56 protein-coding genes and 1 tRNA gene (2 of these 57 running past the window's edge) are annotated in these 56,107 nt (G+C 69.2%); 46 read left to right on the plus strand and 11 right to left on the minus strand.

The genetic code is table 11. The annotated features are described in order from the left end of the window. The 15 genes from C8P66_RS03915 to C8P66_RS03985 all read left to right on the plus strand — a co-directional run. Positions 1-1,107: the 3' portion of an ABC transporter substrate-binding protein gene (locus C8P66_RS03915; protein ID WP_111396839.1), read on the plus strand. 501 nt of this gene lie to the left of the window's left edge; the window shows 1,107 of its 1,608 coding nt (coding positions 502-1,608); its start codon lies beyond the left edge, outside the window; it ends in the stop codon at positions 1,105-1,107. Positions 1,108-1,230: 123 nt separating this feature from the next. Then, positions 1,231-2,814 (plus strand): ABC transporter substrate-binding protein, encoded by a 1,584-nt coding sequence (locus C8P66_RS03920; protein WP_111396840.1) that lies wholly within the window; start codon positions 1,231-1,233, stop codon positions 2,812-2,814. Continuing rightward, entirely contained in the window at positions 2,811-4,403 is a 1,593-nt protein-coding gene (locus C8P66_RS03925; protein ID WP_111396841.1) for an ABC transporter substrate-binding protein, read from the plus strand. The genes C8P66_RS03920 and C8P66_RS03925 overlap by 4 nt, the downstream gene beginning before the upstream one ends. Positions 4,404-4,558: 155 nt before the next feature. Then, positions 4,559-6,160: an ABC transporter substrate-binding protein gene (locus C8P66_RS03930; RefSeq protein ID WP_111396842.1), complete on the plus strand. Its 1,602-nt coding sequence runs from the start codon at positions 4,559-4,561 to the stop codon at positions 6,158-6,160. An 18-nt stretch (positions 6,161-6,178) separates the two neighbouring features. Further along, a complete protein-coding gene (locus C8P66_RS03935) occupies positions 6,179-7,120 on the plus strand; it encodes an ABC transporter permease (protein WP_111396843.1) in 942 nt (313 codons plus the stop codon). Next, positions 7,117-8,043: an ABC transporter permease gene (locus C8P66_RS03940; protein ID WP_456303630.1), complete on the plus strand. Its 927-nt coding sequence runs from the start codon at positions 7,117-7,119 to the stop codon at positions 8,041-8,043. The genes C8P66_RS03935 and C8P66_RS03940 overlap by 4 nt, the downstream gene beginning before the upstream one ends. After that, positions 8,040-9,038: an ABC transporter ATP-binding protein gene (locus tag C8P66_RS03945; RefSeq protein ID WP_111396844.1), complete on the plus strand. Its 999-nt coding sequence runs from the start codon at positions 8,040-8,042 to the stop codon at positions 9,036-9,038. The genes C8P66_RS03940 and C8P66_RS03945 overlap by 4 nt, the downstream gene beginning before the upstream one ends. Further along, positions 9,035-10,048: an ABC transporter ATP-binding protein gene (locus tag C8P66_RS03950; protein WP_111396845.1), complete on the plus strand. Its 1,014-nt coding sequence runs from the start codon at positions 9,035-9,037 to the stop codon at positions 10,046-10,048. The genes C8P66_RS03945 and C8P66_RS03950 overlap by 4 nt, the downstream gene beginning before the upstream one ends. 182 nt (positions 10,049-10,230) lie before the next feature. After that, a complete protein-coding gene (locus C8P66_RS03955) occupies positions 10,231-10,734 on the plus strand; it encodes a (2Fe-2S)-binding protein (RefSeq protein WP_111396846.1) in 504 nt (167 codons plus the stop codon). A 60-nt stretch (positions 10,735-10,794) separates the two neighbouring features. After that, positions 10,795-13,188 (plus strand): xanthine dehydrogenase family protein molybdopterin-binding subunit, encoded by a 2,394-nt coding sequence (locus C8P66_RS03960; RefSeq protein WP_111396847.1) that lies wholly within the window; start codon positions 10,795-10,797, stop codon positions 13,186-13,188. A gap of 12 nt (positions 13,189-13,200) precedes the next feature. Further along, positions 13,201-13,995 carry an FAD binding domain-containing protein gene (locus tag C8P66_RS03965; RefSeq protein ID WP_111396848.1) on the plus strand — a complete coding sequence of 265 codons (795 nt, stop codon included), beginning with the start codon at positions 13,201-13,203 and terminating at the stop codon, positions 13,993-13,995. Between the two features lie 136 nt (positions 13,996-14,131). Next, positions 14,132-14,554 (plus strand): AtzH-like domain-containing protein, encoded by a 423-nt coding sequence (locus C8P66_RS03970; RefSeq protein ID WP_211314016.1) that lies wholly within the window; start codon positions 14,132-14,134, stop codon positions 14,552-14,554. Then, positions 14,551-15,813, plus strand: a complete 1,263-nt coding sequence (locus C8P66_RS03975) for an NAD(P)/FAD-dependent oxidoreductase (RefSeq protein ID WP_170141548.1) — start codon at positions 14,551-14,553, stop codon at positions 15,811-15,813. The genes C8P66_RS03970 and C8P66_RS03975 overlap by 4 nt, the downstream gene beginning before the upstream one ends. A gap of 177 nt (positions 15,814-15,990) precedes the next feature. Then, positions 15,991-16,755: a cold-shock protein gene (locus C8P66_RS24660; protein ID WP_111396850.1), complete on the plus strand. Its 765-nt coding sequence runs from the start codon at positions 15,991-15,993 to the stop codon at positions 16,753-16,755. Between the two features lie 157 nt (positions 16,756-16,912). Continuing rightward, complete coding sequence (locus tag C8P66_RS03985; RefSeq protein WP_111396851.1) at positions 16,913-17,779, plus strand: flagellin N-terminal helical domain-containing protein; 867 nt, start codon at positions 16,913-16,915, stop codon at positions 17,777-17,779. Here C8P66_RS03985 and C8P66_RS03990 read toward each other — a convergent pair. Further along, a complete protein-coding gene (locus C8P66_RS03990; protein WP_111396852.1) occupies positions 17,772-18,512 on the minus strand; it encodes an aspartate/glutamate racemase family protein in 741 nt (246 codons plus the stop codon). The two genes, C8P66_RS03985 and C8P66_RS03990, sit on opposite strands and share 8 nt — an antisense overlap. 103 nt (positions 18,513-18,615) lie before the next feature. Here C8P66_RS03990 and C8P66_RS03995 point away from each other — a divergent pair, with 103 nt between their 5' ends. The 6 genes from C8P66_RS03995 (at position 18,616) to C8P66_RS04020 (ending at position 23,817) form a co-directional block, all read left to right on the plus strand. Continuing rightward, the gene (locus C8P66_RS03995; RefSeq protein WP_245903198.1) at positions 18,616-19,572 is read left to right on the plus strand and encodes a Bug family tripartite tricarboxylate transporter substrate binding protein; all 957 of its coding nucleotides are present in this window, start codon (positions 18,616-18,618) and stop codon (positions 19,570-19,572) included. A gap of 8 nt (positions 19,573-19,580) precedes the next feature. Next, on the plus strand, positions 19,581-20,234 hold the full coding sequence (gene maiA, locus C8P66_RS04000; protein ID WP_111396854.1) for a maleylacetoacetate isomerase: 654 nt from the start codon (positions 19,581-19,583) through the stop codon (positions 20,232-20,234). 73 nt (positions 20,235-20,307) lie between these two features. After that, positions 20,308-20,991 (plus strand): GntR family transcriptional regulator, encoded by a 684-nt coding sequence (locus C8P66_RS04005; RefSeq protein ID WP_111396855.1) that lies wholly within the window; start codon positions 20,308-20,310, stop codon positions 20,989-20,991. Then, the gene (locus C8P66_RS04010; RefSeq protein ID WP_111396856.1) at positions 20,991-21,512 is read left to right on the plus strand and encodes a cysteine dioxygenase family protein; all 522 of its coding nucleotides are present in this window, start codon (positions 20,991-20,993) and stop codon (positions 21,510-21,512) included. The genes C8P66_RS04005 and C8P66_RS04010 overlap by 1 nt, the downstream gene beginning before the upstream one ends. Positions 21,513-21,562: 50 nt before the next feature. After that, on the plus strand, positions 21,563-22,465 hold the full coding sequence (locus C8P66_RS04015; protein WP_111396857.1) for a DMT family transporter: 903 nt from the start codon (positions 21,563-21,565) through the stop codon (positions 22,463-22,465). A 116-nt stretch (positions 22,466-22,581) separates the two neighbouring features. Continuing rightward, entirely contained in the window at positions 22,582-23,817 is a 1,236-nt protein-coding gene (locus C8P66_RS04020) for a serine hydrolase domain-containing protein (RefSeq protein ID WP_158537086.1), read from the plus strand. Positions 23,818-23,829: 12 nt separating this feature from the next. Here C8P66_RS04020 and xth read toward each other — a convergent pair whose 3' ends face one another. Beyond that, positions 23,830-24,600, minus strand: a complete 771-nt coding sequence (gene xth, locus C8P66_RS04025) for an exodeoxyribonuclease III (RefSeq protein WP_111396859.1) — start codon at positions 24,598-24,600, stop codon at positions 23,830-23,832. Between the two features lie 12 nt (positions 24,601-24,612). Continuing rightward, positions 24,613-24,945: a HesB/IscA family protein gene (locus C8P66_RS04030; protein ID WP_111396860.1), complete on the minus strand. Its 333-nt coding sequence runs from the start codon at positions 24,943-24,945 to the stop codon at positions 24,613-24,615. Between the two features lie 105 nt (positions 24,946-25,050). Here C8P66_RS04030 and C8P66_RS04035 point away from each other — a divergent pair, with 105 nt between their 5' ends. From C8P66_RS04035 to C8P66_RS04100, 14 genes are all read left to right on the plus strand, one after another. Then, a complete protein-coding gene (locus C8P66_RS04035; RefSeq protein ID WP_111396861.1) occupies positions 25,051-26,220 on the plus strand; it encodes a deoxyguanosinetriphosphate triphosphohydrolase in 1,170 nt (389 codons plus the stop codon). Continuing rightward, a complete protein-coding gene (locus tag C8P66_RS04040) occupies positions 26,217-27,368 on the plus strand; it encodes a benzoate/H(+) symporter BenE family transporter (RefSeq protein WP_111396862.1) in 1,152 nt (383 codons plus the stop codon). Before C8P66_RS04035 ends, C8P66_RS04040 begins: the two co-directional genes overlap by 4 nt. A gap of 206 nt (positions 27,369-27,574) precedes the next feature. Beyond that, positions 27,575-28,174, plus strand: coding sequence for a hypothetical protein (locus tag C8P66_RS04045; RefSeq protein WP_111396863.1), 600 nt, complete (start codon positions 27,575-27,577; stop codon positions 28,172-28,174). 88 nt (positions 28,175-28,262) lie between these two features. Further along, positions 28,263-30,029 carry an arginine--tRNA ligase gene (gene argS, locus C8P66_RS04050; protein WP_111396864.1) on the plus strand — a complete coding sequence of 589 codons (1,767 nt, stop codon included), beginning with the start codon at positions 28,263-28,265 and terminating at the stop codon, positions 30,027-30,029. A 24-nt stretch (positions 30,030-30,053) separates the two neighbouring features. Beyond that, on the plus strand, positions 30,054-30,800 hold the full coding sequence (locus tag C8P66_RS04055) for an SPOR domain-containing protein (RefSeq protein WP_158537087.1): 747 nt from the start codon (positions 30,054-30,056) through the stop codon (positions 30,798-30,800). Positions 30,801-30,810: 10 nt separating this feature from the next. Next, positions 30,811-31,776, plus strand: a complete 966-nt coding sequence (gene nagZ, locus C8P66_RS04060) for a beta-N-acetylhexosaminidase (protein WP_111396866.1) — start codon at positions 30,811-30,813, stop codon at positions 31,774-31,776. After that, on the plus strand, positions 31,776-32,471 hold the full coding sequence (locus C8P66_RS04065) for a site-2 protease family protein (protein WP_111396867.1): 696 nt from the start codon (positions 31,776-31,778) through the stop codon (positions 32,469-32,471). The genes nagZ and C8P66_RS04065 overlap by 1 nt, the downstream gene beginning before the upstream one ends. Beyond that, positions 32,471-33,226: a segregation and condensation protein A gene (locus C8P66_RS04070; RefSeq protein WP_111396868.1), complete on the plus strand. Its 756-nt coding sequence runs from the start codon at positions 32,471-32,473 to the stop codon at positions 33,224-33,226. The genes C8P66_RS04065 and C8P66_RS04070 overlap by 1 nt, the downstream gene beginning before the upstream one ends. Continuing rightward, positions 33,210-33,743: an SMC-Scp complex subunit ScpB gene (gene scpB / locus C8P66_RS04075; protein WP_111396869.1), complete on the plus strand. Its 534-nt coding sequence runs from the start codon at positions 33,210-33,212 to the stop codon at positions 33,741-33,743. The genes C8P66_RS04070 and scpB overlap by 17 nt, the downstream gene beginning before the upstream one ends. Positions 33,744-33,753: 10 nt before the next feature. Continuing rightward, on the plus strand, positions 33,754-34,794 hold the full coding sequence (locus C8P66_RS04080; RefSeq protein ID WP_111396870.1) for an ABC transporter ATP-binding protein: 1,041 nt from the start codon (positions 33,754-33,756) through the stop codon (positions 34,792-34,794). Between the two features lie 100 nt (positions 34,795-34,894). Beyond that, positions 34,895-35,509 (plus strand): Sec-independent protein translocase protein TatB, encoded by a 615-nt coding sequence (gene tatB, locus C8P66_RS04085; protein ID WP_111396871.1) that lies wholly within the window; start codon positions 34,895-34,897, stop codon positions 35,507-35,509. Between the two features lie 53 nt (positions 35,510-35,562). Further along, entirely contained in the window at positions 35,563-36,369 is an 807-nt protein-coding gene (gene tatC, locus C8P66_RS04090; protein ID WP_245903199.1) for a twin-arginine translocase subunit TatC, read from the plus strand. Beyond that, entirely contained in the window at positions 36,369-37,634 is a 1,266-nt protein-coding gene (serS, locus tag C8P66_RS04095; protein ID WP_111396872.1) for a serine--tRNA ligase, read from the plus strand. The genes tatC and serS overlap by 1 nt, the downstream gene beginning before the upstream one ends. A 28-nt stretch (positions 37,635-37,662) precedes the next feature. Beyond that, complete coding sequence (locus C8P66_RS04100) at positions 37,663-38,655, plus strand: D-2-hydroxyacid dehydrogenase family protein (protein ID WP_245903200.1); 993 nt, start codon at positions 37,663-37,665, stop codon at positions 38,653-38,655. 3 nt (positions 38,656-38,658) lie between these two features. Here the strand turns inward: C8P66_RS04100 and C8P66_RS04105 are convergent, their stop codons facing one another. The 4 genes from C8P66_RS04105 to C8P66_RS04120 all read right to left on the minus strand — a co-directional run bounded on the left by C8P66_RS04105 (position 38,659) and on the right by C8P66_RS04120 (position 41,971). Beyond that, positions 38,659-39,252, minus strand: a complete 594-nt coding sequence (locus C8P66_RS04105; RefSeq protein WP_111396873.1) for a VOC family protein — start codon at positions 39,250-39,252, stop codon at positions 38,659-38,661. A 78-nt stretch (positions 39,253-39,330) separates the two neighbouring features. Further along, a complete protein-coding gene (locus C8P66_RS04110; RefSeq protein WP_111396874.1) occupies positions 39,331-40,179 on the minus strand; it encodes an FkbM family methyltransferase in 849 nt (282 codons plus the stop codon). Continuing rightward, positions 40,176-41,135 carry an MBL fold metallo-hydrolase gene (locus C8P66_RS04115; protein ID WP_245903201.1) on the minus strand — a complete coding sequence of 320 codons (960 nt, stop codon included), beginning with the start codon at positions 41,133-41,135 and terminating at the stop codon, positions 40,176-40,178. The genes C8P66_RS04110 and C8P66_RS04115 overlap by 4 nt, the downstream gene beginning before the upstream one ends. Continuing rightward, the gene (locus C8P66_RS04120; RefSeq protein WP_111396875.1) at positions 41,132-41,971 is read right to left on the minus strand and encodes an ATP-binding protein; all 840 of its coding nucleotides are present in this window, start codon (positions 41,969-41,971) and stop codon (positions 41,132-41,134) included. Before C8P66_RS04120 ends, C8P66_RS04115 begins: the two co-directional genes overlap by 4 nt. An 80-nt stretch (positions 41,972-42,051) precedes the next feature. Here C8P66_RS04120 and yajC point away from each other — a divergent pair, with 80 nt between their 5' ends. Both yajC and C8P66_RS04130 read left to right on the plus strand, forming a co-directional pair. Further along, a complete protein-coding gene (gene yajC / locus C8P66_RS04125; protein WP_111396876.1) occupies positions 42,052-42,396 on the plus strand; it encodes a preprotein translocase subunit YajC in 345 nt (114 codons plus the stop codon). Continuing rightward, positions 42,393-42,848, plus strand: a complete 456-nt coding sequence (locus tag C8P66_RS04130; RefSeq protein ID WP_158537088.1) for a hypothetical protein — start codon at positions 42,393-42,395, stop codon at positions 42,846-42,848. Before yajC ends, C8P66_RS04130 begins: the two co-directional genes overlap by 4 nt. 27 nt (positions 42,849-42,875) lie before the next feature. Here C8P66_RS04130 and C8P66_RS04135 read toward each other — a convergent pair whose 3' ends face one another. Continuing rightward, positions 42,876-43,514, minus strand: coding sequence for a superoxide dismutase (locus tag C8P66_RS04135; RefSeq protein ID WP_111396878.1), 639 nt, complete (start codon positions 43,512-43,514; stop codon positions 42,876-42,878). A 109-nt stretch (positions 43,515-43,623) separates the two neighbouring features. On the opposite strand from C8P66_RS04135, the gene C8P66_RS04140 reads away from it, so the two are divergent. After that, positions 43,624-44,421: a phytoene/squalene synthase family protein gene (locus tag C8P66_RS04140; protein ID WP_170141549.1), complete on the plus strand. Its 798-nt coding sequence runs from the start codon at positions 43,624-43,626 to the stop codon at positions 44,419-44,421. Positions 44,422-44,425: 4 nt separating this feature from the next. Here C8P66_RS04140 and C8P66_RS04145 read toward each other — a convergent pair whose 3' ends face one another. After that, on the minus strand, positions 44,426-45,325 hold the full coding sequence (locus C8P66_RS04145) for a LysR family transcriptional regulator (RefSeq protein ID WP_111396880.1): 900 nt from the start codon (positions 45,323-45,325) through the stop codon (positions 44,426-44,428). Between the two features lie 128 nt (positions 45,326-45,453). On the opposite strand from C8P66_RS04145, the gene C8P66_RS04150 reads away from it, so the two are divergent. From C8P66_RS04150 to C8P66_RS04160, 3 genes are all read left to right on the plus strand, one after another. Then, the gene (locus C8P66_RS04150) at positions 45,454-45,831 is read left to right on the plus strand and encodes a hypothetical protein (protein ID WP_146422705.1); all 378 of its coding nucleotides are present in this window, start codon (positions 45,454-45,456) and stop codon (positions 45,829-45,831) included. Between the two features lie 160 nt (positions 45,832-45,991). Further along, positions 45,992-46,375 carry a hypothetical protein gene (locus tag C8P66_RS04155; protein WP_146422707.1) on the plus strand — a complete coding sequence of 128 codons (384 nt, stop codon included), beginning with the start codon at positions 45,992-45,994 and terminating at the stop codon, positions 46,373-46,375. 127 nt (positions 46,376-46,502) lie between these two features. Further along, positions 46,503-47,129, plus strand: a complete 627-nt coding sequence (locus C8P66_RS04160) for a hypothetical protein (RefSeq protein WP_111396883.1) — start codon at positions 46,503-46,505, stop codon at positions 47,127-47,129. Between the two features lie 14 nt (positions 47,130-47,143). Here the strand turns inward: C8P66_RS04160 and uvrA are convergent, their stop codons facing one another. Next, positions 47,144-50,014, minus strand: a complete 2,871-nt coding sequence (uvrA, locus tag C8P66_RS04165) for an excinuclease ABC subunit UvrA (RefSeq protein WP_111396884.1) — start codon at positions 50,012-50,014, stop codon at positions 47,144-47,146. A gap of 143 nt (positions 50,015-50,157) precedes the next feature. Between uvrA and ssb the strand changes: the two genes are divergently transcribed. The 5 genes from ssb (at position 50,158) to C8P66_RS04190 (ending at position 54,649) form a co-directional block, all read left to right on the plus strand. After that, positions 50,158-50,655: a single-stranded DNA-binding protein gene (gene ssb / locus C8P66_RS04170; protein ID WP_111396885.1), complete on the plus strand. Its 498-nt coding sequence runs from the start codon at positions 50,158-50,160 to the stop codon at positions 50,653-50,655. 26 nt (positions 50,656-50,681) lie between these two features. Further along, a complete protein-coding gene (gene gyrA / locus C8P66_RS04175) occupies positions 50,682-53,408 on the plus strand; it encodes a DNA gyrase subunit A (RefSeq protein ID WP_111396886.1) in 2,727 nt (908 codons plus the stop codon). Continuing rightward, entirely contained in the window at positions 53,401-53,910 is a 510-nt protein-coding gene (gene coaD, locus C8P66_RS04180; RefSeq protein ID WP_111396887.1) for a pantetheine-phosphate adenylyltransferase, read from the plus strand. The genes gyrA and coaD overlap by 8 nt, the downstream gene beginning before the upstream one ends. Before the next feature lie 83 nt (positions 53,911-53,993). Beyond that, positions 53,994-54,515: a peptidylprolyl isomerase gene (locus C8P66_RS04185; RefSeq protein ID WP_245903202.1), complete on the plus strand. Its 522-nt coding sequence runs from the start codon at positions 53,994-53,996 to the stop codon at positions 54,513-54,515. A 58-nt stretch (positions 54,516-54,573) separates the two neighbouring features. Next, positions 54,574-54,649: transfer RNA gene (locus tag C8P66_RS04190), tRNA-Lys, on the plus strand. A 54-nt stretch (positions 54,650-54,703) separates the two neighbouring features. On the opposite strand, the gene C8P66_RS04195 is transcribed toward C8P66_RS04190, so the two are convergent. Next, positions 54,704-56,107: the 3' portion of an amidohydrolase family protein gene (locus C8P66_RS04195; protein ID WP_111396889.1), read on the minus strand. It continues 138 nt past the right edge of the window; the window shows 1,404 of its 1,542 coding nt (coding positions 139-1,542); the start codon falls outside the window, past its right edge; the stop codon is at positions 54,704-54,706.

A 56,107-nucleotide genomic window follows, 5' to 3' on the forward strand; every position in this document is an offset into this window, starting at 1 on the left:
TCGACGCCGGTCTGCTTCATGATGCCCGAGCGCCTCGCCAATACCGACTCGGCGACGCCGCTGCGTGAGGTGATGGGCAGCGGTCCCTATACCTTCCTCGCCAATGAGCGCGTGCCGGGCAGCCGCATCGTCTATGAGCGATTCGACAAATACGTGCCGCGGCCGGAGGGCACGGCCTCCTGGACCTCCGGGCCGAAGAAGGTGAATTTCGACCGCGTCGAATGGCATGTGATCCCGGATGCCGCGACCGCCGCCAATGCGTTGCAGAATGGCGAGATGGACTGGTGGGAACAGCCGACGGCCGACCTCCAGCCCGTGCTGCGGCGCAACCGCAACGTGCTGATGGAGATCCCGGACCCGACCGGGCTGATGGCGCTCTGCCGCTTCAACCAGTTGCATCCGCCCTTCGACAAGCCGGAGGTGCGCCGCGCGCTGCTCGGCGCCATCAACCAGTCCGATTACATGACGGCGGTGATCGGCACCGACCGCAGCCTGTTCCGGGACGGCGTCGGCTTCTTCCCACCCGGCACGCCGATGGACTCGGACGCCGGGATGCAGGCGCTCACCAGCCCGCGCGACATGGAGAAGGTGAAGCGGGAGCTGGCCGCCGCGGGCTATGGCGGCGAGCCGATCACGCTGATCGCGGCCTCCGACTTCCCGAGCCTCTCGGCCCTGGCCCAGGTCGGCAACGACATGTTCAAGCAGGCGGGGATGAACGTCGAATTCGTCTCGACCGACTGGGGCAGCGTGGTGCAGCGGCGCGCGAGCAAGGAGCCGCCGTCCAAGGGCGGCTGGAACGTCTTCTTCACCTTCTTCGCCGGCATCGACATGTTCAACCCGGCCGTCCACCAGTCGCTGCGCGGCACCGGGCAGCAGGCCTGGTTCGGCTGGCCGACCGCGCCGAAGCTGGAGGAGCTGCGCAGCAAATGGCTGGAGGCGCCCGATCTGGCCGCGCAGCAGGCGGTGGCGCGTGAGGTGCAGACCCAGGCCTTCCAGGATGTGCCCTACCTCCCGCTCGGCCAGTATTTCCAGGCAACCGCCTATCGGCGCGGCATCACCGGCGTGCTGAAGGGCATGCCCCTGTTCTGGAATTTGCAGCGCGGCTGAGCAGGCAGACTGCCCACCGCATAACCGGAATCTGGCCAGGGGAGAGCTTTACCCGCGTAAGCCCGGGTTGCAGGCGAGGGTCACACCTGTTTTTCTCCTTTTGTAAAGAAAGGGAGACCGGCAATGCGTCGCCGTGATGTTTTGATGGGGGCGGCCGCCACAGCGGCCTTGCCATTCGCAGCGCTTGCACAGCCATCTCAGAATCGGGTTCTGAAGATGGTGCCGCAGGCCAATCTGACGAGCGTGGACCCGATCTGGACCACGGCCAACATCACCCGAAACCATGGCTACATGGTCTTCGACACGCTTTACGGGATGACCGCCGACTTCCAGCCGACGCCGCAGATGGCGGCCGGGCATGTCTCGGATGATGGCGGGCGCAGCATCACCATCACCCTGCGCGACGGGTTGCGCTTCCATGACGGCGAGCCGGTCCGCGCGATCGACTGCACCACCAGCCTCACGCGCTGGATGAAGCGCAGCCCCTCCGGCCAGAAGCTCGCGAGTTTCGTCGAGGCGCTGGAGGCGCTGGACGACAAGCGGCTGCGCTTCCGCCTCAAGGCGCCGTTCCCGCTGCTGTTCTCGGCCCTGGCCCAGGTGTCCAACAGCCCGCCCTTCATCATGCCGGAGCGCCTGGCCAGGACCGACGCCTTCACCCAGCTTCGCGAGGTCGTGGGCAGCGGCCCGTTCCGCTTCCTCCCCGGGGAGTTCAATTCCGGCAGCCTCGTCGCCTATGCGAAGAACGAGGCCTATGTGCCGGTGCCGACCGGCACGCCGAGCCTGACGGCCGGGCCGAAGATCGTCCATTTCGACCGGGTCGAGCTGCAGATCATCACCGATGCCGCGACCTCGGCCGCCGCATTGCAGCAGGGCGAGATCGACTGGTACGAGCAGCCGCCGCCGGAGATCCAGACCCTGCTGCGGCGCAACCGGAACGTCGCGATCTCGGCGATCGATCCGCTGCCGCTCACCGGCGTCATGCGCTTCAACCATCTGCACGAGCCGTTCAACAACAAGAAGCTGCGCCAGGCGCTGCTGCCCGCGATCGACCAGTCCGATTTCATGAGCGCGATCGTCGGTCCCGACCCCAGCCTCTACAAAACCGGCGTCGGCATGTTCACGCCGGGCACGCCGCTTGCGAACACCGCCGGGCTGGAGCCGCTGACCGGGCCGCGCAGCCTCGATCGCGCCCGCGCCCTGATGCGCGAGGCCGGCTACACCGACCAGCCGATGCGGCTGATCGGGCCGACCGACATCCTGGCCCCCTCGGCCATGACCCAGGTCGGCGCGGATCTGTTCAAGCGCCTCGGCTTCAACCTCGATGCCGCATTCTCCGACTGGGGGACGGTGGTGCAGCGGCGCACCTCGAAGGAGCCGGTGGACAAGGGGGGCTGGAGTGTCCTCTTCACCTCCTTCTCCTCCTTCGATTTCGTCGATCCTTCCGCCCATTTCCCACTGCGCGGCAACGGCGCCTCGGCCTGGAACGGCTGGCCGACCATCCCGCGGCTGGAGGAGCTGCGCGATGCCTGGTTCGTCGCACCGGACCTGGCCGCGCAGCAGGCCATCGCACGCGAGATCCAAACCGTGGCGATGGATGAAGTCCCGTATATTCCGGTCGGCGCCTATACCTCGCTGACCGCCCTTCGCAGCAACCTGGTCGATCGCGTGAGCGGTCTGGCCCTATTCTGGGGGATTCGCCGAGCATGATCGGTCGTCGTCAACTTGCGGGGCTCGCAGCCGCCGCCGCATTGCCCGCCGTGGGGCTGCGTGCCGCACCGGCGCTGGCGCAAGGTTCGAACACTGTCCTGCGGGTGATCCCGCAGGCCAACCTCACCAGCCTCGATCCGGTCTGGACCACCGCGGTGGTCACGCGCAACCACGCCTTCCTCACCTACGACCAGCTGTGCGCGCAGGATGCCAGCGGCGTGATCCAGCCGCAGATGGTCGAGGGCTGGGAGGTCGCGCAGGATCGCCTGTCCTGGACCTTTACCTTGCGCCCGGGCCTGCTGTTCCACGACGGTGAGAAGGTGTTGGCCAAGGATGCGGTCGCCTCCATCAAGCGCTGGGCGCGGCGCGATCCCTTCATGCAGGTGCTGGCGCCGAGCGTCGCCGAGGTGGAGACGCTGGACGACCGCCGCTTCCGCTTTCGGCTGCACCGCCCGGTGCCGCTGCTGACGGCGGCCCTGGGCCAGACGCAGTTCCCCTGTTTCGTGATGCCGGAGCGCATCGCCCAGACCGACCCCTTCCAGCAGATCCGCGACCCGGTCGGTTCGGGGCCCTTCCGCTTCGTCACCGATCAATGGAACCCGGGCCAGAAGGCGGTCTGGGCCAGGCATGACGGCTACGTGCCGCGGGCGGGCGCCGTCGATGGCCTCGCCGGCGGCCGCGCGCCGAAGATCGACCGCGTGGAATGGACGGTGATCTCCGATCCCGCCACCGCCGCCAATGCGATGGTCCAGGGCGAGCAGGATTATTGGGAATACCCGCTGCATGACCTGGCGCCGATGCTGCGCCGGTCGCGCGACCTCGTTGTGCAGCAACGGCTGCTCGATGGCACCTATGGCGTCTGCCGCTTCAACACCCTGCACCCGCCCTTCGACAATCCGGCGATCCGCCGGGCGGTGGCGATGGCGGTGGATCAGCGCGACTATCTGACCGCGGTGGCCGGCACGGACCCCGATGCCTGGGGGGTGTGCGAGGGCGTCTTCACCTGCGGCACCGCGCTCGCCAACGAGGCGGGCGGTGAGATCCTGAAGGTGCACAGCGTCGAACGCGCCAAGGCCGCGCTGGTCGCGGCGGGCTACAAGGGCGAGAAGGTCGTGCTGATCGCGCCCAGCGACTATCCGCAGATCAATGCGCTGTCCCTGGTCACCGCCGATCTGCTGCAGCGCATCGGGATGAATGTAGAGCTGGTCTCGGCCGACTGGGGCACCGTCATCCAGCGCCGCGCCAGCAAGGAGCCGGTGGAGAAGGGCGGCTGGAGCGTATTCCACACCACCTCCTCCGGCCAATCGCTCAGCCTGCCGGTGTTCAACCTGTTTCTGCGGGCCAATGGCGCGAATGCCTGGTTCGGCTGGCCGGATGACCCCGAAATCGAGCGTCTGCGCGGCGCCTGGGTCGAGGCGGGGGACCCTGCCGAAAGCCTGCGCATCGCCGAGGCGCTCAACCGCCGGGCGATGGAGGTCATGGCCTATGTGCCGCTCGGCTTCTATTGGCAGCCTTCGGCCTGGCGGAAAAATCTGACCGGGGTATTCCGCGCGCCGGCGACGGTGTTCTGGAACATCGGCAAAAGCTGAGCGTCCCATCGTCGCTGGCACGCAGTTTGCGTGTCATGCGCGGGGCTGACGCCGGAGCGCCCTTCCGGCTCGCGTGACGCTGGTGTGACGCCCAGGGATGCGGCAGGCTGCCGTGTCCCGAGGCTTCAATAATTCAAAAAAATGAGGAGAGTAGGATGGACCGCAGGTCGCTGTTCAAGGCTGGTATCGGCGCCAGCGCCATTGCGGCCGGGGGCGGGTTCTCCGCGCCCGCGCTGTCCCAGGGGGCGGCGGCGCGCACCCTGCGCTTCGTGCCGCAGGCGAATCTCGCGAATTTCGACCCGATCTGGGGCACGCAATATGTCGTCCGCAACGCCGCGGCGGCGGTCTGGGACACGCTCTATGGCGTGGACGACAAGCTCGAACCCCAGATGCAGATGGTCGAGGCCGACCAGGTCTCGGCCGATGGGCTGGTCTGGGAGTTCCGGCTGCGCCCGGGCCTGCGCTTCCACGACAATACCCCGGTGCTGGCCAAGGATGTCGTCGCCTCCATCGCCCGCTGGGCGCCGCGCGACCCGATGGGCCAGATGCTGGCGGCGATCCAGAACGATCTGGTCGCGGTGGATGACCGCAGCTTCCGCTGGTCGCTGAAGCGGCCCTTCCCGAAGATGCGCTTCGCCCTGGGCAAGAACAGCACGCCGATGTGCTTCATCATGCCCGAGCGCATCGCCGCCACCAACGCCTTCCAGCAGATCAGCGAATACGTCGGCTCCGGCCCGATGCGTTTCGTGAAGGACGAATGGGTTCCCGGCGCCAAGGCGGTGTTCCAGAAGTTCGATGGCTATGTCTCACGCCAGGAGCCGACGAGCTGGCTGGCCGGGGCCAAGAACATCCTGGTCGATCGCGTCGAATGGGTGGTGATGCCCGATCCCGCCACCGCCTCCTCCGCGCTGCAGAATGGCGAGATCGACTGGTGGGAAAATCCCCTCCCCGATCTCGTGCCGGTGCTGCGCCGCAACCGTAACCTGATGGTCGATATCGCCGATCCGCTCGGCAATATCGGCAGCTTCCGCATGAACCACCTGCACGCCCCGTTCAACGATGTGCGGGTGCGGCGCGCGGTGATGATGGCCATGAGCCAGGAAGACTACATGCGCGCCCTGGTCGGCGACGACACCAATTTGTGGAAGGCGCTGCCGAGCTTCTTCACCCCCGGCACCGCCTCCTACACCGAGGTCGGCGGCGATATCCTGAAGGGGCCGCGCAACCTCGACGGCGCCAAGCGCCTGCTGGCCGAGGCGGGCTACGCCAACCAGCCCGTGACCTGCATCGTCGCGCAGGACCAGTCGATCACCAAGGCGATGGGCGATGTCACCGCCGATCTGCTGAAGCGCATGGGCATGAACGTCGATTTCGTCGCCACCGACTGGGGCACCACCGGCCAGCGCCGCGCCATGAAGAACCCCCCGGGCCAGGGCGGCTGGAGCATGTTCCACACTTGGCATGCCGGCGCCGATTGCGTGAATCCGGCCGCCTACAACGCGCTGCGCGGCACCGGCGAGAATGCCTGGTTCGGCTGGCCGACCTCGACGGGGGTCGAGGCGGGGATCGCCGAATGGTATGAAGCGCCCAGCCCCGCGGCCGAGAAGGCGGCGATGGACAAGGTCAATACCGCCGCCATGAACGACGTCGTCTATGCGCCGACCGGCTTTTTCCTCTCCTACACCTCCTGGCGGCGCAACGTCACCGGCATCCAGAAGGGGCCGCTGCCCTTCTTCTGGGGCGTCAGCAAGACCTGATAGGGAACGACACCTAACATGTGGGCCTATGTCATCCGGCGCGTGCTCGCCACCATCCCCGTCATGGCGGTGGTTGCGTTGTTCGTGTTCTCACTTCTCTACCTCGCGCCGGGTGACCCCGCGGCCATTATCGCGGGCGATCAGGCAACGCCGCAGGACGTCGAGCGGATCCGTGCGAGCCTGGGGCTGGACCGCCCCTATCTCGTGCGGTTCGGCGCCTGGGTGTGGGATATCGCCCATGGCGATCTGGGAACCTCGATCTTCACCAACCTGCCGGTCAGTCGCATGATCGAGCAGCGGATCGAGCCGACCTTGTCGCTGATGGTCGTGACCCTGATCCTGGCGATTTCCATCGCCGTGCCGATGGGCGTGGTCGCCGCCTGGAAACAGGGGACGATCATCGATCGCGCGGTGATGGGGTTTGCCGTGCTCGGCTTCTCCGTCCCCGTCTTCGTGGTGGGCTATCTGCTCGCCTATATCTTCGCGCTTGAGCTCGATTGGCTGCCGGTGCAGGGCTACACGCCCTTCGAGCGCGGCATCGGGCCCTGGTTCCAGAACCTCATCCTTCCGGCCATCGCCTTGGGCGGCGTCTATATCGCGCTGATCGCCCGCATCACCCGGGCGACGATGCTGGAAGTGCTGAGCCAGGATTACATCCGCACGGCACGGGCCAAGGGGGCAGGGCAGGTGAGCATCCTGTTCCTGCATGCGCTGAAGAATGCGGCGGTGCCGATCGTCACCGTCATCGGCATCGGCATCGCGCTGCTGATCGGCGGCGCGGTGGTGACCGAGAGCGTCTTCGCCATCCCGGGTCTCGGGCGCCTGACCGTCGATGCCATCCTGCGGCGCGACTACCCGGTCATCCAGGGCGTCGTGCTGCTGTTTTCTTTTGTCTATGTGCTGGTGAATCTGGTCATCGACCTCGCCTACACATTGTTCGATCCGAGGATACGCTATTGAGCGCCTTCACTGCCGACCGGGCGGGGGTCAGCGCCGCCACGGTGCATGCCGCCATCCCGATGCCCGACGTGCTGCCGCCGGTGAAACCCCGGCGCGGCTTCATCGGCTTCCTTCGCCGCAACCCCACCATCGCCATTGGTGGCGGGCTGCTGCTGATCATGGTGTTCGTCGCGATCTTCGCGCCTTTCCTCTGGACCAAGGACCCGACGGCGCTGGCGCCCGCGATGCGGACGCGCGAGCCGGCGGCGCGCTGGTGGTTCGGGACCGACATGCTGGGGCGGGACGTGTATTCCCGCGTGCTCTACGGCGCCCGCGTCTCGCTGCTGGTCGGTGTCGCGGTCGCGGCGCTGGCCTCGGCGGTCGGGCTGGCGATCGGTCTCGTCTCCGGCTTCTTCCGCCAGGTCGATGCTGTGGTCATGCGGATCATGGATGGCATGATGTCGATCCCGCCGATCCTGCTGGCGATCGCGCTGATGGCGCTGACCCGCGGCAGCGTGCAGAACGTCATCATCGCGATCAGCATCGCCGAGGTGCCGCGCGTCTCCCGCCTCGTGCGCGGCGTCGTGCTCTCCTTGCGCGAGCAGCCCTATGTCGAGGCCGCGGTCGCCTCGGGCACCCGCACCGGGCGCATCCTGATCCGGCACATCCTTCCCAATACGCTGGCACCGCTGACGGTGCAGGCGACCTATATCTGCGCGGCGGCCATGATCACGGAATCCATCCTCTCCTTCATCGGCGCGGGCACGCCACCGACGGTGCCCTCCTGGGGCAACATCATGGCCGAAGGCCGGGCGCTGTGGCAGGTGAAGCCCTATATCGTCTTCTTCCCCGCGCTGTTCCTCTCGGTCACCGTTCTGGCGATCAACCTTGTCGGCGATGGTCTGCGTGACATCCTCGACCCGCGCATGGCGAAAAGCCTGTGAGCGGCGAGCCCCTGCTGAGCGTCGAGCAGCTTCAGACGCATTTCCGCACCCCCGATGGCGTGAACCGCGCCGTCGATGGGGTCAGCTTCCACGTCTATGCCGGTGAGACCCTGGCCATTGTCGGCGAAAGCGGCTGCGGGAAATCCGTGACCGCCATGTCGATCCTGCGGCTGATCCCCGAACCCCCGGGCAAGATCGCGGGCAAGATCAACTTCCTGGGCCGCGACCTGCTGACCCTCTCCGACCGCGAGATGCGCAAGATCCGCGGCAATGAGATCAGCATGATCTTCCAGGAGCCGATGACCAGCCTCAACCCGGTGCTCACCGTGGGCCGCCAGATCGGCGAGACCCTGCGGCTGCACCAGGGGCTGTCCTCGGCCGCCGCCGAGCAGAAGGCGATCGAGATGCTGACCCTGGTCGGCATCCCGAGCCCTGAGACGCGGGTCAAGGACTATCCGCACCAGCTTTCGGGCGGCATGCGGCAGCGCGTGATGATCGCCATCGCGCTGGCCTGCAATCCGAAGCTGCTGATCGCCGATGAACCGACGACGGCGCTCGACGTCACCATCCAGGCCCAGATCCTGGATCTGATGCGCGACCTCAAGCACCGGGTCGGTGCTGCGATCGTGCTGATCACCCATGACCTTGGCGTGGTGGCCGAGGTCGCGGAGCGGGTCGTCGTCATGTACGCCGGGCGCAAGGTCGAGGAGGCGCGGGTCGCCGACCTCTTCGCCAATCCGCGCCACCCCTATACCCAGGGGCTGCTGGGCGCGGTGCCGAAGCTCGGCTCCTCGCTGACCGGGGAGACCACCCGCCTGTCGGAGATCCCCGGCCTGGTGCCGAGCCTGAAGAACAAGATCCAGGGCTGCGTCTTCGCCGGGCGCTGCTTCATGGCCACCGAGGTCTGCCACACCATTGCCCCCGCCCTTGAACTCAAGGCCGAAGGGCATGCCGCGGCCTGCCACTACGCCCCCGTGGAGGCCGTGGCCGCATGAGCACGCCCCTGTTGCAGGTCGATGACCTGAAGAAGCACTTCCCGATCCGTGGCGGCCTGTTCGGCACGGTCACCGGCCAGGTGCATGCGGTGGATGGCATCTCCTTCTCGATCGCGAAGGGCGAGACGCTGTCCCTCGTGGGCGAGTCGGGCTGCGGCAAATCCACCGTCGGGCGTGCCGTGTTGCAGCTTTTCCCGATCACCGCCGGGCAGGTGGTGCTGGATGGGCAGCGGATCGACACGCTATCGGCCTCCTCCATGCGCCCGCTCCGGCAGCGGATGCAGGTGGTGTTCCAGGACCCGTTCAGCAGCCTGAACCCGCGCATGCGGGTGCGGGACATCCTGGCCGAGCCGATCCGCAACTTCGGCATCGCCAAGGATGCGGCGGATCTGGAGGCGCGCCTGGCCAGGCTGATGGACACCGTCCGCCTGCCGCGCGACGCCATCAACCGCTGGCCGCATGAGTTCAGCGGCGGGCAGCGCCAGCGTATCGGCATCGCCCGGGCGCTGGCCGCCGAACCCGATCTGATCGTTTGCGACGAGGCCGTCTCGGCGCTGGACGTTTCGGTGAAGGCGCAGATCGTGAACCTGCTGCAGGATCTGCAGAAGGAACTCGGGCTGGCGATGCTGTTCATCAGCCATGACCTCGCGATCGTCGAACACATGACGCATCGCGTGGCGGTCATGTACCTCGGCAAGATCGTGGAGGTCGCGGGCAAGCGCAGCCTCTTCTCCGCGCCGATGCACCCCTATACCGAGGCGCTGCTCTCCGCCGTGCCGGTGCCGATCCCCGGCCAGGCGCGGACCCGGAAAATCCTGACCGGCGACGTGCCGAGCCCGATCAACCCGCCCAAGGGCTGTCGCTTCCACACCCGCTGCCCCTATGCCTTCGACCGCTGCCGGGTGGATGAGCCTGAGTTGCGGCCGACCGGGGAGGGGCATATCGCCGCCTGCCACCTGCACGACCTGCCGCGGGCGCAGAACCCGCTGCTGAATGCGGTTGCCGCGTAAACACGCTTACCTTCACGAAACGGACCCATCCGGCCAGGGCCTGCCCTGGCCGGATTTTCGCGCTCCGGGGGCGGCCTTGGTGGTCCTTGGCACCAGCCGGCGCTTGACGGCAGCGGAGGGCGGGGCAACCTTCGCCACAGAGTTGGCCGAACGGGGCCCTCACAGCATTTGGGAGGCAGACCATGCCGCAAGTCACGCTGACGGTGAACGGAACCACGCATACGGCCGAGGTCGAGGGCCGCACCCTTCTGGTCGAGCTGCTGCGCGAGACCCTGCGCCTGACCGGCACCCATGTCGGTTGCGACACCAGCCAGTGCGGCGCCTGCGTCGTGCATATCGACGGTGAGAGCGTGAAGTCCTGCACCACGCTCGCGTTGCAGGCCAATGGCGCCTCGGTGACCACGATCGAGGGGCTGGCTTCCGCCGATGGCAAGCTGCACCCGATGCAGGAAGCCTTCCGCGAGTATCACGCCCTGCAATGCGGCTTCTGCACGCCGGGCATGGTGATGAGCGCGATCGACCTCGTGCAGAAGAACCCCCAGGGCCTGTCCGAGCATGAGATCCGCGAGGGTCTGGAAGGCAACATCTGCCGCTGCACCGGCTACCACAACATCGTCAAGGCGATCGCCGCCGCCGCCGATGTGATGCATGGCAAGCGCGCGGAGATCGCCCCCGCCATGGCCTGACCGCCAAAAAGCCTACCGCGTCCAAGAACAAATAATGAAAAATATGGGGGAGACGTCGCCATGAATGCGATCGCACCATTCGAGGGCATCGGCGCCAGCGTGAAGCGCAAGGAGGATCTGCGCTTCCTCTCTGGGCGGGGTCGATACACGGATGACATGAACCGGCCGGGGCAGACGCATGCCGTCTTCCTCCGCAGCCCGCACCCGCATGCCAGAATCGATGCCGTGGACAGTGCCGCGGCCCGCGCGATGCCAGGGGTGGTCGCGATCTTCACCGGCGCCGACATCAAGGCCTCCGGCATCGGCGGCCTGCCCTGCGGCTGGGGGGTGAAGAACAAGGACGGCACGCCCATGGCCGAGCCGGCCCATCCGGTGCTGGCGCATGAGCGCGTGCGCCATGTCGGCGATCCGGTGGCGATGGTGATCGCTGAGACCCGCGCCCAGGCCAAGGACGCGGCCGAGGCGATCATGGTCAGCTACACGCCGCTGGGCTCGGTCGCGACCGTCACCGCTGCCGTGGCGCCCGGCGCCACCGAGGTGCATGAAGGTGTTGCCGCCAATACCTCCTTCGACTGGCACATCGGCGACAAGGCGATCACGGACGCGGCCTTCGCCGGTGCGGCCCATACCGTCAGCTTCGATCTGGTGAACAACCGGCTGGTGCCGAACGCCATGGAGCCGCGCGCGGCGATCGGCGAGTTCGACCCGACCAACGACGAATACACCCTCTACACCACCAGCCAGAACCCGCATGTGATCCGGCTGCTGATGGGCGCCTTCGTGCTCAACATCCCCGAGTCGCGGCTGCGCGTGGTCGCGCCGGATGTGGGCGGCGGCTTCGGCTCCAAGATTTTCCACTACGCCGAGGAGGCCGCCGTCACCTGGGCAGCCCCCCGGGTGAAGCGGCCGGTGAAATGGACCTGCGACCGCACCGAGGCCTTCATCTCCGACGCCCATGGCCGCGACCATGTGAGCCACGCCGAACTGGCCCTGGACAAGGACGGCAAGTTCCTCGGGCTGCGGGTGCAGACCCTGGCGAATATGGGCGCGTATCTGTCCACCTTCGCGCCCGCGGTGCCGACCTATCTCTACGCGACCCTGCTCGCCGGCTGCTACGCGACGCCGACCATCTATGCCGAGGTGAAGGGCGTCTTCACCAACACGGTCGCGGTGGATGCCTATCGCGGCGCCGGGCGGCCGGAGGCGACCTTCCTGATCGAGCGGCTGGTCGATGTCGCGGCCAAGGCGACCGGGATCGACCGCATCGAGCTGCGGCGCCGCAACTTCATCCCCGCCGATGCCTTCCCCTACCAGACCCCGGTCGCGCTGGAATATGACAGTGGCGACTACCAATCGACGCTGGACATGGCGCTGGCCGCCTCGGACTGGGCGGGGTTCGAGGCCCGCCGCAGCGCCGCCGCCGCGAAGGGCAAGCTGCGCGGCATCGGGATCTCCACCTATGTCGAGGCCTGCGGCATCGCGCCGAGCCATGTCGTGGGCCAGTTAGGCGCGCGGGCGGGGCTCTATGAGGTCGCCAATATCCGCGTCCATCCGACCGGCAGCATCACCGTCTTCACCGGCACGCACAGCCACGGCCAGGGGCATGAGACGACCTTCGCCCAGCTCATCGCCGACCGCATGGGCGTGCCGATGAACCAGATCGATGTCGTGCATGGCGATACCTCCCGCATCCCCTTCGGCATGGGCACCTATGGCAGCCGCTCGCTGGCGGTCGGTGGCTCGGCCATGGTCAAGGCGATGGACAAGATCGTGCTGAAGGGCCGCAAGATCGCGGCCCATCTGCTGGAAGCGAGCCTGGAGGACATCGAGTTCGAGGGCGGCAAGTTCCGCGTCGCCGGCACCGACCGGGAGAAGACGCTGACCGAGATCAGCCTCGCGGCCTATGTCCCGCACAACTACCCGATCGACGAGCTGGAGCCGGGGCTGGAGGAGACCGCCTTCTACGACCCCAAGAACTTCACCTACCCCGCCGGCGCCCATGTCTGCGAGGTCGAGATCGACCCCGCGACGGGCCAGACCGAGGTCATCGCCTTCACCGCCGTGGATGACGTCGGCCGCGTCATCAACCCGATGATCGTCGAGGGCCAGGTGCAGGGCGGCGTCGCCCAGGGGATCGGCCAGGCGCTGTTGGAACACGCGGTTTATGACGCCGAGGGCCAGCTTTTGTCGGGCTCGCTGATGGACTACACCATGCCCAGGGCCGATGATCTGCCGAATGTGGCGGTGTCGCACCACACCACGCTTTGCACCCACAATCCTCTGGGGGTGAAGGGCTGTGGCGAGGTCGGCGCCATCGGATCGCCGCCCGCGGTCATCAATGCGGTCGTGGATGCCTTGCGCGATTACGATGTAACCCACATCAACATGCCAGCGACGCCCCCGAAGCTCTGGGGCATCATCAACGCCGCGCGCCCCGCGCTTGCGGCCGAGTGAAGGAGATCGACGATGTATGATTTCGCCTATCACAAGCCGACCAGCATCGCCGACGCCGTCAAGATCCTGGCGGCCGATCCCGATGCCAAGCCGGTCAGCGGCGGCCATACCCTTCTCCCGGCGCTGAAGCACCGGCTGAACCAGCCCTCGGCACTGGTTGACCTGTCCGGCATCGCCGAACTGCGCGGCATCAAGCGCGAGGGTGACACCATCATCATCGGCGCGATGACCAGGCATGGTGAGGTCGCGACCAGCGACATCATCAAGTCGGCCATCCCGGCGCTGGCGCATATGGCCAGCACCATCGGCGACACCCAGGTCCGCAACCGCGGCACCATGGGCGGCTCGCTCGCCAACAACGACCCGGCGGCGGATTACCCGGCGGCGGCGATGGCGCTGGGCGCGAAGTTCCAGACCGACCGCCGTACCCTCGCGGCCGAGGATTTCTTCCAGGGCATGTTCACCACCGCCCTGGAGCCGGATGAGCTGCTGATCGCCATCCACTTCCCGGTGCCGAAGAAGGCGGGCTACGCCAAGCTGAAGAACCCGGCCAGCCGCTATTCCATGTGCGGCGTCTTCGTCGCCGATGGCGCCGCGGGCATCCGGGTCGCCGTGAACGGCGCGGGCCCCGGCGTGTTCCGCCAGGAAGCGGCCGAGGCGGCGCTCTCCGCCAACTGGTCGCCGGAAGCGGTCGCGGGCGTGAAGCAGGACCCGGACGGGCTGAACAGCGACATCCATGGCAGCGCCGAATACCGCGCCCATCTGGTGACGGTCATGACCAAGCGCGCGGTGCTCGACGCCGGCTGAGGCACCGCCCGAGCCAGCGAGAAGGGGGTGGCGACGCAGGTTGCCGCCCCTTTTTTTGTTCGGCGGCCAAGGATGCGGCTCCGCGCCCGAGCCCGGGGGGCCTTCATGCCGCCGCGGCCCGTGGCTAAGCTTGGCCATGAACCCGAAGGGGCAGACCTTGCAGATCGACGACCCCGACATCCTGGCCGAGGCCCGCGCTGTCCTCGACCGCTACGAGGCGGCGCTGATGGCCAATCGCACCGAGGAGCTGGATGCGATCTTCTGGGCCGATCCCCGCACCGTGCGCTTCGGGATCACCGAGATCCTCTATGGCCACGACGCCATCCGGGCGTTCCGCGCCAGCGTCGGCGCCTATGCCCAGCGCATCCAGCGCAAGGTGCATATCACCGCCTTCGGCCCCGACATGGCGGCAACGCATCTGGAATATGAAAGGGTCGGGACCGGGTTGATCGGGCGGGAGACCAAGATCATGGTCCGCCTGCCGAATCTGGGCTGGCGCGTCGTCTCGGCGCATGTCTCGCTGCTGACAGGCACCGATCCCGGAAGGAAAGCGCGTTGACTCAGCATGTTGTGGTGATCGGGGCAGGTATTGTCGGCGCCTGTTCGGCGCTGGAGGCGCTGCGGCGTGGCTTCCAGGTCACCATCCTCGACCCTGGCGAGCCGGGGGGCGAGCAGTCCGCCTCCTATGGCAATGGCACCTGGCTTTCGCCGATGTCGGTGATCCCGCCCTCCACCCCGGGGCTGTGGCGCAAGGTCCCGGCCTGGCTCGCCGATCCGCTGGGTCCGCTCGCGGTCCGCTGGTCCTATCTGCCGCGGGCGCTGCCCTGGCTCGCCCGCTACCTCTGGGCCGGCTGGACCGAGGCCAAGGTGCTGCGCACGGCCCGCGCATTGCGGCCGCTGCTTGTGGATTCGCCGGCGCTCTACGCCGAACTGGCCGCGGCCGCCGGGGTGCCCGGGCTGATCCGGCGCCAGGGGCTGATGTATGTCTATCCCGACCGCGCGGCCTTCGAGGCCGAGGCCCTGGCCTGGCGGGTGCGCGCCGCGGTCGGCGTGGAGTGGCAGGAGATCCCCGCCGAGGAGATGCGTCAGCGCGAGCCGGAACTCGACCCGCGCTACCGCTTCGGCGTGCTGGTGGGGGAGGGCGGCAATTGCCGCGACCCGGGCGGGATGGTCGCCGCCTTGGTGGCGCTGGCCAAGGCCGAGGGCGCGCTGCACGTGGCCCAGCGCGCGACCGGCTTGCGCATCGTCGCCGGCAGGCTCGCCGCGGTGACGACGGATGGCGGGGAGATCCTGGCGGACCGGGCGGTCATCGCCGCCGGCGCCCATTCCAAGGCCCTGGCCGCCGCCGCCGGAGACCATGTGCCGCTGGAGACGGAGCGCGGCTACCACGCCCTGTTGAAGGGGGTCGAGATCGGCCCGCGCATCCCGCTGATGCCCTCCGATGGCAAGATGAGTGTCTCGATGACCGAGGCGGGCCTGCGCTGCGCCGGCCAGGTGGAGATCGCCGGGCTGGAGGCCGCGCCCAACTGGCAGCGGGCGGAGATCCTGCGGGACTGGCTGCTCGCGGCCTTCCCGAATTTGCCGCGCGAATTGCCGGCCGATCAGGTGAAGGTCTGGATGGGGCATCGGCCCTCGATGCCCGACGGGCTGCCTTGCCTCGGCTTTGCGAGCGGCACGCCGGATGTGATCCACGCCTTCGGCCACGGCCATGTCGGCCTGGTCGCGGGGCCCCGGACGGGGCGGATCGTGGGGGCGCTGCTGGCGGGCGAGGAGCCTGAAATTCCCATCGCCGCCTTCGATCCCCGCCGCTTCGCCTGAGGCCCTTTTCGGGTCGTTTTTGGCGGCCGAGATGCTGCAATGCCATATTGACGGATGCCGTGAATTCGTTCTCGCAATCGGGGACGAAGGGTGGCATGAGTCGCGTTACGGCTTCGCATTCTGCAGGGCCGCTGAACAATTTTGTGGAACTATACGCACGTGCCTTCCGATAGCGATATGAGTGGCGGCGGTCTGACCGAAGCCGAAGTGAAGTGGTACAATGGCCGCAAGGGATTCGGCTTCGTTCTCGGACCTGACGGCACGGACGTGTTCTTTCACGCCTCGGCCCTGACCGAAGCCGGCATCGAGCCGCCGGACACTGGCGATAAGCTGGTGTGCGAGATCGGCACCGATCGCCAGGGCCGGCGTCTGGTCACCCGGATCACCGAGCTGAAGAAGGGCCCCGGCGGCGCTGCCGGCGGTGGCCGTTCCTTCGGTGGCCCCCCGGGCGGCGGTGGTTTTGGCGACCGTCCGCCCCGCCGCGACTTCGGCGACCGTCCGCCCCGCCCGGCCTTTGGTGGTGGTGGCGGTGGTGGCTTCGGCGACCGTCCGCCGCGTCGTGACTTCGGCGACCGTCCCGCCCGCCCGCCGTTTGGTGGCGGCGGTGGTGGCTTCGGCGCGCCGGGTGCCGGCGGTTTCGGCGCCCCGCGCCGGGACTTCGGGGACCGTCCGCCGCCGCGTCGTGATTTCGGTGGCGGTGGCGCTGGCGCCGGTGCCCCCGATGCCGGCGGCCCGACCTACCCGGTCGAAGGCACCGTGAAGTGGTTCGATCAGGTGCGTGGCTTCGGCTTCGTCACCCCCTCCGATGGTGGGCAGGATGTGTTCCTGCATTCCTCGGTGCTGCAGCGCGGCGGCGTGGCCGATGTGCAGCAGGGCCAGAAGGTCAATCTGGAAGTGCGCGACGGCAACCGCGGCCGCCAGGCGGTCACGCTGAAGCCCTGATCCTTCCCGGATCAGATCGGATAAAGGGCCCTGATGCGCTGCATCGGGGCCTTTTTTCATAACGGCCCCCGATCTCAATGTTTCGCTAACCGGCTTCGGTGATTCCTGGCTCTGACAGAGGGCGGGAAGATCTCGCCCTTCGCAGAGGGAGAATCCCGTGGCGACGAACTCGGTCAATACGAACACCGGCGCAATGGTCGCGCTGCAGCAGCTGAACCGTACCGGTGACGCGCTTGCCATGACCCAGAAGCGCATCAGCACCGGCTATCGCGTCTCGGACGCCAAGGATGATGGCGCCGCCTTCGCCGTGGCCCAATCGGTGCGCGCCGACGTGGCCGGCCTGCAATCGGCGAATGAACAGTTGGGCGGTGTGAAGGGCATCCTGGACACCACCCTCGCCGGCATCACCAAGGTCAGCGAGAAGATGTCGGATATGAAGGCGCTTCTGGTGAAGCTGTCGGACGACACCATCAACACCGACCAGCGCAGCCAATACGGCAAGCAATACACCGACCTGCAGAACGAGATGTCGAGCACGCTGCGCGACGCCAGCTACAACGGCCGCGCGTTGATCGACAGCTCCGGCGCCGCCTTCGTCGTCAGCTCAGGCGCGGTGCCAGCCAATCTGGTGGCGGCGGATGTGGTGACGGTCCGCAACGAACTCGCCACCACCTACACCATCGGGATGGTGGATGGCGCGGGCCTGGTGGTCGATGACGTCCCGCCCGATGCGGCCACGGCCCGGGCGGCGCTCGACGACGGCGGCAACTTCTCCACGGTGATGAATGCGCTGAACGACTCGCTGAACACCTTCGGCTCGTCCTCGCGCTACGTGGACAGCCAGATCTCCTTCAACAAGGAGAAGATGGACAGCCTGGAGGGCGGCATCGGCAGCCTGGTGGATGCCGATCTGGCCAAGGAAAGCGCCCGGCTCCAGGCCTTGCAGATCCGTCAGCAGCTCGGCACGCAGTCGCTCAGCATCGCCAACCAGTCGCCGCAGCAACTGCTCAGCCTGTTCAAATAGCCGCCCAGCGCCGGGGCCGCAGCCCGGCGTGGAACCAGCTGATCAGCGCATAGATATCGAAGACCGGCACGCCCGTGGCCGCCGCAAGGTCGGCCGCATAGGGGGGCATGTTCGTGCATTCCAGCACGATCGCGCCAACCTCCGGGTGCCGGCGCATCAGATCGGCGCCGGCATCCAGGATGTCCTGTCGCGCCAGGGCGACGTCCAGATCGGTCTTGGCGGCCTGGATCAGGACGCGAAAGAACTCGCGCCCGCCTTCCGTGCCCGCCATCGGCACATCCAGCGGCACCCCCGCCGCCGACAGATGCGCGGGCGTCAGCGACCCGCCGGAGACGGTGACCACGCCGACCCGCTTGCCCGGCGGCAGCGTCGCCTGGACCATCGCCACCTGCATCAGCGAGGAGGTCGCGACCGGCACCCCCACGGCCGCCGCCAGCTCCGCCTGGAACAGCGAGAGGAAGCCGCAGTTGGTGGTGATGCCCTCGGCCCCCAGATCGACCAGCTCACGCGCCGCGGCGATGAAATCCGGCAGCAGCCCTTGCGCGCCCTTCAGCACGACCTTCTCCGGCGTGGCGCCGCGCACCACGCGGAACAGCACCGGGAAGGGCCAGGTCTCGCCATTGCCCATGTCGCCGGGAATGCGAGGGAAGCGCGCCTCGAGCATCAATATGCCCAAAGGTGCGCCGTAGATGGATTTTCCCCCGCGGGCGAGGGATCTGTTGGAGTCGCTCATGTGGCAAGGCTAGCCGCTTGGTCCGGCATGTGCATCCTGACAGCCCGAAACCTGTCCGGAGATTAACTTGATGTTGCGCCGCTCGCTTCTTGCCCTGTCCATAGTGCTGCCGGCCCTGCCGGCCCTGCCGGCCCTGGCGCAGGAGGCCTGGCCCTCCCGCCCCATCACGCTGATGGCCGGCTTCCCCAATGGCTCGGGCGTGGACATCTACCAGCGCAAGCTGGCCGAGCCGTTGTCCCGCGCCCTCGGCGTCCCCGTCGTGGTGGACAACCGGACCGGGGCAGGGGGGAACATCGGCTCCGACTTCGTCGCCAAGGCGCGGCCGGATGGCTACACGATCCTGCTGGCGACGGCCGGGACCCATGCCATCAATGCGACGCTCTACCGCCGCCTGCCCTTCGATCCGCTGAATGACGTCAGCCATATCGCGATGCTGGGCGATGTGCCGAACCTGCTGACCACCAGCATCGACCACCGGCCGAACTTCAACAGCTGTGCCGATGTGCTTGCCGCCGCCCGGGCGCGGCCCGGCGCGCTGAACTATGCCAGCACCGGCAATGGTGCCTCGACCCATCTCGCGGGCGTGCAATTCGCCCAGGCGGCCGGCATCGATGTGGTCCATGTGCCCTATCGCGGCCAGCCGGGGGCGCAGTTGGCGCTGCTCTCGGGCGATGTGGATTTCTTCTTCAACCAGGTCGGCCCGGCGCTCGGCGCGGTGCAGCAGGGCAAGACCCGTGGCCTCGCCGTCACCACCCCGACCCGGCTGTCGATCCTGCCCGACGTGCCCACGGTGGCCGAGGCCTGCGACCTGCCGGGCTTTTCCAGCACCACCTGGTACGGGATCGTCGGCCCCCCGGGCATGCCGGCGCCGATCGTGGCGCGGCTCAATGCCGAGATCCTGAAGATCCTCGACGCGCCGGAGTTCCAGGGCTGGCTGGTGCAGAGCCAGGGCATCTCGCCCCCCACCGCCCGCACGCCAGAGGAGTTCCGCGCGGTGCATGAGCGCGACATCGCCTCCTGGCGCACGGTGATCCAGCGCAGCGGCGCCACGGTGGATTGAGACGGAGGATGGAGCCGGAGCCCATCGTCCGGTTGCGGCTCTACTCGCGCTGGCAGAACTCGGCCGGGGAGCGGGTGAGAATCGCGCTCAACCTGAAATCCCTGGCCTATGCCTATGTGCCGGTGGGCAGCCTTGCCCCCGGGGACTACGCCCGGCTGAACCCGCAGGGGCTGCTGCCGGCCTTGGCGGTGGAGGGGCGGATCATCGCCCAATCCACCGCCATCCTGGAATATCTGGAGGAGACCCATCCCACCCCGCCCCTGCTGCCGCGCGATCCGGTGCTGCGGGCGCAGGCGCGGGCCTTCGGGCAGGTGATCGCCGCCGATCTGCATCCGATCAACAACAACCGGGTACGGCGCTATCTCACGACGCGCCTTGGCGCCGCGGAAGCGGAGGTCGCCGCATGGTATCGCCATTGGATGGACCTCGCCCTCCAGGCGCTGGAGGCGAGCCTCGCCGCCCGCGCCGAACCCTGGCCCTTCTGCTTCGGCGACGTGCCGGGCTGGGCCGATCTGCATCTCGTGCCGCAACTCGCCAATGCCCGTCGCTTCAACTGCGACCTCGTGCCCTATCCCCGTCTCACCGCCGTCGAGGCACGCTGCGTGCCCCTTGGCGCCTTCCAGCGCGCCAGCCCCGCGGCACAGCCGGATTTCCCAGGATAGCTGCCGGTTTCTTGTTGCGATGACGGCTGGACGACGATAGGCTGTCTGACATGTCACAGATATGTCCTGCCGCATGTCGCTCCTGACCCCCGTCGAACCGCCGGCCTCGCTGACCGATCAGGCCGTCGCCGATCTGCGGCGCGAGATCCTGACGACCCGCCTCGCCCCCGGCGAAAGCCTCAGTGAAGGGGCGGCCGCCCAGCGCCTCGGCCTTGGCAAGGCCCCCATCCGGGCGGCGCTGGCGCGTCTGGCCGAGGAAGGGCTGGTCTGCGCCGTGCCCCGCCGCGGCTGGGTCGTCTCCCTGGTCACCATCCGCGACATCCATGAGGTCTTCGACCTGCGCGAGATGCTGGAAGGCGAGGCCGCCCGCCGCGCCGCCGGCCGCGTCGATGCCAGCGCCCTGCGCCGCCTGGATGCGGTCTGCGCCTGCGGCTACCGGCCGGAGGATGAGGAAAGCGCGCTCGCCTTCCTCGATGCCAACAAGGCCTTCCATGTCGCCATCGCCGAACTGGCCGGCAACGGCCGGCTCGCACGGCAGATCGGCCGCCTGCTCGATGAGAGCACGCGGATGCTGGTGCTTGGCCTGCGCGGCCGTGATCGGAGCCTTGAGATGCAGCACGAACACCACAGCCTGGTGGAGGCGCTGGCGCTTGGCCGCGGCGCCCTCGCCCAAAGCATCATGCAGGGGCAGGTCGCGGCCAGCCGCGCCATGGTGCTCGCCGCCCTGACCGCCCCTCATGCCGCGATGGCCGTGTGATGCCCCTCGATACCACCAGCCTGAACCCGTCCCTGGCCCGCCTGCTCGAAGGCATCGCCGAGGCCGCCAGCGCGCCCCCGGCCACGCGCGCCGAGGCCGTGGCCCGGGCGATCGCCGTGGAGGCCGCCACCCCCGGCCTGCTGGACGGCTTCGCCTGCCCCTGCCGGCAGGATCGCTACGTGCGCCATCTGCTGGCCGAGAACACGGCGCTCGGCTACGCCGTGGTCGCCCTGGTCTGGCGCCCCGGGCAGATGTCGCCGGTCCATGCGCATCAGACATGGTGCGCGCTCGGCGTGCATCGCGGCGCGCTGACGGAGACCTTCTACACCCCCGCCGAGCCCTTGCCGGAGCCGCGCCTCTCGGTGCTGCGCCGCCCCGGCGACATCAGCCATGGCGAGGCACGGCCGGATGTGATCCATCGCATCGCCAACCTCGGCACCTGCGATGCGGTTTCGATCCATTGTTACGGCGTGGCCTATGAGCGCATGGGCAGCGATGTGAACGTCATCTTCGCGGAGTGATTTCGCAACTGCGGGATGCAGGCGGCGCCGGGCCGGGCTAGGCTCGGCGCATGCTTCCCCCAAACCTGCTCGGGCTTGTCCTGGGCCTTGTCTCCTCGATCATCTGGGGGGGGCATGGGGTCCTGGCCCGCATCGCCGTCGGCGGCGGCGCGGCCGGGCAGGGGTTCGTGCCGCTCGACCTGCTGTTCTTCCGCTACCTCCCTTCGGCCTTGGTGCTGGCGCCGCTGGCCTGGCGCTACCGCGCGGTGCTGGTGGAGCTGGGTTGGCGGCGGATGCTGCTGCTCTGCCTCTGCGGTGGCGCGCCGAACCTGCTGCTCTTCGTCACCGCCATGGTCTGGGCGCCGGCGAGCCATGGCGGCACCATCGCGCCCATGACGGTGCCGATCGCCGGCGCCTTGCTCGCAATCCCGATGCTGCGCGAATGGCCCACGCGCGGGCGGGCCGCAGCCCTGTGCGCCATGGCCGCGGGGGTCGTGCTGATCGGCTGGGACGGGCTGGTGGGGCCGCAGCAGGGCGCCTGGATCGGCGATCTGCTGCTGATCGGCGCGGGCGCGACCTGGGGCATGTTCACCCTGATGCTGCGGCGCTGGCGGATCCCGGCGATCCCCTCCACCGCGATCATCGCGCTGCTCTCGGCCATCCTGGTGGTGCCGATCTGGCTGGTGGTGCGGCTGCCGGTCGCGGGCAGCCTGCCGGTGAATGGCGTCATCACGCAGTTGATCGGGCAGGGGCTGCTGATGGGGGTGGGGGCGATGTTCCTCTATGGCAAGGCGGTGGAGTTGCTGGGCGCCACCCGTGCGGCCAGCCTGTCGGTGATGGTGCCGGTGACCGGGCTCACCGCCTCGGCCTGGTTTTTGGCCGAGCCGCTGACGGGGCTCAAGCTCGCCGGGGCCTCGCTGGCGGTGCTGGGGATGCTGGCGGCGGTGCTGTTCACCGGTCGGCGGCAGGGTTAACGGGTATCTGACGATACCTCTTTCATGCCGATTGCGCCGGCGCTAACCTCATTCCCTCACGGCAATGATGAACAGGGGGAATCCCGGCCATGCTCCGTCGATATTTCTTTGCGATTTTGCTGCTCCCCGTCCTGCTCTGGTCGCAGGCGGGCCTTGGCCTTGAGGCCTCCAGTTCCGCCACGCTCAATGCCTTGTTGGAAAAGGCGGTGGCCGATCAGCGCGTCTCCGCCATCGCGGCGCTTGTGGTGCGCGCGGATGGCGAGGTGCTGTACCAGGGCAGCGCGGGCCGGCGCGACCCGGCCGCGGCCGAGCCGATCGGCCCCAACGACCTCTACCGCCTCGCCTCCATGACCAAGCCCTTCACCACCGTCGCGGTGATGCAGCTGGTGGAGCAAGGGCGGCTCAACCTCGACGATCCGATTTCCCGGCATCTGCCGGCCTTCCACGACCTGCGCGTGGTGCAGCCGGGCGGCGGCACCGTGCCCGCGGCGCGCGAGCCGACCATCCGCGACCTGCTGCGGCACACCTCGGGCATCTCCTACAACTTCCTCAACATCCCCGGCGTGATCGAGGAATACCGCCGGCTCGGCGTCGATGACGGTCTGGCCGCGGCCGATCGTGGCCTGGACGACAACATGGCCCGCCTCGCCCAGGCGCCGCTGGCGGTGCAGCCGGGCAGCGGCTGGCGCTACGGGCTCTCGACCGATGTGCTGGGCGCCGTGGTACAGAAGGTGACCGGCCAGCCGCTCGACGCCTATCTGCACGAGCATGTCGCGGTGCCGCTGCACCTCGACAGCTTCGCCTTCCATGTCCCCGCCGGCGCCCGGCCGCGCATGGTGGCCGCGGTCTATCCCGTGCAAGGGCAGGGGCTGAAGGCGATGGCGAGCCCGCAGGTGGTGCCCTATCCGCTGTCGGGCGGCAGTTGGACGGCCGACCCCGAACGCGCCTTCAGCACCACCGCCTACCCATCGGGCGGCGCGGGGGCGACGGCCACGATCGGCGATTACGCCCGCTTCGCCCGCATGCTGCTGAACAATGGCGAACTCGACGGCGCCCGCATCCTCCGCGCCGAGACGGTGGCGATGATGCGCACGCCGCAGACCGGCGGGCTGCCGATCAACCTGCGCGGGCCGGGCAATGATTTCGGCTTCGGCTTCGCGGTGGTGACCGATCCGGCGGCGGCCAATACCCGCCAGCCGGCCGGCACCTATTCCTGGGGCGGCATCTACGGCACCGGCTTCTGGGTCGATCCCACCAGCCGCTTCGCCATCGTGGTGATGACCCAGACCGGGGTGAACGGCGGGGTCGTCGCCGGCGAGGTGCGGGAGGCGGTCTATACGGCGATGCAGTAAGGCGCCGCCGCGCTAATCCCGCAGTTCGATCATCACCGGGGCGTGGTCCGAGGGCTGTTCCTCGCTCCGCGCCGCGGTGTCCACCGTCGCCGCAACCAGCCGCTCGGCCAGCTCCGCCGAGAGCAGCGCATGGTCGATGCGCAAGCCCCGGTTGGTGTCGAAGGCCGCGCCGTAATCCCAATAGGTCCAGGGCGCGTCCTGCGGATGCAGCACCCGCAGCGCATCGGTCAGCCCGAGCCAGAGCAGCGCCCGGAACGCCGCCCGGCTCTCCGGCCGCACCAGCGCATCGGTCTCGGGCAGGGCGCCCGGATACAGATCCGCCTCGGTCGGGCAGACGTTGAAATCGCCGAGCAGCGCCAGCGGCAGGCCAAGCTCCAGCCGGTCGGCCGCCAGCGCCCGCAACCGCGCCAGCCAGCGCAGCTTGTAGGCATAGCCCTCGTCGCCGCCGGAATTGCCGTTGGGCAGATACAGCCCGCCGATCCGCATCCCGAGGGCCGCGACCTCGATCCAGCGCGCCTGGGCATCCTCCGCCTCGCCGGGCAGCCGCTCGCCGATCACCTCGAAGGGCACGCGGGCGACCACGGCGACACCATTGCGCCCGCCCGTCTGGCCGATGGCATGGGCGCGGTAGCCGAGGTCGGCGAACTCCAGTGCCGGGAATTCCTCGGTGCGGCATTTGAGCTCCTGCAACATCACCACATCGGGGCTGTGGCGTTCCAGGAAGCGGCGAAGATGCGGCACGCGTCGGCGCGCCGAATTCACATTGAAGGTGGCAAGACGCATATGAGGCGCGCGTCAGCCCAGCGAGAAGGAGGCGCCGCAGCCGCAGCCGCTGACCGCCTGCGGGTTCTTCACCGCGAAATGCGCGCCGATCAACTCATCGGTCCAATCCAGCTCCGACCCCGCCAGCAGGTCCAGCGAGACCGCATCCACCACCACCCGGTCGGCGATCAGCAGATCATCCTCGGCGGGTGCGGCCTCCTCCAGGTCGAATTTGTACTGGAAGCCGGAGCAGCCCCCGGCCTCGACCGCCACGCGCAGGCGGGCGCCGGGGCGGCCCTGCCGCGCGGCGATGGCGGCGACCTCGGCCAGGGCGCGGGGGGTGGCGTTGAAGGCAACGGCGGACATGGCAGACTCCTGTTGCGACTAAGATAGGGCGCGCCAGCCCGCAGTTCAAAGCGTCACGCGCCCCTGGATTGCCCGACTCCATGCAGCCCTGCCATCCTTGCCCCGATGCCACCCTCCGCGGGCCTCGCCCAACTCGCCCCATGGGCCGTTCGTCCCGACCAGAGCCGCGGACGCCTCCACCCGGAGGCCGCCGACCTCTCGCGCAGCCCCTATGCCCGCGATCGAGACCGCATCATCCACAGCACCGCCTTCCGGCGCCTGCAGTACAAGACCCAGGTCTTCGTCTTCCATGAGGGCGACGCCTTCCGCACCCGGCTGACGCATAGCCTGGAGGTCGCCCAGATCGCCCGCGCCATCGCCCGCCGCCTGCGGCTGGACGAGGATCTGGCCGAGGCGCTGGCGCTCGCCCATGACCTCGGCCACCCGCCCTTCGGCCATGCCGGGGAGGAGGCGCTGAACGGGGCCATGAAGCCTTTTGGTGGCTTCGACCACAACGCCCAGAGCCTCAAGGCGGTCACCCATCTCGAAACCCGTTATGGCGGCTTCGATGGGCTGAACCTGACCTGGGAGACGCTGGAGGGGCTGGCCAAGCACAATGGCCCGCTCCGCCGCCCCGCCCCCTTCATCGCCGCCTATGAGGCGCGGCATCCGCTGGAACTCTCGACCCATGCCTCGGCCGAGGCGCAGGTCGCGGCCATCGCCGACGACATCGCCTACAACAACCACGACCTGGACGATGGCCTCCGCGCCGGGCTCTTCACTTTGGAGGAAGCCGCCGCCCTGCCGCTGTTCGGCGAGGCTTTGGCCGATGCCCGCCGCCGCCTGCCCGACATGGCCCCCGACCGCGAGGCGCCCGAGGCCATCCGCCGCGTCATCAACCGCATGATCGTCGATGTGGTCGATGAGGCGACCCGCCGCATCGGCGCCCTGGCCCCGGCCAGCGTCGCCGAGATCCGCGCCGCCGCCCGCCCCGTGGTCGGCTTCAGCCAGGGCATGGTGGCGCTGAACCAGGGGCTGCGTGAGTTCCTCTGGGCGCGGATGTACCGCCATTGGCGGGTCAACCGTACCACCCAGAAATCCAAGCGCGTGGTGCAGGTGCTGTTCAGCCTGCTGCATGGCGGGCCGCAGATGCTGCCGCCCGACTGGCAGGCCCGCGCCGGCGAGCCCGGCTCGGCGCAATGCGCCCATGCCGTCTGCGACTGGATCGCCGGCATGACCGATCGTTTCGCGCTGGAGGAACACCGCCGCATGACCGATCCCGACGTTCCGGGATGAGCAACGGCCCCTCCCTGCAAGCGACCGCCGCAGGGCTGCTCAGCGGACTGGTCGGCTTCGCCTCCAGCTTCGCCGTGGTGCTGGCCGGGCTGACCGCCGTGGGTGCCTCCCCGGCCGAGGCGGCCTCGGGGCTTATGGCGCTGTGCTTCGGCATGGGGCTGACCGGCATCATCCTCTCCCTTCGGCTGCGGATGCCGATCAGCGTCGCCTGGTCCACCCCCGGCGCCGCTTTGCTGGCCGCGACCGGCAGCACCGCGGGCTTCGGTGCCGCCATCGGCGCCTTCCTGCTCTCCGGCGCGCTGATCGTTCTGGCCGGCTTGTGGAAGCCGCTCGGCCGCGCGATCGGGGCCATTCCGCCGCCGCTGGCCAATGCCATGCTGGCGGGGGTGCTGTTCAGCCTTTGCCTCGCCCCGGTCCGCGCGGTCGCGGCGACCCCGGCGGCGGGGCTGTCGATCATCCTGGTCTGGGTGCTGGTCGCGCGCTTCGCCAGGCTCTGGGCGGTGCCGGCGGCGGTGCTGACGGCGATCGTCGCCATCGCCGCGACCGCGCCTCCGGCGGCGGGGGCCGCGGCCTGGCAATGGCCGATGCTGATCCTGCCGCGCTTCGATCCCGGGGTGCTGGTGGGGCTCGGGCTGCCGCTGTTCATCGTCACCATGGCCTCGCAGAACCTGCCCGGCCTCGCGGTGCTGGCGGCCAATGGCTACCGGCCGGACCCGCTGCCGCTGCTGCGCGGCACCGGCATCGCGAGCCTGCTCGCCGCCCCCTTCGGCGCGCATGCCATCAACCTCGCCGCCATCACCGCGGCGATGTGCGCGGGGCCCGATGCGCATCCCGATCCGCGCCGGCGCTGGTGGGCGGGGGTGGTCGGCGGGCTGACCTATTGCGCCTTCGGGCTGCTGGCGGGGCCGGCCGCGAGTCTGGCCGCCGCCGCCCCGCCGCTGCTGGTGCAGGCGGTCGCGGGGCTGGCGCTGCTGGGCGCGCTGGGCAACAGCCTGCACGCCTGCCTGGATGGGCGCGAGGCGCGGGAGGCGGCGCTGATCTGCTTTTTGGTCGCGGCCTCGGGCGTCTCCGCCTTCGGGATCGGCGGCGCCTTCTGGGGGCTGGTCGCGGGGGGGCTGGTGCTGGGGCTGGCGCGGTTTGGGCGGTAGCCGCCTTACTGCCTTACCATCTTACAATCTTACCGTCTGGCTTGCCGCTGGGACGTGGCGGCGCCCTTGGTCCGCCCATTCTAGCGGCGGCCGCCGTCGCGGTGTTGGAAAACCTCCCATCTTCGCGCCGCGCTTGGTCTCCAGCGCCGCGCTATCGTTGCGATTGTGCTTCAAGCTTTCGCTGAATACGATCAAGCCGCGACAGAATGAGGAAGCGCTCCGTGCAGCCGGGCGATACCAGCATGCAAAAGGGCAATGTAACGAAATTGCAACGGATCGGCGCCCGCAGCGGTGCCGATCTGGAGGCTGAGCTTGGCTTCCAGCCTGGCCGGCTCCGGAATGGCTACCTCTTTCTTGTGCTGATCCAGCCCCTCACCGCCGTGGATTTCGACTTCGCCGGCATCACACTGCGGTCCGGCGGCCGGCTCGGCAATCCCGCGGCGACCAAGGCGGAGGACGAGCTGCGCCGGCATGTCAGCGAGCAGATGCGCCTCGAATATGGCATCGCCACCTACATCGAGATGAAGGAGCGGGCGCTCGGCAGCATCTCCGCCACCGGGCCCAACCGGATCATCAAGATCCTGCCCAGCATCCGCAACGACCCCGGCATGAGTCCCCGCGACCAGTACCCGCCGGGCGGCGGCGGCTTGCAATGGACCCTGCTGAACCCGTGCAAATTCCTCGTGGCACTCGAGGTCACGGCAACCGGATTCGCCAAGGCGCAGGGGGCGTCCTGGCGGATCGGCCCGGGCTCGAGCTACGAGGAACGCCACCAGATCAACGCCTACCTGGAACGGGTCGCGTAGACCCGGCCCGCCTGACCCCCGCGCCGGGGCGATGCCGTGGCGCATCGCCCATCTTCGCGCCGCCCTTCCACTCCGCTACACGCTCCCCATGACTCTCAACATCTTCGCCACGATCCGCGCGCGCGTGGTCGCCGCCGTGGCCACGCTGCACCCCGGCCTTGCCGCCGATGTCCTGGCCCGCATCCAGGTCGAGCCCCCGCGCGACCCCGCGCATGGCGACATGGCGACCAATGCCGCATTGGTCTGCGCCAAGCCCGCCGGCCTGCCGCCGCGCGCCTTCGCCGAGGCCCTGGCCGCCGCCCTGGCCGAGGCGCCCGAGATCGCCCAGGCCGGCACCGCCGGCCCCGGCTTCGTCAACTTCCATCTGCGCGACGCGGTCTGGCGCGGCCAGATCCCGGCCATCCTCGCCGCCGGCGAGGCCTATGGCGACAGCACCCTGGGCGAGCGGCGCCGGGTCGATGTGGAATATGTCTCCGCCAACCCGACCGGGCCCATGCATGTCGGCCATTGCCGTGGCGCCGTCGTCGGTGACGCGCTGGCGCGGCTGCTGGCCAAGGGCGGCTGGGACGTGACGCGCGAATACTACATCAACGACGCCGGCGCCCAGGTGCAGGCGCTCGGCTGGGCCGCCTATTGGCGCTACCTCGAAGCCCTCGGCACGCCGCTCACCGAGGAGGAGTTCTCCGCCCTCGTCCCCGGCGGGCTGCAATATCGCGGCGAATACCTCTCCCCGGTCGGCGTGGCGCTGGCCGAGTTGAACGGCGATGCCCTGGCCCCGGGCGCGATGCCGGCCGATCCGGCGCTCTGGCTCGATATCGTGCGCGACTTCACCGTGGCGGCGATGATGACGGAGATCCGGGTCGATCTCGCCGCCCTCGGCGTCGAACACGATGTGTTCATCTCCGAGGCCGCGCTGATCGCCGCCGGCACCGTCACCCGCGCCATGACCCTGCTCGCGGCCAAGGGGCTGATCTACCAGGGCGTGCTGGAGCCGCCCAAGGGCAAGACCCCCGAGGATTGGGAGCCGCGCGAGCAGACCCTGTTCCGCGCGACGCAATTCGGCGACGACGTGGACCGTCCGTTACGCAAATCCGATGGCAGCAACACCTATTTCGCCAATGACATCGCCAACCACGCCGACAAGATCGAGCGCGGGCATCAGGAGCTGGTGCATGTCTGGGGTGCGGACCATGGCGGCTACGTCAAGCGCATGGCCGCGGCCGTGGCGGCGCTGTCGGATGGGGCGGTGAAGCTCGATGTGGTGCTCTGCCAGATCGTGCGCGTGATGAAGGATGGCGAGCCGGTCCGCATGAGCAAGCGGGCAGGGAGCTACATCACCTTGCGCGACCTGATCGAGGAGGTCGGGCGCGATGCGGTGCGCTTCACCATGCTGACCCGCAAATCCGACGCGCAGATGGATTTCGACCTGAACGCCGTGGTCGAGCAATCCCGCGAGAACCCGGTGTTCTACGTGCAATACGCCCATGCAAGGGCGCGGTCCGTGCTGCGCGCGGCGGGCGAGCCGGAGGCCGCGGAGCTTGCCGAGGCGAAGCTGGAACTGCTGGTCGAGCCCTCCGAACTGGACCTCATCCGCAAGCTGGCGGCCTGGCCGCGCACCGTCGAGCAGGCGGCGCTGGCAAGGGAGCCGCATAGAGTCGCATTTTATCTCCATGACTTGGCGGCCGCTTTTCACCTAAGCTGGAACCGTGGCAGAGACGATTCGACGCTCCGCTTCATCCGCGAGGAGGAGCCGGAGTCGACTCGGGCTCGGCTGGCCCTGGTGGCGGCCACGGCGGTGGTGATCCGTTCTGGCCTGGCCGTGATGGGGGTCGATCCGGTCGAGGAAATGCGCTGATCGCGGGCGCAGGGGGGGTCAGCCGTGAGCGATATTCCAGTGCCGTCCTATCGTATCCGCCCCTCGCAGGAGAGCGGGGGAGGCATGCGCCGCCTCGCGATCATCGCGACGGGGCTGCTGGTCGTGGTCAGCGCCGCGGGGGCGGCGGTCTGGGGCTATGCCCGTTACGCCGCGCCAGGCGGCATCCCGGTGGTCGAGGCCGATCCGCGGCCCATCCGCATCCGCCCGAGCGATCCCGGCGGGATGCAGGTGCCGAACCAGGGCGAGCTGATCTTCAACCGCGACGCCCGCGGGCGGGAGACGGTGGCCCAGGGCCGCGCCGCGCTGACCCAGCAGGCCGAGGCGCCGGATATCGCGGGGCTGCGCGAGCAGGCGGCCCCGCCCCGCCCGGTGGTCGCGCTGACGCCGGTGGTGCCGCGCGCGGTCCCGGCCACCCGAACCGAGCCGGCCGCCCGAACCGAGCCCGCCGCGGCGGCACGGGCCGAGCCGGCCGCGCCAGCCGCCGCACAACCAGCCAATGGCCGCACCCTGCTGCAGTTCGGCGCGCTGAACTCCGAGGCCGCCGCACGGGGCGAGTGGGAGCGGCTGAGCCGCGCCATGCCCGCCGAATTCCAGGGGCGCCGCCCGGTCATCGCGCCCTATGAGCGCGAGGGGCGGTCCACCCTCTACCGGCTGCGCGCGAGCGGCATGCCGGATGGCGATGCCGCGCGGGCGCTGTGCGAGAAGGTCAAGTCGCATGGCGGGGCCTGCATGGTCATAGGCGGCGGCTGAACCTCACCCCATGCCCCATACTCCTCGTGCCGCCGTGGTCGGCCTCGCCGGGCCACGGCTGACGGCTGAGGAAGTCGCCCTGCTGAAGCGGATGCCGCCGGCCGGCGTCATCCTGTTCCGCCGCAATGTCGAAAGCCCGGCGCAGCTGCGGGCGCTGACCGATTCGGTCCGCGACGTGCTGGGCGCCATGGCGCCGATCCTGGTCGATCAGGAAGGCGGCCGGGTGGCCCGGCTGCGGGCGCCGTTCTGGCCGGAATTCCCCCCCGCCGCGAGCTTCGAGGGCAGGCCGGATGCCGCCGCCCATGCCTGCGCGGGCGCGATGGGGGCGATCGCGGTCGCCGCCGGGATCGACACCATCTGCGCCCCGGTGCTGGATCTGCGCCTGCCCGGCGCGCATTCGGTGATCGGCGACCGCGCGTTTTCCGCCGATCCGGCCGAGGTCGCGCGGCTCGGCCTCGCCTGGGCGCGGGGGCTGCTGGACGCGGGCTGCGTGCCGGTGATGAAGCATATCCCGGGCCATGGCCGCGCCACGGCCGACAGCCACCTGGACCTGCCGGTGGTCGCGGTCGCGGCTGAGGTGCTGGCCGCGGATCTGGCCCCGTTCCAGGCGCTGGCCGGGGTGATCCCCTGGGCCATGACCGCGCATATCGTCTATCCCGCCTGGGATGACGTGCACTGCGCCACGCTCTCCCCCCGCATCATCGAGGAGATCATCCGTGGCTATGTCGGCTTCGACGGGGTGCTGGTCTCGGACGATCTGACGATGAAGGCGCTGGCCGGGGACAGCCTGGATCTGGCCGAGGCGGCGCTGGCGGCGGGCTGCGATCTGGTGCTGCATTGCTCGGGCGTCTTCGCCGAGACCGCGGCGCTGCTGGCCGGCTGCCCGGCGATGACGGCGCGGGCGCAGGAGCGGATGGCGCGGGCGCGCGGCATGGCGGGCCAGATGGCGGGCCAGATGGCGGGACACACGGCGTGATGGAGTGGCTCCCCAGCCTCGCGGCCGCGGTGCTTGCCGCGGTGCTGGCGATCACCTTGCATGAGGCGGCGCATGGCTATGCCGCGCTGGCCGAGGGCGATCCGACCGCGCGCGATGCCGGGCGGCTGTCGCTGAACCCGCTGCGGCATGTCGATCTGGTCGGCACGCTGCTGCTGCCGGGCTTCCTGGTGATCTCGCAGCTGCTGACGATCGGGCGGGTGGAGGTGCTGTTCGGCTGGGCCAGGCCGGTGCCGGTGAACCCGCGCCAGATGCGCGATCCGCGCTGGGGCATGGTGCGGGTGGCGGCGGCGGGGCCGGCGGTGAATTTCGTGCTGGCGATCCTGGCGGCGCTGGCGGCGCATCCGCTGGCTTGGTTCGCCGATGCGCTGCCCTATGAGGTCGCGGCCTGGCTGACGCAGTTCCTCGGGCTGATGATCGTCTCCAACCTGATCCTCGGCCTGTTCAACCTGCTGCCGATCCCGCCGCTGGATGGCGGGCGCATCCTGGTCGGGCTGCTGCCCTATCGCGCCGCCATGGCCGTCGCGCGGCTGGAACGGGTCGGGCTGCTGGTGGTGATCTTCGCCTTGGTGATCCTGCCCCGGCTGCCGGGGGGGATCGACCCGATCGGCTGGGCGCTGCGGACTGTGGTGGGGGCGGCGCTGCGCGCGGTGCTGACCATCACGGGCCATGGCTGATGAGCGAGGAGCCGGTGCCGACCCTGCATCTGGAGGGCTATGAGGGCCCGCTCGACCTGCTGCTGGACCTCGCGCGCTCCCAGAAGGTGGATCTGGCCAAGATCTCGATCGTCGCTTTGGTGGACCAGTTCCTGGCGGTGATCCAGGCGGCGGTGCGGCTGGAACAGGCGGCGGATTGGCTGGTGATGGCGGCCTGGCTCGCCTGGCTGAAGTCCCGCCTGCTGCTGCCCGATCCCGAGCCCGATCCGGATGCCTTATCGCCCGAGGTGCTGGCCGGGCGCCTCGCCGAGCGGCTGATCGAGTTGGAGCGGATGCGGGAGGCGACGCGCTGGCTGCAACGCCGGCCGCAGCTTGGCCAGGAGGTCTTCGCCCGTGGCGCCCCGGAAAGCCTGACCATCGAGGACCGCAGCGGCATCGCCGCCGATCTGCCGGCGCTGCTGGCGGCCTATGGCGGGGTGCTGCGGCGAATCGCGGCACGCCGGCCCTACCGCCCGAAAGCCCGCCGGATCTGGACGGTGCAGGATGCGGTGGCGCGGCTGACCGTGATGCTCGGGGCATTGCCGTCCTGGGCCATGCTCGCGCGTTTCGTGCCGGAGGGGCTGATCGACCCGGTCGAGCAGCGCGCGGCCCTGGCCAGCACGCTGGTCGCCAGCCTGGAACTGGCGCGCGGCGGGATGCTGGAATTGCGCCAGGATCGCGATTTCGGCCCCATCCTGTTGCAGCGGCGGGAGGTCGCGGATGTCCGCGCCGCCTGACGCCCTCCGCATCGCCGAGGCGCTGCTCTTCGCCGCCGCCGCCCCGGTCACGCTGGACAAGCTCCAGGCCGCGCTGCCCGAGGGCGCGGAGGCGCGCGAGGTGCTGGCGGCGCTGGCCGAGGCCTATGCCGGGCATGGCGTGGAGCCGGTGGCCGTGGCCGGCGGCTACGCCTTCCGCACCGCGCCGGATCTGGCGGCGATGCTGACCAAGATCGTCGAGGTGCCGAAGCGGCTGCCGCGGGTCGCGATGGAAACACTCTCGATCATCGCCTGGCACCAGCCCTGCACCCGGGGCGACATCGAGGACATCCGCGGCACCGCGCTGTCGCAGACCACGCTGGACGCGCTGCTGGAGATGGGGCTGGTCGCCCCCCGTGGGCGGCGCGAGGCGCCGGGGCGGCCGACCCTCTGGGGCACCACCCCGGCCTTCCTGCTGCAATTCGGCCTCGCCTCGCTGGCCGACCTGCCCAAGCGGGAGGATCTGCTTCCGGGCGGCGGGCCGGGCCTGGCCCTGTGACAAGCCCGCGATGACCCTCACCCTGACGGGCATGCACCACGGCTACGCCGGGCGCGAGGTGCTGCGCGGCGTCGATCTGAGCGTCGCGGCGGGGGAGATCGTCTGCCTGCTCGGCCCCTCGGGCGACGGCAAGACCACGCTGCTGCGGCTGATCGCGGGGCTGGAGCCGGTGCAGCTTGGCGCCATCGAGATCGCCGGCCGCCGCGTCGCCGAACCGGGGCGGGAGGTGCCGCCCGAGCAGCGCTCGGTCGGCTTCGTGTTCCAGGATTACGCGCTGTTCCCGCATCTGACCGTCGCCGACAATGTCGGCTTCGGGCTGCGCCGCGTCGGGCGGGGGGAGCGCCGGGCGCGGGTGGCCGAGGCGCTGGCCCGGGTGGGGCTGGCCGATTTCGCCCAGGCCTGGCCGCATACCCTCTCGGGCGGGCAGCAGCAGCGCGTGGCGCTGGCCCGCGCCCTGGCGCCGCGCCCCGCCGTGTTGCTGTTGGATGAAGCTTTCGCCAGCCTCGACGCCCGTCTGCGGGAACAGGTGCGCGACGACACGCTGCATGTGCTGCAGGAAGCCGGCACCGCGACCCTGCTCGTGACCCATGACGCCGAGGAAGCCCTGTTCATGGCCGACCGCATCGCGCTGATGCGGGGCGGGCGGATCGAGCAGCTTGGCCGGCCGGCCGATCTGTATTTGCGCCCGGCGAGCCGCTTCGTCGCGACCTTCCTCGGCGAGGTGAACCGGCTGCCGGCGATGGTCGCGGGGGGGATCGCCACGACCGTGCTGGGCCCGGTCGCGGCCCCTGGCCTCGCCGACGGGCCGGCCGAGGTGTTCTGGCGGCCCGAGGGGCTGCGCCCGGCCGAGGTGGGTGTCGCGGCCGAGGTCGAGGCCTGCCGCATGCTCGGCGCCACCACCATGGTGCATCTGGCGGTGGCGGATGGGGCGGGGGGGCTGCTGCATCTGCATGCCCGTATGCCGGCCGGGGTGATGCTGGCGCGGGGGGACCGGGTGCGGATCGCGGCGGATGCGGATCGCGCCTTCGCCTTTGCCCCCGATGTCGCGTGAGGACCCCCTCCCGCCGGTCATCTCGACACCCCACATTGGCGCATGGCCGGGTTCCTGCTAACCCGCTGCAACCTGTCTCACCGGAACGCCACGAAATCGCATGTTCGACCTAGCCTGGTCAGAAATCGCCTTGATCGCCGTGGTCGCCCTCGTCGTGATTGGCCCCAAGGATCTGCCTGAGGCAGTGAAGGGTGTCGCGCGCGGCATCCAGAAGCTGCGTCGTATGGCGGGTGAATTCCAATCCCAGGTGGATGAGGTCGCCAAGGACGCGGGCGTGCAGGATCTGCGCCAGTCCATCGCCGACATCCGCCGCTTCGACCTGAAGGGACAGATCGAGAAGGCGGTCGACAAGGATGGCGGGATTCGCGACACCTTCTCGCAGAACCCGCTGAACCCGACCTCGACCTCGACCTCGACCCCGGCCTCGACCGACACGCTGGCGCCCGACACGCTGGCGCCCGACACACTGAAGCCCGACACGCTGGCGCCCCCGGCCTGGGAGCCGCCGGCGCCCGTGGAGGCGCCCGCCTTCGTGCCGCCCGGCGTCGCCATCGCGACCCAGCCCTATGTGCCGCGGCCATCGATGCATGACCCCGACCAGGGCCGCAGCGGCACGCCGGCGCCCAACCCGGCCGCCGACGCCACGCCGGCGCCGCCCGCCGTCCCGACCTTCGTGCCCCCGGATGTGAGTGCCGCGGCCAAGCCGAGCGTCTGACACCACGACAAGCGACAGGCCCCGACGACAGGCCAGGAAAACAGGGATAGCCCGTGCCGCGCGACCAGGATGATGTGATCGACGACAAGCCGATGCCCCTCATGGAGCATCTGATGGAGCTGCGCACGCGGCTGATGTGGTCGGCCGGCGCCTTCCTGCTGTCCTTCGGCGTCTGCTACTATTTCTCCGCGCAGATCTACGGCTTCCTGGCCCAGCCCTTGGCCGACATCCTGATGAAGCAGAGCGGCGGCGCCGAGCGGCGGATGATCTTCACCGCGCTCTACGAGGCCTTCTTCACCTACCTCAAGGTCGCCTTCTTCGGCGCGACCTTCTTCAGCTTCCCGATCTGGTCCACGCAGCTTTGGCTGTTCATCGCGCCGGGGCTGTATCGCAGCGAGAAGCGGGCGATCGCGCCCTTCCTCGTCGCCTCGCCCTTCCTGTTCGTGGCCGGCGCGGCGCTGGCCTATTACTTCATCTTCCCGCTGGCCTGGAAATTCTTCATCTCCTTCGAGACGCCGCCGGGCACCGGCCAGTTGCCGGTGCAGCTGGAGGCCAAGGTCAGCGAATACCTCTCGCTGGTCATGCATATGATCCTGGCCTTCGGCATCGCCTTCCAGTTGCCGGTGCTGCTGACCCTGATGGCCAAGGTCGGCATCGTCAGCGTCGATGGGCTGAAGAAGGGGCGGCGCTATGCCGTGGTCGGCATGTTCGTGGCCGCCGCCATCATCACGCCGCCGGACATCATCAGCCAGATCGGCCTCGCGATCCCGCTGATCGCGCTTTACGAGATCTCGATCCTCGCGGCGGTGCTCATGGCCCGCGACAAGGCGAAGAAAGAGAAAGCAAAAGAGAAGAGCTGATGCATGACGTGAAGGCCGTCCGCGCCGACCCCGCCGGGTTCGACGCGGCGCTGGCACGGCGCAAGATGGCGCCGGTGTCTCCGGTCCTGCTCGCGGTGGATGAACGCCGCCGGGTCGCCTTGGCGGCGGCGCAGGAGGCCCAGGCCCGGCGCAACGCCTTGGCCAAGGAGATCGGCCAGGGCCGCCGCAGCGGCGCCGACACCGCCCCCCTGGAGGCCGAGGCGACCGGCCTGCGCGAGGCGATGGGCGCCATGGAGGCCGAGGCCGCCGCGGCCGAGGCGGAACAGGCCCGTATCCTCGAAGCCTTGCCGAACCTGCTCGATGCCTCGGTGCCCGAGGGCGCGGATGAGGCGGACAACATCGTCCTGCGCCAGCATGGCGCGATCCCGAACCTGCCTTTCACCCCGCGCCAGCATTTCGAGCTGGGCGAGGCGCTGGGGCTGATGGATTTCGGCGCCGCCGCCAAGCTCGCCGGCAGCCGCTTCACCGTGCTGCGCGGCGCGCTGGCGCGGCTGGAGCGGGCGCTCGGCCAGTGGATGCTGACCCTGCACACCGATGCCCATGGCTTCACCGAAATCTCGCCGCCGCTGCTGGTGAACCGCGAGACCATGTACGGCACCGGCCAATTGCCGAAGTTCGAGGATGATTTGTTCCAGACCACGGACGGCCGTTTTCTCATTCCGACCGCCGAGGTGCCGCTGACCAACCTCGTGGCCGGGGAGATCATCCCCGAGCTGCCGCTGCGCTTCACCGCCTTGACGCCCTGCTTCCGCGCCGAGGCCGGCAGCGCCGGGCGCGACGTGCGCGGCATGCTGCGCCAGCACCAGTTCGCCAAGGTCGAGATGGTCGCCATCTGCCGCCCCGAGGACAGTGCCGCCGAGCATGAGCGCATGACCGCATGCGCCGAGGCGGTGCTGACCGCGCTCGGCCTGGTCTGGCGCCGGGTGCTGCTGTGCTCGGGCGATACCGGCTTCGCGGCCGCCAAGACCTATGACCTGGAGGTCTGGCTGCCGGGGCAGGGGGCTTGGCGGGAGATTTCCTCCTGCTCCAACTGCCTCGACTTCCAGGCCAGGCGGATGGGCGCGCGCTACCGGCCGGAAGGCCAGAAGGGCACCGCCTTCGTCCATACGCTGAACGGCAGCGGCGTCGCGGTCGGCCGCGCGCTGATCGCGGTGCTGGAGACGCATCAGCAGGAAGATGGCAGCATCGCCCTGCCCGAGGTGCTGCGGCCCTGGATGGGGATGGCGACGATCCCCGCCCGCTGACCGTCCGGGCGACAGAGGGAGGGAACCCATGACACCCCTTGCCGCCCCCATCCGGGTCACCATCCTCGACGATTATTTCGACACGCTGCGCGGCCTGCCCTGCTTCCAGAAGCTCGCGGGGTTCGAGGTCACGGTCTGGAACGACCATGTCCAGGACACGGAGCGGCTCGCCGAGCGGCTGCGGGACACCGAAGTGCTGGTGCTGATCCGCGAGCGCACCAAGATCGGCGTGGCCCTGCTGGAGCGGCTGCCGAAGCTGCGGCTGATCAGCCAGCGCAGCGTCTATCCGCATGTCGATGTCGCGGCCTGCACCCGGCATGGGGTGATCCTGTCCTCCGACCAGCATCCCGGCACCCCCTCCTATGCCGCGGCCGAGCTGTGCTGGGGGCTGGTGCTGGCGGCGATGCGGCAGATCCCGCAGCAGATGGCCGCGCTGAAGGCCGGGCAGTGGCAGATCGGCGTCGGCAGCACCTTGCGCGGGCGGACCCTGGGCCTTTTCGGCTATGGCCGGATCGGGGCGACGGTCGCGGGCTATGGCCGGGCCTTCGGCATGAAGGTGCTGGTCTGGGCGCGGGCGGCGAGCCGGGCGCGGGCGATCGCCGAGGGCCATGAGGCGGCCCCGGACAAGGCCAGCTTCTTCGCGGCCTGCGATGTCATCTCGTTGCAGATGCGCCTGGTCGATGCCACGCGCGGGATCGTCACCGCCGAGGATCTGGCGGCCATGCGGCCCGATGCGCTGCTGGTGAACACCAGCCGGGCGGGGCTGATCGCGCCGGGCGCGCTGGTGGCGGCCCTACAGGCCGGGCGCCCCGGCATGGCGGCGGTGGATGTCTATGAGCAGGAGCCGCTGCGCGACACCGCCGAGCCGCTGCTGAACATGCCGCAGGTGATCTGCACGCCGCATATCGGCTACGTCTCGCGCGACGAATACGAAATCCAGTTCTCCGACATCTTCGACCAGATCACGGCCTACGCCGCCGGGGCGCCGATCCATGTGATCAACCCCGAGGTGCTGGGCTGACCCTCACGGGTCCATCGGGAAGCGGAAATCCATCGGCTGCCCCGGCGGGAATTCCCCGGCATAGGCGCGGCGATGCAGCTCCTCGGTGCTGGCGCCGGCCTTGCGCGCGGCCAGCATCTGCTGCGGATCGACCGGGGCGCCGATGGGATTGGCGGCGAAATCGGGCGAGGTCCTGATCCAGTCGCTGGAGGCCGCCCAGTCGCCGAAATTGTCGCATTGCAGCTCGACGCTGTTGCCATCCGGGTCGAGGTAATAGAACGAGGTCGTCAGCCCGTGGTCGAGCATCATATGCGGCCTGATGCCAAGGCCATCCAGCCGCTCGAAGCTGTCCAGCAGATCATCCAGGCTCGCGTATTCGAAGGCGGAATGATGCATCCCGGTGTGCAGGATGCGCTCCGGGTCGTCCTTGATCCTGGGCGCGGTCAGCAGCGCGATGCGATGGTTGGCCGCGTCATTGGTGAGCCAGGCGCCGCCGGGAAACTGGTGCATGGGCGTGCAGCCGATGACGGTGCCGTACCAGTCGATCATCTCCTGCAAGCGGGTGGTCTTGAGGTTGATGTGGTGGAGCACCGGGATCTTGATCGGCGGCGTGGGCATCTCCGGGTCTCCTCCAACTCTTGCCTGGACCCTAATTTCCAGCGTTCCGGCCTGTCAACGACCGTGCCGGCGCGCCGCTCAAACCCCGTTGCGGCCTGACGCGAGCCGCGCGGAAACCCAGTCCCAGTCCCGCACGAACACCGTATTCGGGAACCCCGGCCCCTCCCGCCGCGACAGCCGCCGCGTGGCGGGATCGTAGTCGGCGGCGACGAACCCCGCCGCCAGCATCAGCCCATGCAGCGTGGCGGCATCCCCGCCCCAGCGCGCGCCATGGCCATTGGTCTCGACGATCACCGCCCGCAGCGTGGGATCGGCCAGGGTGTTCGGCCCGCCGCGCAGGATCTCGGCCTCATAGCCCTCCACATCCAGCTTCAGCAGCAAAGGCGCGGGGCCGAGCGCGTCCAGGGTGGTGACGGGCACCTCCTCGGCGGCATCGGTCTCGCCCGGCAGCAGCACCCGGTTGGCCGCACCCCGCCGGCTGGTGATCCGCAGCCGCCCCGTGGCCGCCCCCAGCGCCACGGCATGGACCGTCACCCGGTCGCCGATCCCGTTCAGCGCGATAGTGTCGGCCAGATGCGGCAAGGTGCCGGGGGAGGGTTCGACCGCCACCACCTGCGCCCCGCAGACCCCCGCCGCCAGCAGGGTGTAGATCCCGATATTGGCGCCGACATCGGTCATCCTGTCGCCCGGCCGCAGCAGGTGCAGGCAGAGCATCATCTCGGCCGGATCGGTCAGCCCGACGTAATGCGCCGCGGTCGCCGAGGACAGGCCGCGCCGCAGCACCAGCCGCGTGCCGCCGATGAAGGGCGCGATCGACGGCATCCCGGTGATGCGGCCGCCGACCTGCCAGCGCAGCATCCGCAGGATCGCGGGCCAGCCGCCCTGGCGCCAGCAGAACTCCAAAAGCCGGGCGGTGGTGCGGATCAAACCCGCAGATCCACCACCAGGCTCTCGCCGACATCGGGGATGAGAAAGCTCTCCGGCGCATCCCCGGCCGCGTCGCGCGCCGCGACCAGGCCCTGGGCCGGGGCGTCGATCGCCTCCCGCGTCAGCTTGAAGGTGCCGTGGTGCATGGCGAGCGCCACGCGGGCCTGGATGGCGTGGCGGGTCGCGACCGCCTCGGTGGGGTCGATATGGACGACCTGCATGAACCAGCGCGGCTCATAGGCCCCGATCGGGATCAGCGCCGCGCCGAAGGGGCCGGCCTTTTCGCCGATCTCGGCCAGATGCGCGCCCCAGCCGGTATCGCCGAGAAAGCACAGCCGCCCGCCATCCGCCGTCTCCAGCGCGAAGCCGCCCCAGAGCGATTTCGCCCGGTCCAGCACCCCGCGCGCCGAAAAATGCCGGGCGGGGAGGTAGGTCGCGCGATGCCCGCCGGGCAGCGGGTGGGACTGCCACCAGTCCAGCGCCACCGCCCCCGCCACGCCGTTCCGCGCCAGGAAGCGGTCCTGCCCGAGGCCGGTGACGATCAGCGGCGCCTTGAGCGCCCGCAGGCTCGGCAGATCGAGGTGGTCGTAATGGCCGTGGCTCAGCAGCACGGCGTCGATGCGCGGCAGGGCGGCCAGCGCCAGCCCCGGATCGCGCACCCGCTTCGGCCCGGCCCAGGAGAGCGGCGAACAGCGCTCGGAAAAGATCGGATCGGTCAGCAGCGCGGTGCCATCGGCGAGGCGGATCAGAAAACTCGCATGGCCGATATAGGTGATGGCGGCATGGCCCGGCGGCACGGTCGCGGGCGGCGGCGGGTACGGGCGGTTCTCCACCCGGGCGGGCCAGGGCGCGCCGCGCCCCTCCCGCATCATCCGGAACACCGCGCCCAGCGTCTGCCCGGCCGGCGAGCCGTCCGGGTTGAGGAAGCGCCCGCCCTGCCGCCGGGCGCCGCTCACGCCGCGACCTGGACCCCGTGGCGCGCGGCCAGATCCAGCACGAATTGCCAGGCGACGCGGCCGGAGCGCGCCCCGCGCCCGACCTGCCAGGCCTGGGCCTCGCGACGGAGAATCTCGGGATCGACCGTGATGCCGAAGGCCTCGGCATAGGCCGCGACCATGGCGAAATAGGTCGGCTGGTCGCAGTTGTGGAAGCCGATCCAGAGCCCGAAGCGGTCGGAGAGGGAGACCTTCTCCTCCACCGCCTCGGCGGGGTTGATCGCGGTCGAGGCCTCGTTCTCCATCATGTCGCGCGGCATCAGGTGCCGGCGGTTGGAGGTGGCGTAGAACAGCACATTCGCAGGGCGCCCCTCGATGCCACCATCCAGCACGGATTTCAGCGCCTTGTAGTCGGCATCCTCGCGCTCGAAGGACAGGTCGTCGCAGAACACCAGGCAGCGCCGGGGCTGGGCGCGGAGATGGTTGAGCAGCTCGGGCAGGGTGCGGATATCCTCCCGGGCGATCTCGATCAGCGCGACGCTGCCGGCGGGGACCGCGGCATGGGCGGCCTTGACCAGCGAGGATTTGCCGGTGCCCCGCGCGCCCCAGAGCATGGCGTTGTTGGCCGGCAGGCCGCGGGCGAAGCGCTGGGTGTTCTCGACCAGCAGGCCCTTCTGGCTGTCGATGCCCTTGAGCAGGCCGATCTCGACCGCGGCGACGCGGGCGACCGGCACCAGCCGGGCGGGCGAGGGGTGCCAGACGAAGGCATCCGCCCCCTCCGGGGCGGGCGGCGGCGGCGGCGGCGGGGCCAGCCGTTCGAGCGCTTCTACGATGCGAGTAAGCAAACTGGTGTCCAAGGCGAGATTTCCAGGATTGACGGATAAGGCCCGGAGGCTAGGTTCCGCCGCAAATCACCACAAGCCGGAGCGCCTTACTCATGTTCATCTCGCCTGCCTATGCCCAGGATGCCGCCGGTGGCGCCGGCGGGATGGTGATGCAATTGGCACCACTTATCCTCATTTTCGTCGTCTTCTACTTCCTGCTGATCCGCCCGCAGCAGAAGAAGATGAAGGAGCACCGCGCCATGCTCGGCACGCTCAAGCGCAACGACCGGGTGATCACCGCCGGCGGCCTGGTCGGGCGAATCGCCTCGGTCAAGGAAGGCTCGGATGAGATCGAGGTCGAGATCGCGCCGAATGTGAAGGTGTCGGTCGTGCGCGGCACGATTTCCAGCGTGGTCCGGCCCGAGGCCGCCAACGACGCGGCGCCGACCAAGGCATGAGGATGCGGCGCTGGCTGCTCGCGGGGGTGCTCCTGGCGGGCACGGCCGCGGCGGCGGTGCCGGAGGACGAGTCCCCGGAGGACGAGTCTTATGTCGGCCGGCCGCTGCTGGCGCTGGTCAGCTACCCGAACCTGCCCTCGCTGCTGCGGCAGGTCTCGGGCGGGCAGCAAGGTGCCATGGCGCGCGCGGTGCGCTTCGACGGGCCGGGGCTTGAGCTGACGGCGGGGCGCTACCTCAACAGCTATGCCTGCGCGCCCAAAGGCTGCGCCGAGGATGGCGTCTTCCTCGCCTATGACACGGAGGAAGGGCGGATCTTCCTGATGCTGGTGCGGGAGGGGTCTATGGTGATCCAGGTGCCGCCGCGCCGCGCGCCCTGGCCGGATGTGCTGGAGGCGCGGGTCGCGGCCTTTGGCGCCGCTCCCGGAAGCCTGACCTACGCGCCGCCGCCCTGAGGGCAGCGGCGCGCGGGGCTGTTTGAGCTAGGCCGACTGGCCGCTGGCCATGCCGCCCTTCTCCATAAGGCTCTCGACCATTTCCCAGTTCACCAGCTTGTCCAGGAAGTTCTGGAGGTAGTTCGGGCGAACATTGCGGAAGTCGAGGTAATAGGCGTGCTCCCAGACGTCGGCGCCCAGGATCGGCGTGCCTTCGCCGGTCGCGATCGGGTTGGAGCCGTTCGGGGTCTTGGTGACCTTCAGCTTGCCGCTGGCATCGAGGATCAGCCAGGCCCAGCCCGAGCCGAACTGGGTCACGCCGGCCTGCTTGAAGGCTTCCTTGAAGGCCGGCAGGCCGCCGAGGTCGCTCTCGATCTTGGCCGCGATCTTGGCCGGCAGGCTGTCGCCGCCGCCATTCGGCGTCATCACCTGCCAGAACAGCGTGTGGTTCCAATGCTGGCCGGCCTGGTTCAGCACGGGCAGGCCATCGGCCCCGGCGCGGCCGGCTTCGGCGACGATGGTCTCCAGGCTCTTGCCGGCGAGGCCCTTGCTCTCGATGAGCCCGTTCAGCGCGGTGACATAGGCGTTGTGGTGCTTGCCGTGATGCAGCTCCAGCGTTTCCTGGCACATGCCGGAGGCGGCGAGCGCCGCCGCATCATAAGGCAGGGCGGGCAGGGTGAAGGCCATGGTCGTTTCTCCGTGACGGGGGATTGTTCCGAGGTAGGCGGCAGCCATGGAGGCGTCAACCGCGCGGCCATGATGGCGCGGCACCGCCGGGCGAGGTAAGTCGCGGCCCATGGTACAAGACCTGCCACCCATCATGGGTTTCGCGCGTCGCGTCGATCCCGATCGTTTTTTTGCGACCCTCTTCGCCCCGCCGGCGAAGCGCGACGCGCTCTGCGTCCTGATCGCCTTCAACCATGAGCTGGCACGGGCGCGGGAGGCGGCGAGCCATCCGATGGCCGCCCTCATCCGGCTGCAATGGTGGCGGGATGCGCTGGAGGAAGCCGCCAGCGGCCAGCCGCCGCGCCGGCATGAGGTCGCCGAGCCGCTGCATGCGCTGATCCGGGCCGGCACCCTCTCCGCCGCCGAACTCACCGCTTTGGTCGATGCGCGGGAGGCCGAGGTCGCCGAGGAGGGCATCCCGACCGAGCCCGCCTTGCAGGCCTATCTCCGCGCCGGGGCGGGCGGGCTCGCGGTGGCGATGGGCCGCGTGCTCGGCGTGCCGGGCGCGGCGCTGCCGGGGGTGCAGGCCCTTGGCGCGGGCTATGGGCTGGCGGGGGTGCTGCGCAGCGTCGCCGCCCATGCGGCACAAGGGCGCTGCCTGCTGCCGCTGGACGCGCTGGCCGCCCACGGGCTCTCGCCCGAGGCGGTGATCGCCGATCCCACGGCCGCCGCCCCGGTGGTGCAAGCGCTGGCGCGGGCGGGGCTGGCGGCGCTGCCGCGCGCGCGCGTGCCCTCGGCGGCGGCCCTGCCCGGGGTGCTGGCGCGGCGGGACCTCGCGCGGCTGGCGGCGGGCCAGGCGGTGCCGGTGCCGCGCGGGTTCGGCGACCGGCTGGCGATGGTCTGGGCGGGGCTGCGCGGCCGGGGCTGAGGCCTCAATTCCCCCGCGCCGCCAGATGCGCGTGCAGCCGGTCGATCACCCAGCGCCCGGCGGGCCCCGGCGGCCGGCCGCGCTGATAGACCGCATGCAGCTGCATGGTGAAGCCTTCCTGCTCGGTCAGCCGCAGCCGCGTCAGCGCGCCGCTTTTCAGATGCGGCGCCACCATATGCAGCGGCATGTTGCACCAGCCGAAGCCGTTCAGCAGGAACACCATCCGCGCATTCATGTCGGCGAACCGCCAGACCACCGAGCTGACCACGCCGCGCGACCAGTCATCCGTGGTCATCGCATCGGTCAGCACGAGCTGCACATGCGAGGAGATCTCCTGCCGCGTGATCAGCCCCGGCAGCGTGGCCAGGGGATGGCTGGAGGCGACCACGGGCACCAGCGGGACCTCCAGCAGGAACTCCGCCTCCAGATCCGTGGCCTGGGTCAGCTCCAGCGGGAAGATCGCAAGCTCCACCGTGCCGGCGCGCAGATACCGCTCGGGTGCGGCGATGCCGCCGGTCAGCAGGCGCACCGGCAATTCGGGGAAGCGCTGCTGCAACTCCCGCAGCACCGCCATCCCGATATCCTGCGGCAGCAACTGGCCGATGGCGATGGCCAGCTCCGCCTCCAGCCCCTTGGAGATGCTCTCGGCGCGGCCGCGCAGCATGTCCGCCCCGGCGATGACGCGCCGCGCGTCGGCCACCAGGGCACGGCCCGCATGGGTCAGGCGCGGCTTCTTCTCGCGGCGGTCGAACAGGGCGAGGCCGAGGGTGACCTCCAGCGTCTGGATCGACTGGCTGATCGCCGACTGCACCCGCTGGAGCTGCTTGCCCGCGCCGGTGAAGCTGCCGCTATCGGCGACGGCGAGGAAGATGCGGAGCTGGTCGAGGGTGAGGGCGTCGATCATGGCGCCTAACCTATCACAATAACCGATCGGTATCATCAGTTTTTCAGCGGCTGAACCGATGGATGCGGCGCCCATATTGGATGACAGACGGACCGAGAGGCCCCTCCCAACCAAAAGGACACTGAATTATGGCTCGCTTCACCCTTCGCAGTCTGACCGCCGCCGCCGCTGTTGCCGTGGCCCTCGCTGCCCCCTTCGCCGCCGCCCAGGCCGAGGAAGTCTCCGTCTCCTATCCGCGCACCATCGGCAGCGGTGAGTCGCAGATGATCGACTACGGCCCCGGCGCGCAGGGCAACGTCGTGGGCGGTGGCGCCGTGGCCACCAGCGGCACCGGCGAGAACGCCAAGATCACCTACTTCGATCAGAGCGTGGTCCAGCAGCCCCGTCCGGGCCTGGTGCCCGTGACCATCGGCTCGGGCGAGGATTCCGAGACCGTGTGGGTCCCGGCCGGCATGCATCCGAGCGTCGTGGCCCTGCTGGGCGCGAGCAGCGGCAACCCCGGCTGAGCCTAGCCGTCCTGTCTCGTGAATGGGGCGGCATCCAACCGGATGCCGCCCCATCGCGGCCGATCTGTCAGACCATGCGTTCGATGGCTGACGCGTCGATCGAAGGCTTCACATCGACAGACGGTGCCGACAGGCCCGTCCGCACCCGAGGACACCCCTTGTGATCACCCTTCGCAGCCTGACCGCCGCCGTTGCCGTGGCCCTCGCTGCTCCCCTTGCCTCCGCCCAGGCCGGGGCAGGTTTCGTCTCCTATCCACGCACCATCGGCAGCGGCGAGTCGTCCATGATCGAATATGGCCCCGGTCCACAGACCAACATCGGTCCACAGACCAACATCCTGGGCGGCGGCGCCGTCGTGACCAGTGGCACCGGCGAGAATGCGACGATCACCTATGTCGATCAGAGCCTGGTCCAGCAGCCCCGCCCGGGTCTGGTGCCGGTGACCATCGGCAGCGGCCAGAACTCCGAGACGGTCTGGGTGCCGGCCGATACCCTTCCGGGCATCGTGGCGCTGCTGCGCACGGCCATCGTCGTCCCCGGCTGAGCGCGGCTGCTTCGGCATCCGTGGAATGCGCCCGTCCGGGGAAACCCGGGCGGGCGCTTCAGTTTGGCGTGACCGCGGCCCGCCCCCCCCCTATGGCGGGACCCGATCACGGGCTAGCCTTCGTTGCATGGCCAGCAATGACGCAGAATTCCAGGGCTCCGCCCGCGAGAGCAACCGCGATTACGCCCGGGGCTGGTTCCCGGCCAAAGGCCGCTTCATCGGCGGCATCACCTACCCCGAGGAAGCCAAGCTGCCGAAAGGCAAGCTGCTGGTCCGCCTCGGCCATACGCATGACCTGGACGGAAACCCGCTTCCCGACTGGATCAACCTGACCTCGCCCTGGTGGATGGAGGCATCGACCTTCTCCGACATCATCGGCCGCGGCGAGGAGGCCAAGACGCCGATGGACCAGATGTTCCGCATGAAGCTGGCGCTGACGCCCGGCTTCGGGGTCAGCAACATGCTGTTCTGGGTGGTGGCCAAGCAGTCGCTGCGCTCCTGGGCCGGCCGCGCCCGGCCAGTGATGGAGGACCCGGACCCGGCGGTGCGCGAGGCCAAGGGGCTGCCGCTTGCCTGGCTCGGCGGGTGGGAGGTGGTGCAGCACTACGTCCCCGGCCTGCGCGATTTCGACCTGCACGCGCCGACCCCCTGCGCCCTCGCCAGCCTGGCGGTGCTGCCGAAGGTGCCGCTCTCCTCCTATGCGACAATGAAGGCGGGCGGCTTCGGCTTCATCCGGTTTCCCTATCCCGCCTGATCAGGCCCACCTGATCAGGCCCGCTTGCGCTTCTTCGCCGCCGCCGCGACCGGCAGCAGCGGGGCGAGGAAGCGCCCGGTATGGCTGTCCGGGGCCAGGGCGATCTGCTCCGGCGTGCCTTCGGCGACGATCTGCCCGCCGCCCTGGCCGCCCTCCGGCCCGAGGTCGAGGATCCAGTCGGCGGTCTTGATGACCTCCAGATTGTGCTCGATCACCACGATGGTGTTGCCGGTATCGACCAGCGCCTGCAGCACTTCCAGCAGCTTGCGGACATCCTCGAAATGCAGCCCGGTGGTGGGCTCGTCGAGGATATAGAGCGTCCGCCCGGTCGCCCGGCGGGACAGTTCCTTGGCGAGCTTGATACGCTGAGCCTCGCCGCCCGAGAGCGTCGTCGCCTGCTGGCCGAGCCGGATATAGCCGAGCCCGACCTCGGACAGCATCTTCAGCTTGTCATGGATCGAGGGCACGGCGGCGAAGAAGACGACCCCTTCATCCACCGTCATCTCCAGCACATCGGCGATGGATTTGCCGCGGAACTTCACTTCCAGGGTTTCGCGGTTGTAGCGCTTGCCCTTGCAAGTGTCGCAGGTGACGTAGACGTCGGGGAGAAAATGCATCTCGATCTTCAGCACGCCATCGCCCTGGCAGGCCTCGCAGCGCCCGCCCTTGACGTTGAAGCTGAAGCGGCCGGGCTTGTAGCCGCGCGCGCGGCTGTCCGGCAGTTCGGAGAACCAGTCGCGGATCGGCGCGAAGAGGCCGGTATAGGTCGCGGGGTTGGAACGCGGCGTGCGGCCGATCGGGGACTGGTCGATGTCGATGATCTTGTCGAGCAGGTCCAGCCCTTCGATCCTGTCATGCGGCGCCGGCACCGTGCCCGCGCCCATCAGGCGGCGGGCGGCGGCCTTGTACAGCGTCTCGATCACCAGCGTCGATTTGCCCCCCCCCGAGACGCCGGTGACGCAGGTCATCACCCCAAGCGGGATGCTGGCCGAGATGCCTTGCAGATTGTTGCCGGTCGCATTGACGATACGAAGCTGGCGCTTGGGATCGGGCTTTCGCCGCGTGGTCGGGATTTCGATGCGGCGGCGGCCGGAGAGGTAGGCGCCGGTCAGGCTGGCGGGATCGGCCGCGACCTCCGCCGGCGTGCCCTGGGACACCACCTGGCCGCCGGCGAGCCCGGCCGCGGGCCCGATGTCCAGCAGATGGTCGGCCTGGCGGATCGCATCCTCGTCATGCTCCACGACCAGCACGGTGTTCCCGAGGTCGCGCAACCGGCGCAGCGTGGTCAGCAGCCGTTCATTGTCGCGCTGGTGCAGCCCGATGGAGGGTTCGTCCAGCACGTAAAGCACGCCGGTCAGCCCGCTGCCGATCTGGGAGGCGAGGCGGATGCGCTGCGATTCCCCGCCCGAGAGCGTCGCCGAGGCGCGCGCGAGGGTCAGGTAATCCAACCCGACATCGACCAGGAAGCGCAGCCGGTCGGTGATCTCGCGCAGGATGCGGCGGGCGATGGTGGCGCGCTGCGGGGTGAGGGTGGCCTCGACGGTGCGGAACCAGGCATCGGCCTCGCGGATCGAGAGGTTGGAGGCCTCGCCGATGCTGCATGTGGCGATTTTCACGGACAGCGCCTCGGGCTTGAGGCGAAAGCCGCCGCAGACATGGCAGGGCTTCTGGGCCTGGTAGCGGCCGAGATCCTCGCGCACCCAGGCATTGTCGGTCTCGCGCAACCGGCGTTCCAGGTTGGGGATCACGCCCTCGAAGGGTTTCTTGACGTCATAGGCGCGCAAGCCGTCCTTGTAGCGCAGGGTCACCACCTCCCCGGCCGTGCCGTGCAGCAGCGCCTGGCGGAACGTCTCGGGCAGGCTGGACCAGGGGGCGGTCAGCGGCACCTTGTAGTGCCGCGCCAGGCTCTCGACGGTCTGGTCGTAATAGGGGCTGGCGGCGGTGCCGGCCCAGGGGGCGACGGCGCCACCGGCCAGGGTCCGGTCGTCATCCGGCACCACCATGGCCGGGTCGAAGAAGGATTCCGTGCCGAGCCCGTCGCAGGCCGGGCAGGCGCCCTGCGGGCTGTTGAAGGAGAACAGCCGCGGCTCGATCTCCTCGATGGTGAAGCCGCTGACCGGGCAGGCGAATTTCTGGCTGAACACGGTGCGCTCGCCGCCCTCGGCCGGCTCGGTATAGGCGATGCCGTCGGCCAGTTGCAGCGCGGTCTCGAAGCTGTCGGCGAGGCGGGATTCGACCCCCGCCTTGACCACCACGCGATCGACCACGACCTCAATGTCGTGCTTCTTGGTCTTGGCGAGGTTGGGGACCTCATCGATCCGCAGCAGCGCGCCATTGACCTTCACGCGCTCGAAGCCGCGCCGCTGCCATTCGGAAAACTCCTTCTTCCACTCGCCCTTGCGGCCGCGCGCGACCGGGGCGAGCAGCAGCAGCCGCGTGCCCTCCGGCATCGCCATCACGCGATCCACCATCATGGAGACGGTCTGCGCCTCGATCGGCAGCCCGGTCGCGGGGGAATGCGGCACCCCGGCCCGCGCCCAGAGCAGGCGCATGTAGTCGTGGATCTCGGTCACCGTGCCGACGGTGGAGCGCGGATTGTGGCTCGTGGTCTTCTGCTCGATGGAGATCGCGGGCGAGAGCCCCTCGATCGAATCGACATCGGGCTTGTCCATCAACTGGAGGAACTGCCGCGCATAGGCCGAGAGCGATTCGACGTAGCGGCGCTGCCCCTCGGCATAGATGGTGTCGAAGGCGAGCGAGGATTTCCCCGAACCCGAGACCCCGGTGATCACCGTCAGCCTGTCGCGGGGGATATCGACGTCGATGTTCTTGAGGTTGTGGGTCCGGGCGCCGCGGACGCGGATCACGGGGCGCTCTTGGGCCATGGGGAACGGGACTCCGATGTTCACGTTGTGTTCGAGTGTGCCACCAGTCACTGGGCTGGGGGAAGGGTCTTTGGCGGGGCGCATATGGAGCTTCCGTGGCGCTTCGGCTATAAGGCGCCTCCGAAGCGCGGGAGTAGTGGCCGATGGCCGGCGTCAATAAGGTGATCATCCTCGGGCGTCTGGGGAAGGACCCGGAGGTCCGCAATTTTCAGAACGGCGGCCGTGTGGTGAACCTGCGGGTGGCGACCTCCGAGCGGTACAAGGACAAGTCCGGCGAACAGCAGGAACGGACCGAGTGGCATGCGGTTTCCATCTTCAACGAGAAGCTCGGTGAAATCGCCGAGAAGTATCTGAGGAAGGGCAGCGAGGTCTATCTGGAAGGCCAGATCGAGACCCGCAAATGGCAGGACGCGACCGGCGCCGACAAGTATTCCACCGAAATCGTCCTGCGCCAGTTCCGCGGCGAGTTGCAGCTTGTCGGCGGCCGTGGCGATGGCGGCGGCAGCCGCGCGAGCAGCGGCGGCTATGACGAGGAAGGTGGGGCGGCCCCGCCGTCCCGCGCGCCCGCCCGCGCCGCCGCACCCTCCCGCGGCGGCTGGGATGCGAAGAAAACCGACCTCGACGACGATATCCCGTTCTAAGTCGCGGCCAAGACGGAACCTGACAATTGAGCGATAGCGACACCCCCGGCGGTCCGCTGACCGAACCGCCGTCCGGCACCCTGCCGGTGGCGCTCGAAGAGGAAATGCGCCGGTCCTACCTCGACTACGCGATGAGCGTGATCGTGGCCCGCGCGCTGCCGGATGCGCGCGACGGGCTGAAGCCCGTGCATCGCCGCATCCTCTTCGCGATGAACGAGAACGGCTTCACCGCCGACAAGCCGCACCGCAAATCCGCCCGCCCGGTCGCCGAGGTGATGGGCAAGTATCACCCGCATGGCGATGCCTCGATTTACGACGCCATGGTTCGCATGGCGCAGAACTTCTCCATGCGGCTGCCGCTGATCGATGGTCAGGGCAATTTCGGCAGCATGGACGGCGATCCGCCGGCGGCGATGCGCTACACCGAGGCCCGTCTGGCCCGGGCCGCGAGCGCGCTGCTGGATGGCATCGACGAGGATACCGTCGATTTCCAGGCGACCTATGACGAGAGCGGCGAGGAGCCGACGGTCCTGCCGGCCGGCTTCCCGAACCTGCTGGTCAATGGCGCCAATGGCATCGCGGTCGGCATGGCGACCAACATCCCGCCGCACAACCCGACCGAGGTCTGCGACGCCGCATTGCTGCTGATCGCCAATCCGGCGGCGACGCTCGACGAGCTGATGGAGATCATCCCCGGCCCGGATTTCCCGACCGGCGCGCTGATCCTCGGCCGCAGCGGCATCCGCCAGGCCTTCGAGACGGGCCGCGGCTCCATCATCGTGCGCGCCCGCGCCGCGATCGAGGAGATGAAGGGCGGCCGCCAATGCATCGCGGTCAGCGAGATCCCTTACCAGGTCAACAAATCCACCTTGGTCGAGCGCATCGCCGAGCTGGTCCGCTCCAAGCAGGTCGAGGGCATTTCCGACCTGCGTGACGAGAGCGACCGCGACGGTCTGCGCATCGTCGTGGAACTCAAGCGCGATGCGACGGCGGAGGTGGTGCTGAACCAGCTCTACCGCTTCACCAATCTGCAGACCTCCTTTGCCGTGAACACGCTGGCGCTGGACCAGGGCCGGCCGCGGCAGATGGGGCTGAAGGACCTGCTGGAAGCCTTCCTTGCCTATCGCGAGGAGACGATCCTGCGCCGCTCGCGGTTCCGGCTCGGCAAGGCGCGCGACCGCGCGCATCAGCTGATCGGCCTGGCCATCGCGGTGGCCAACATCGACGAAGTCATCCGCCTGATCCGCACCAGCAGCGATGCCGCCGCGGCGCGCGTGGCGCTGATGCAGCAGGACTGGCCGGCGGGCGATATTGGCGTGCTGCTGGCGCTGGTGGATGACCACCAGAACACGCTGACGCCCGAAGGCACCGTGCGCCTGACCGAGGCCCAGGCGCGCGGCATCCTGGAGCTGCGGCTGCAGCGCCTGACCGGGCTTGAGCGCGACAAGATCACCGCCGAGCTCGACGAGGTCGGCGGCCGCATCCGCGAATTGCTGGAGATCCTCAGCTCCCGCCCGCGCCTGCTCGAACTGATGGCCGAGGAGCTGCGCGAGGTGAAGGCGATGATCGCCTCGCCCCGCCGTTCCGAGATCATGGACGGCATCTTCGACCAGGACGACGAAAGCCTGATCGAGCCGGGGCTCATGGTCGTGACCCTGACGCGGGATGGCTACGTCAAGCGCACCCCGCTCGAAACCTTCCGCACCCAGCATCGTGGCGGCACCGGGCGTTCGGCGGCGGCGACGCGGGAGAGCGATGTCATCGTGCGCTCCTTCAACGCGCATACGCATCAATGGGTGCTGTTCTTCACCAGCCGTGGCCTCGCCTTCCGCGAGAAGGTCTGGAAGCTGCCCGAGGCCGGCACCGGCGCGCGCGGCCGTTCGCTGCGCCAGTTGCTGCAACTGGCCGAGGGCGAGCAGATCACCACCGTGCTGCCGCTGCCGCAGGACGACAGCCTGTGGGAGAACCTCAACCTCGTCTTCGCCACCGCCAAGGGCGGCGTGCGGCGGAACCGGCTGTCGGACTTCAAGAACGTCCGCGCCTCCGGCCTCATCGCGATGAAGCTCGATGAGGGCGACAGCCTGATCGGCGTGCAGACCTGCCGGGAAGGGGATGACATCTTCCTCGCGACCCGCGCCGGCCGCGCCATCCGTTTTGTCGCCGATGTGGAGACGCTGCGCGTCTTCGCCGGGCGGGAAAGCAGCGGCGTGCGCGGCATCCGGCTCGCCACCGGGGATGCGGTGATCTCGCTCTCCGTGCTGCGCCACATCGAGGCGAGCCCGGCCGAGCGCCTCGCCTATATCAAGGCCAGCCGCGCCGGCGAGGACGCCGATGCGCCGGTCGAGGTCGAGGATGGCGCCGAGGAGGACATCACCCTCACGCCCGAGCGCTTCGCCGAACTGGCCGAGGCGGAGGAGCTGCTGCTGACCGTGACCGACCTCGGCTTCGGCAAGCGCAGCAGCGCCTATGAGTATCGCGTGACCGGCCGCGGCGGCATGGGCGTCACCAATATCGGCCTGTCGGCACGGACCGGGCGGCGCGTCGTCGCCAGCCTGCCGGTCCGCAAGGGCGATGAGGTGATGCTGGTCTCCGATGGCGGCACGCTGATCCGCACCACCTCGGACCAGGTGCGCCTGACCGGGCGCCAGGCCATGGGTGTCACGCTGTTCCGCGTGCAGGATGGCGAACGCGTCACCAGCGTGTTCCCGGTCGTTGAAACCGCCGCTGACGACGGAGAGTCCCCTGATGCCTGAACGGATCGGGCTTTATCCCGGCACTTTCGATCCTGTCACCAACGGCCACATCGATGTCATCGGACGCGCGGCACGGCTCTGCGACCGGCTCGTCGTCGGTGTCTCGGTCAACATCGGCAAGGGGCCGCTGTTTCCGCTGGAGGAACGGGTCGAGCTGGTGCGCGCGGAAACCGTCGCCATCGCCGAACGCACCGGCTGCATCGTGGAGGTCCGGCCGTTCAAGGGGCTGCTGATCGGCTTCGCCAAGGAGCTGGGTGCTGCCATGATCGTGCGGGGGCTGCGCGCGGTGTCGGATTTCGATTATGAGTTCCAGATGGCCGGTATGAACCACCGCCTGGATTCCACGATCGAGACGGTCTTCCTGATGGCGAGCGAGACGAACCAGTTCATCTCCTCGCGCTTCGTCAAGGAGATCGCCCAGCTTGGCGGCGACATTCACAGCTTTGTGCCGCCGTTGACGCTGGAACGCACATTGGCCCGGGTGCGGGCCACCCCCACCTGAGCACCACCGCCCACAGGGAGCCCTTACCGATGAACCGTCGCACCCTGCTTGCCGCCACACCTCTTGCCCTGATGGGAACCGCCATGACCGACGAAACCGCCGAAGCCCAAGCGGCCCCCGATCGCGAGAACACGCTGCTGCTGACCCTGAAGGATGGTGTGGTGGTGATCCGCCTGCGTCCCGACCTGGCGCCGAAGCATGTCGAGCAGATCAAGGCGCTGGCGCGCGCGCATTTCTATGACAGCACCCCGTTCCACCGCGTGATCGAGGGCTTCATGGCCCAGGGTGGCGATCCCACCGGCACCGGCACCGGCGGCTCGCAGATGCCGAACATCCCGGCCGAGTTCACCCCCCCGGCCCGCGCCCGCTTCACCCGCGGTGTCTGCGGCATGGCGCGCTCCGCCGAGCCGAACAGCGCCAACAGCCAGTTCTTCATCATGTTCGCGCCCTACCCCTCCCTGGACGGGCAGTACACGATCTGGGGCCAGGTCGTGTCGGGCATGGAGTTCGTGGACAAGATCAAGCGCGGCGCCGGTGGCAGCGGCCAGGTGCGCGAGCCTGACCGCCTCATCACCCTGCGCGTCGCGGCCGACGTTCCGGCCTGATGACACGCGGGCAGGGTTGACGGGCGCGCCCCAGGCGCGCTTTTCACCCTGCCCCTGGGTGCCCGTAGCTCAGTTGGTAGAGCACGTGACTTTTAATCATGTGGTCGTGGGTTCGAGTCCCACCGGGCACACCAACCCTTCCCCCTGATCTCCCGGCGCTTCACGCCGCCCGCCCCGGCCTTGCCCCATCAGACGCGGGAACTCGGCCGGTAGAAGGGCTCGTGCTTCGCCGGGTCGATATAATTCGCATAGAACCGCCTCGCATGGGGCAGCAACGCCTTGGAAAGCTGGCGGCGCTCCACCTCGTCATCCGAGAGGGCATGCGCCAGGTCATCGTGCAGCGCCTTCAGCGCGCCATCGCGGTCCACCTTGGTGAAGCGTCCCTCCGAATAGACCACCTCGCCATCGCAGATCACCATCCGCACGGAGGAGGATTTGGCGCGCTGGATCACCGCATCCAGCAGCGGCATCTCCTCATCCAGGTAGGGGTAGGTGACCCCCGCCCAGTCGATCAGCGACAGGTCGGCGCCCTTGCCGACCTCCAGCGTGCCGAGGCCCTCGCCATAGGGCGTGGTCCTGGCCCCGCCCGTGGTCGCCATGCGCAGCACCTGGCCCATCCCCGGCACCTCGTCGTCGCCCATGCCGGGCACGCGATGCGCGCGCAGCACCAGCCGCATCTCCTGCAACATGTCGCGGTCATCGTTGATCCCGGCCTCATCCAGTCCGATCGCGGTATTGATGCCGACCGCCTCGAACCGGTTCAGCGCCGCGACCCCCGACCGCAGCCGGAAATTGGAGGAGCAGTTGTGGCAGACGCAGCTTCCCGTCTCCGCGAGGCGCCCGATGTCCTTCTCATTCAGCCAGACGCCATGGCCGAGCGTCAGCCGCGGCCCCAGCAGCCCGAAGCGGTCGATATATTCCACGGCCGTGCAGCCGCCGCGGCGCATGGCGTATTCCTTCTGGTAGGCCGTCTCGACCAGATGCATGTGCAAAGGCGCATCATACTTGGCCGACAGATCCGAGAGCGCCGTCAGCGCGCGATCCGAACACCAGTGCAGATTGGCCGGCGCCAGCTGCACCTTCACCCGCTTCTTGCCCTGGTGCTGGGCATGCAGGTCGCGGAACAGGTCGAGATGATCGTCCAGGCTGAGCTGGAAGCGGTCGAACCAGCGCTTCATCGGCTCCCGCAGCTCGGGCGGCAGGCTCGCCACGAACTCCTCATCGGCCTGGTAGACGAGCCGGTTCTGGTCGCGCACCGCGAAGCAGTAGGAGACCCGCATGCCGATGTCCTCATAGGCGCGGATCACGTCATTGGATCGCGCCATGACCTCGGTCAGCCCCCCGGGCGCCCAGCCATGGATATGCTGCACCGTGGTGATGCCCGAGCCGATCATCTCGAAGGCGGAGTAGAGCGTGTCGAGGTAAAGGTTCAGGTTCCGCGTCACCATCCGCGTGACGAACCAGAGTTCGAGCGGCATGTCCGGCGATCCGAGCTGCACCGGGGTCAGCCCGACATGGTGATGCCCGTTGACGAAGCCCGGCAGCATGATCTCCTGCCCGGTGCCGAGCACCGGCACGGTCGGATGCTTGCG

It is taken from the genome of Humitalea rosea (assembly GCF_003253705.1).
In the GTDB taxonomy this organism is placed as follows: domain Bacteria; phylum Pseudomonadota; class Alphaproteobacteria; order Acetobacterales; family Acetobacteraceae; genus Humitalea; species Humitalea rosea.

Excerpts from the sequence above, each read along its gene's own strand:
- C8P66_RS03920 (WP_111396840.1), top strand. The coding sequence starts at position 1,231 with ATGCGTCGCCGTGATGTTTTGATGGGGGCGGCCGCCACAGCGGCCTTG.
- C8P66_RS03925 (WP_111396841.1), top strand. The coding sequence starts at position 2,811 with ATGATCGGTCGTCGTCAACTTGCGGGGCTCGCAGCCGCCGCCGCATTG.
- C8P66_RS03930 (WP_111396842.1), top strand. The coding sequence starts at position 4,559 with ATGGACCGCAGGTCGCTGTTCAAGGCTGGTATCGGCGCCAGCGCCATT.
- C8P66_RS03935 (WP_111396843.1), top strand. The coding sequence starts at position 6,179 with ATGTGGGCCTATGTCATCCGGCGCGTGCTCGCCACCATCCCCGTCATG.
- C8P66_RS03950 (WP_111396845.1), top strand. The coding sequence starts at position 9,035 with ATGAGCACGCCCCTGTTGCAGGTCGATGACCTGAAGAAGCACTTCCCG.
- C8P66_RS03955 (WP_111396846.1), top strand. The coding sequence starts at position 10,231 with ATGCCGCAAGTCACGCTGACGGTGAACGGAACCACGCATACGGCCGAG.
- C8P66_RS03960 (WP_111396847.1), top strand. The coding sequence starts at position 10,795 with ATGAATGCGATCGCACCATTCGAGGGCATCGGCGCCAGCGTGAAGCGC.
- C8P66_RS03965 (WP_111396848.1), top strand. The coding sequence starts at position 13,201 with ATGTATGATTTCGCCTATCACAAGCCGACCAGCATCGCCGACGCCGTC.
- C8P66_RS03970 (WP_211314016.1), top strand. The coding sequence starts at position 14,132 with ATGAACCCGAAGGGGCAGACCTTGCAGATCGACGACCCCGACATCCTG.
- C8P66_RS24660 (WP_111396850.1), top strand. The coding sequence starts at position 15,991 with ATGAGTGGCGGCGGTCTGACCGAAGCCGAAGTGAAGTGGTACAATGGC.
- C8P66_RS03990 (WP_111396852.1), bottom strand. The coding sequence starts at position 18,512 with ATGAGCGACTCCAACAGATCCCTCGCCCGCGGGGGAAAATCCATCTAC.
- maiA (WP_111396854.1), top strand. The coding sequence starts at position 19,581 with ATGGAGCCGGAGCCCATCGTCCGGTTGCGGCTCTACTCGCGCTGGCAG.
- C8P66_RS04005 (WP_111396855.1), top strand. The coding sequence starts at position 20,308 with ATGTCGCTCCTGACCCCCGTCGAACCGCCGGCCTCGCTGACCGATCAG.
- C8P66_RS04010 (WP_111396856.1), top strand. The coding sequence starts at position 20,991 with ATGCCCCTCGATACCACCAGCCTGAACCCGTCCCTGGCCCGCCTGCTC.
- C8P66_RS04015 (WP_111396857.1), top strand. The coding sequence starts at position 21,563 with ATGCTTCCCCCAAACCTGCTCGGGCTTGTCCTGGGCCTTGTCTCCTCG.
- xth (WP_111396859.1), bottom strand. The coding sequence starts at position 24,600 with ATGCGTCTTGCCACCTTCAATGTGAATTCGGCGCGCCGACGCGTGCCG.
- C8P66_RS04030 (WP_111396860.1), bottom strand. The coding sequence starts at position 24,945 with ATGTCCGCCGTTGCCTTCAACGCCACCCCCCGCGCCCTGGCCGAGGTC.
- C8P66_RS04035 (WP_111396861.1), top strand. The coding sequence starts at position 25,051 with ATGCCACCCTCCGCGGGCCTCGCCCAACTCGCCCCATGGGCCGTTCGT.
- C8P66_RS04040 (WP_111396862.1), top strand. The coding sequence starts at position 26,217 with ATGAGCAACGGCCCCTCCCTGCAAGCGACCGCCGCAGGGCTGCTCAGC.
- C8P66_RS04045 (WP_111396863.1), top strand. The coding sequence starts at position 27,575 with ATGAGGAAGCGCTCCGTGCAGCCGGGCGATACCAGCATGCAAAAGGGC.
- argS (WP_111396864.1), top strand. The coding sequence starts at position 28,263 with ATGACTCTCAACATCTTCGCCACGATCCGCGCGCGCGTGGTCGCCGCC.
- nagZ (WP_111396866.1), top strand. The coding sequence starts at position 30,811 with ATGCCCCATACTCCTCGTGCCGCCGTGGTCGGCCTCGCCGGGCCACGG.
- C8P66_RS04065 (WP_111396867.1), top strand. The coding sequence starts at position 31,776 with ATGGAGTGGCTCCCCAGCCTCGCGGCCGCGGTGCTTGCCGCGGTGCTG.
- C8P66_RS04070 (WP_111396868.1), top strand. The coding sequence starts at position 32,471 with ATGAGCGAGGAGCCGGTGCCGACCCTGCATCTGGAGGGCTATGAGGGC.
- scpB (WP_111396869.1), top strand. The coding sequence starts at position 33,210 with ATGTCCGCGCCGCCTGACGCCCTCCGCATCGCCGAGGCGCTGCTCTTC.
- C8P66_RS04080 (WP_111396870.1), top strand. The coding sequence starts at position 33,754 with ATGACCCTCACCCTGACGGGCATGCACCACGGCTACGCCGGGCGCGAG.
- tatB (WP_111396871.1), top strand. The coding sequence starts at position 34,895 with ATGTTCGACCTAGCCTGGTCAGAAATCGCCTTGATCGCCGTGGTCGCC.
- serS (WP_111396872.1), top strand. The coding sequence starts at position 36,369 with ATGCATGACGTGAAGGCCGTCCGCGCCGACCCCGCCGGGTTCGACGCG.
- C8P66_RS04100 (WP_245903200.1), top strand. The coding sequence starts at position 37,663 with ATGACACCCCTTGCCGCCCCCATCCGGGTCACCATCCTCGACGATTAT.
- C8P66_RS04105 (WP_111396873.1), bottom strand. The coding sequence starts at position 39,252 with ATGCCCACGCCGCCGATCAAGATCCCGGTGCTCCACCACATCAACCTC.
- yajC (WP_111396876.1), top strand. The coding sequence starts at position 42,052 with ATGTTCATCTCGCCTGCCTATGCCCAGGATGCCGCCGGTGGCGCCGGC.
- C8P66_RS04130 (WP_158537088.1), top strand. The coding sequence starts at position 42,393 with ATGAGGATGCGGCGCTGGCTGCTCGCGGGGGTGCTCCTGGCGGGCACG.
- C8P66_RS04135 (WP_111396878.1), bottom strand. The coding sequence starts at position 43,514 with ATGGCCTTCACCCTGCCCGCCCTGCCTTATGATGCGGCGGCGCTCGCC.
- C8P66_RS04140 (WP_170141549.1), top strand. The coding sequence starts at position 43,624 with ATGGTACAAGACCTGCCACCCATCATGGGTTTCGCGCGTCGCGTCGAT.
- C8P66_RS04145 (WP_111396880.1), bottom strand. The coding sequence starts at position 45,325 with ATGATCGACGCCCTCACCCTCGACCAGCTCCGCATCTTCCTCGCCGTC.
- C8P66_RS04150 (WP_146422705.1), top strand. The coding sequence starts at position 45,454 with ATGGCTCGCTTCACCCTTCGCAGTCTGACCGCCGCCGCCGCTGTTGCC.
- C8P66_RS04160 (WP_111396883.1), top strand. The coding sequence starts at position 46,503 with ATGGCCAGCAATGACGCAGAATTCCAGGGCTCCGCCCGCGAGAGCAAC.
- uvrA (WP_111396884.1), bottom strand. The coding sequence starts at position 50,014 with ATGGCCCAAGAGCGCCCCGTGATCCGCGTCCGCGGCGCCCGGACCCAC.
- ssb (WP_111396885.1), top strand. The coding sequence starts at position 50,158 with ATGGCCGGCGTCAATAAGGTGATCATCCTCGGGCGTCTGGGGAAGGAC.
- coaD (WP_111396887.1), top strand. The coding sequence starts at position 53,401 with ATGCCTGAACGGATCGGGCTTTATCCCGGCACTTTCGATCCTGTCACC.
- C8P66_RS04185 (WP_245903202.1), top strand. The coding sequence starts at position 53,994 with ATGACCGACGAAACCGCCGAAGCCCAAGCGGCCCCCGATCGCGAGAAC.